Here is a 47,890-nt window from a genome sequence, read left to right on the forward strand (position 1 = left end):
ACTTACGCGCCGCTCAACAACGACATCATCGGCGTATGGGATTTCAGCCACGCAGGCCAGGCCGTGCCGGACACGATTCCGGATCTGCTCGCTGCGCTGCAGCTCAATCCGAAACTGAAGGTTTTGTCGTCGAATGGCTATCACGATCTGGCGACGCCGTACTTTTTGACCGAAAACCAGCTCGCGCGCCTGCAATCCGTATCGGGGCTCAATCCGAATCTGCAGGTTACGTTCTACCAGGGCGGTCACATGATCTACCTGGACGACGTGGCGCGGCCGAAGATGCGGGATGATCTCGTCGCCTATTATCAAAGCAAGCCGATCTCGACCGCGCTGTCGCTCGCGCAATTGCCGCCGCCGTGGCCGGACGAAAATCCGGCCGGCACGCCAACGGTGAAGACGGCGATCGCAGCGGCCCGCTAACGTAGCAATGCAGTACGGCGCCGCCCGCTGGCGGCGCGTGCGCTCAACCATTTTGATACGAGAAACGTCATGTTCAAGACTCTGTCATTGCGACGCATCACGCCGGTCCTGATGCTGGCCGCAATTGCCAGCGGCGCGTGCGCCGCATCACTGCAAGCCGTTGCACCCGCGACGCCGCCGAAAGGCGGCGGCGTTGACGGCCCGTTCTTCCCGCGCACGGCGATCGCCGCGCCTGCATCGGCCACGACCGGCACCGCGTTGCAACAACAAGCGCAAAGCCGCCTCGCCGCTAGCCTCGGCGCCAACAGCACGCTCGCGAATGGCGGTGCGATCTCCAAGGCCGATGCGCAAGCCAGCGGACTGGGCTTCGTTGCTCAGCATTTCGAAGAAATCGATACCGCTCACACCGGTAAGGTCACGCTCAAGCAAGTGCAGCAGTTCCTCCAGCAACGGCAATAACCGACCCATAAAAGAACAGGTGGGCACTCGAAAGCCCACCTGCCAATCGTAGAATCAACGCCGAAGCCGGCGGCAATCAGTATTGATTCGACGTCGTCACAAAAACCGGTTGGATGCCTTAGCCATCCCCGTGAATAATCGCCGCACCGAATGGCAATGCGACACGCCCGAGCCCACTATTCGTGGGCTCGGGCGTGCGTTACCGCGCTTCAGAGAGAGTTAATGCTGGTTGGACGTGGTCACAAAGCCCGGCGTGTTGGTGATGAAAGTGCTCATGCCGGAGATGTCGAAGCTGCCCCAGCCCGAAGCGTTATCCCAACTGGCGCCTGCCGTATAGAGGCCGTTGCTGCCGCTCGTCACGTCGTGTACCGGCATGGTGGTGCCATACGCGTAAAGCGCCGGCGCTGCAAAGCCCATCGAGTTGCCGTGCGCGCTTTCCAAGCGGGCCCAGGAGCCGACGAACAGCGGCGAAGCCAAGCTCGTGCCACCGTTGTCGTAATAGCCGGATTGCGTGATACCGCTGCCTTTGCTCGTCGAGCTATCCGGCACATAGGCCATGTAATAGCGGATCGGCGAATTGTTCCAGTCCGCATCGAACACCATGTCGGGCACCGCGCGATAGTTGCCCGAAACCGTGGTCTGCCATGCCGGCTTCGCTTCGATCTTGCTCAGTCCGCCGCCGCTGTACGGCCAGACGGTTTCGGAAATGTAGCTGTCGGTAGTCGTCGTGTTCAAAGTCGTGCCGCCGACTGAAACCACATACGGCGAAGTGGCCGGATAGCTCACGGTAGGCTGAGTTTTGTCGCCATAAGTGCCGTTCTTCGGCGCGTTGCACGGATATGCGCCGTTGTCGCCCGAGGAGACCGAGAACGTCTGCCCTTGCGCGACACCCAGCTTGAAGTACGAATCGAGCCAGGCCGTATCGCTTGGCGTGCCGGAGCATACTTCGCTGTTGCCATCGCCCCACGACATATTGATGACCTTGGCGACGTTGTCGCTGACAGCGCCGTTGATCGCCGCAGCAATTCCGGCGTTGGTCGCCGAGCCTTTCGGATGCCGTGAATCGATGTTGCTATACGCGGTATAGAACGTCAGGCTTTTCACGCCACCGCTGACTCCAGCAATCGCTTGGGCATCCATCGACCACTCGCCGCGGCCACTGTCGTCATTGCCCGTCGCGCCCGCCGTCGGACCGCCATAGCCCTTGATCGTCGTCGGGATGCTGGGCAGGCCCTGGTCCTTGGTCATATAGGCCAGATCGGCCGCGCTGTTGGTCATCGTTCCCCAACCGACGATGGCCACATTAGTCCCCGTGGCCGCCGGCACCGATCCGGCGTTGTAGACCGTCGCAAACTCCTTCGGATAGTACGCATGGCCGCCCGAGCTGTTAACCGTATAGGCAGGCTTCGGCGTGCGCGAGAAAACCTGTGGGCGATGCAGCGTCTGCAGGCCAAGCACGCGATCGACCGTGCCACTCAGTGCCGCCGGCACCTCCACCTGCGCCGTATTCGCAATCGCATCGTGCCCATGCACGTTGAAGTGACTGATCGACGTGTGGAACGCGGCACGCGCGGCGCCGACCGTGCCTTGCGCCGTGACGGCCATCCGATTCGGCGCGATCTGGACATTGGTGAAGCCTGCGCGAGTCAGGTGATCCGCAACGGCTTGGGCTTCTTGCTGGGTCGGTGCGTAGTCCGCCGTGCTTTCGCTCGCGCTCAGGAACTTGTGAAACGATGCACTTCCCGGACGATGTACTTCCTTGATGAATTGATCGAGCTTGCTTTCGTTGCGAAGCTTCATCGTGACGGTGATCGACACCGGCTCGGAATCATTCGCAGTTCCAACCAATTGTGCGTTGGTTACGTTCGCGTGCACTTGATTGTGCGTCGGCACCCAGTTGCTCGCATCGGTTGCCGGCGTCGCGTCGGCAAGCGCTGCTCCGCTTGTTGCAAATGCGATAGCCAAGGCAGCCGCCAAGCGGCCTTGCTTGAACACTCGTGACGTGGTCTTGTTCATGTTGGGTCTCGTCTCATTAATCATTTTGCATTCCTATCTATTGATGGTGTATTTCATCATTGGAAAGCAACGCCATTCATCGATGCGGGGCGTTGGATATCAAGCGTGCTTCGTCTGCGTGATTTAGCGGCGCCTCACACGTCAAAGGAAAAAGCACCGAGCATCCAACTCGTCGACATCAGGCTTGCCGAGTTCTCTGCATGGTTAGCTCTAGGGGTAACTAGCACTGTTGCAGCACCAACGCCCATGGATAACGGGACGATTGGATGCGAACGGATTCGTGACCCAACGAACAAACACGATTCACGGTGACATAAAATCCCTCCCCTCCTTCCAGCAACCAATCAAAACTGGATCAGGGGATCAGCCCGGCGCTCACACGAGCGCCGAGCCGAAACACCCCCCCTGTTTCCGGTACCGCCATGATTTTTGCATGCATCCGCATAGAGTTCTTTCGCGTTTTAATCAGCGCGGCAATGCAATTGCAAAAAAATATTAAATGGACATTCTCTCGATATTTAATCTCTATAACTGCGATCGATCCTAGTAACACAAAATGCGCATGTCAATAACTTTGTTTGATCATAATCTATGGTTTGTCAATCAATGAAGATTTGTTATTTTAAACCTTAAAAAATTAACAATCCATGACAAAACAACGGAAAGGTTTGTAATTATAGATAGGGGATCTTGATTTCATTCTTTTCAGGAATGAATTGAAGGCAGGAGAAGGAACCCTTGGCGGGCTTGGCGCACCGGCGAATCGAATCAAATATGGGACATTTATTTCATTTTTTGGATTATAAAACGGCTAAATGTCAGAGTAATATATTTGAAAAGTTTTATTCCTCCGCTCCTCTTACCGGGCAATGCGATTCAATTCGAGCGTGTAAGCCGGCGCGTGCAAACTACCGATATCTTTGCTATCGCTCAGCAGCAGGGCCCCGAGTATTTCCCGATAGCGGTGGAAATCGTAGCTGAGCCGCTCGCGCGGCCTGGGCAGCGCGATATCGATAACCTGTCCGATTCGCCCCGGCCTGGGCCGCATCACGACGACGCGATCGGCAAGGTACGCCGCTTCGTCGACATCATGCGTGACGAGCAGCGTCGTGATTCGCTCGTGCGCCCGAACGCGTAGCAACTCGTCCTGCAATTGCTGCCGGGTAAGCGCATCGAGTGCGCCGAACGGCTCGTCGAGCATGAGTATCCGCGGGTTTGCAACCAGCCCGCGCGCAATCGCTACACGCTGCGCCATGCCGCCCGAAAGCTGGTGCGGCAATGCGCGCTCGAACCCGCCGAGTCCGACCAGCCGGATCGCATCCGCCACGCGCTGCGCGACCGCATGTGCCGGCAACGCTTGGGCGGCGATGCCGAGCGCGACGTTGCGCTCGACCGATAACCACGGAAACAGCCGATGCTCCTGAAACACGATGCCGCGCTCCGCGCCGACGCCGTCGATCGGCTCGCCGTCGACGCGAATGTCACCGTCGAACGCGGTGTCGAGTCCGACGAGCAAGCGCAACAGCGTCGACTTGCCACAGCCGCTCGCGCCCACGATCGCGACGAACTCCCCTGCCGCGATGTCGAGCGAAAAATCGCGAATCGCTTCGTAGGGGCGTCCGCCGACGTCGAAAGTCTTGCCCACGCGATGAAATGCAATGGCGGGTGCCGATCGATTCATGATCGTGCTCCGTTTGAATAGAGAAAGAATGCGTTCAAGCCGCGTCGCCGCGGCAATAGCGGTCGGCAAGTCGATCGCGACACCTGGCATGCGGCTGACGCGGCTCGCGCTCGACGCACGGACCGGTCAATCTTTCTGTTGCTGTTGTGGCAACGTCTCGAATATGCGCTGCGCACCGGACTGCACGCCGTTTTCGATCACATAACGTTCCCAATGCGTGAGCAACGCGTCGAGACGCTCGGGCTCGGCGTCGGCAAGATCGCGGGTTTCACCGGGATCGTCGGCGAGATCGTAGAGTTGCCACGCGCCCGGGCCCACGGGCTGCGGAATGAACACGGCCTTCCAGTCGCCCTGCCGCACCGCACGCATGCCGAACAGCTCCCATCCCGTCACGTGTTCGGCGTCATGCACGTGCGATGTCGTTCGCTGAAGATAGCTTACGAGCGATGCGCCCTTCAGCGGCGCGATTTCGCGTCCGCGATATTGCGTCACTGGATGCGCGATGCCTGCGAGTTCAAGCACCGTCGGCGCGACATCCATCACGGTCGCGAACGCATCGCCGATCTCGCGCTTGCGTGCGAGTGCCGGATAGTGCGCGAACGCGACGACGCGAATCCCGCCTTGCGTCGTGAATGCCTTGTACAACCGCGACGGCGCAGTCGCCGCCTGTGCCCAGCGTGGGCCGTACCACACATAGGAATTCGCACGGCCGATATTGTCGAGGCTGTTGTCGTAGTATTCGCTCAGGAACTGCTGCAGGTTTGGGCCGAACACCGGCAATGCCTCGAGCAAAGCGCCCTCCGCACCGTTGTCGGATAAAAACAGCACGAACGTATTATCGAATTCGCCCGTCGCCTTCAGATAATCGATCACGCGGCCCACGTTCCAGTCGAGCCGCTCGACCATCGCCGCATAGACTTCCATCGTCCGCGCAGAAATGGCCTGCTCGCCGGACGTAAGCTGCGCCCATTGCGGGTTTTGCGCCACGACCGGATGAGCTTCGACGCCGGCCTCGAGCAAGCCCAGCTCGCGCTGGCGCGCAAGCCGCGCTTCGCGCAGCGCATCCGGCCCGTGTGCGTAGCGGCCTCGATATTTCGCGACGATCTCGGCCGGCGCCTGCAACGGCCAGTGCGGTGCGGAAAACGGCAGATACGCGAAGAACGGACGGCCATCGTCAGGGCGCTCGCCGAGGTAATGCAGCAGTTTGGCCGTGAACGTATCGGACGAATAGAAATGCTCGGGCAGCGCGTCGACGAAGTGATCGTCTTCGACATACAGCGAGCGCGTCGTTCGCATCAGCCTCGGCTGCTCGGTGTCGGCCGAGACCGGCTCGAAGCCGTAATGGTTCGCCGCGCCCGGCAACAGCGCGAACGATCGCGTGAAGCCTCGTGCCGCTGGCGCGCGATCAAGCGTGAGTCCGAGATGCCATTTGCCTGCCATCGTCGTGAAATAACCCGCGTCGCGCAGCAACTCGGGCAAGGCGACGACACGATCGTTCAGATATCCTTCATAACCCGGTTTCTCCTGCAACGCCGGTGTCAGCGCCTCGGCCATCGTGCCGATGCCGGCGATATGGTGATCGGTGCCGCTCAGCAGCATCGAGCGGGTTGGGGAGCAGGCGGAAGCCGCATGAAAATCCGTGAAGCGCACGCCCGCGTAGGCGAGCGCATCGAGATTCGGCGTAGCGATTTCGCCGCCGAACGCGCCGAGATCGGAAAAGCCCAGATCATCGGCAACGATGATCAAAAAGTTCGGCCGCTCGGCCGGCCGGCGACGCGGGATGACGGAAGTCGACATGATGGTCCTGGTTTGGAGTGCGATAAAAATCGGAAACGGAAATGCACGCTCAAGCCGCAAGCACGGCTCAACTCGGGCCGCGCCAGCGCGTTGCCATGGTTTCAAGCCGACCACCGAGCCAGCCGAGCGCCGCGCCGAGCGCGCCGACGATCACCGCTGCGCTCAGCAATCGATCCATTCGAAACAATTGCTGCGCATCGAGCATGAAGCTGCCGATGCCGACACCCGACGGCATGAAGTATTCGGCACCGATCGCGCCAAGCCACGCGTAGATGAGCGCGAGACGCAGCCCCGCGAACAGGCCCGGCGCGATCGACGGCAGCACGAATGCAACAAGACGCTGCCGCGTCGACAGCCGCAGCGTGTGCGCCACTTCGGTCAGCTGAGGCGACAGGTTCTCGACTGCGCGCTGCGCGGCGACCGACATCGGAAAGAACGCGGCGAGCGCGACGAAAATCACTTTGCCAAGCTCGTCGATGCCAGCCCATGCAGTCAATAAAGGAATCCATGCGAAGATCGCCACTTGGCGCAACGCCGCGAGCGTCGGAGCGACAGCACGGCCCAGCCAGCGCACGAGCCCAAGCGCGACCCCCACGCCGGTTCCGGCCAGCGCACCGAGCGCAAGCCCTTCGAGCGCACGCAGCAACGTATGCGCAAGCGGCACCGGCAGCGCGCCGCTCGTCAGATCGCGCCAGGTGCCCGCGAACACAGCCGACGGCGCGGGCAGCAAACGCGCATCAACCCATTGCCAATGCGCGCAGACAGCCCAAACGGCGACGAGTACAGCGGGCAGGATCGCACCATTGAGTCTGGCGAGCGCACCGCGCGGCGCGCCTGACGCATGCTCGGCCAGCGCGGTGCGGGGCCAGCGAACGATCCGTGCATCGAGCCGGCGCAGCACATCGTCCAGCGCAAAGCCGGTAACGCCGATCGTTGCAATGCAGACGAACACGATATCGAGCTGAAACATCTGCCGGCCCCATACCATCAGGTAGCCGATCCCCTCGGACGACGCGAGCAATTCGACCGCGATCAACGTCAGCCAGCCTTGCGCGAGCGCGATTCTCAGCCCCGTCATTATCGGCGGCAATGCGGCTGGGGCGATGAGCAGGCGCCATGTCGTGTGGCGCGGCAGCCGGGCAACGGCGGCGATCTCCGCGAGCCGCGGCGGCACCGTGCGTATGCCGAACTGTGTGTGGACCGCCACCGGCACGAGCACGGCCTTGACGATCAGCGCGATCTTCAGCGCTTCGCCAATGCCTAGCACGACCATCAAAAGTGGCAGCCATGCAAGCGTCGGGATTTGCGCGAACGCGTAAAACAGCGGCGACACCAGCTCGTGCGCGAGCCGCGATCGCCCCATCAACGCACCGAGCGCGATGCCCGCGACAACGCCTGCCGCAAACCCGATCGCAAGCCGCATGAGGCTCACCGCGAGTTGAGCAAACAGGTTGTCCGACGCGAGTTCGATCGCGGTGTGCCAAACCAGCTCGGGGGTAGGCAGGATTTGCGGCGACATCCAATGCCGATGCGCCGCATGCCACCACAATGCAATCCATAGCACCGGCAGCGCCGCGCCGCTCAGCGCGCGCCACCCGGCCAGGGCCCGCGCGACGCGGCCGGCCGCACGGCTTTGCGTTTGCGGCGTATAAACGCGCGCCGCGCCGGCGAGCCGAAGCGGCACGGCGCGCATCGATACGATCGGCTCGCTCGATCTCGCCATCGTCAGGCTCCTGGGTCGTCACGCATCAATAGTCATAGCGCAGCGTCGCGCCGATCATCCGTTCGTCGCCCACCGATGCCGTGTACGCCCCGTTGTAGGTCGCGAACGACGCGAGGTAATAGCGCTTGTCGAACACGTTGCGCGCCCATATCGACAAGTCCCATTGATGCCGGCCCGTCGCGAGGCGCCAGCCGGTCGTCAAGTTCAGCACGCCGTAGCCCGGCAGACGCCCGTACTGCGAATCGTCGAGCGTGCCGTACTGGCTGGAGCGCAGCGAATATTGCGCGGCGATGTATTGGTCGATCTCGTGACGGAGCCGGAACTGATATTGCGCATTCAGATTGACGATCCAGCGCGGTGCGCCGGCCACCAGCCGCCCGCTCAGGCTGCACGTCGCTTTCGGATTCGGGATCGATACCTCCGACGGGCACGGCGCATTTTTATACGACGTATAAGTCGCGTTCACGTACGACGCGTTGACGCCCAACACGAGATCGCGGATCGGTATCGCGCGCAAATCGAGTTCCGCGCCGCGGCTTCTCACGTCGGCCGCGTTCGACAGCACGGAGACGACGCCAGTGGGTGTTGCGACGAAGCTGGTCGCTTGATAGCCGCTCACCTGTGTCCAAAAAAGATTCGCGTTCACGATCAATCGGCGTGCGAACCATTCGCTCTTCACCCCGAGTTCCGCGTTGTTCGCGCGTTCGGGGCCAACCACGAGCGATTGCGCGCCCTGGGTGGGCGCGGACGACACCGACATGTTCACGCCGCCCGATTTCTCGCCGTGCGACAGCGTCGCATAGGCGAGCACGTCCGGCGCGAGCTTATAGCCGACATTCAGCAGCGCGGACGGGCTCAGGTTATACAGATTCAGATCCCCCGATGCGTACTGTCCGATTACGCCGTTACGCACCGCCTGCAGCGCGGCGGGCAACGGCGCGCCGCCGACCGGTGCGTTGCGGGTGACGCTCGCGGCCTTGGTTTCATAGGTGCCGCGGATGCCGGCCGTCACGTCCGCGCGCGGCGTCGCGTGCCACGTGCCTTGCGCGAACAGCGCGAAACTGTCGGTCGTCATCGTCGCGGGCGCGCTCGATGCCGTGTTCGCGAGCGCGCCGCTATGGTTGCCGAGAATCATCGCATCCGCAAACGGGCCGTAGAATGCGAACGTGTTGTTGCTCAACCGCTGATGAAAATAATACGCGCCGAGCAGGTAATCGATGCGGCCGCCCGTCGGCGACGCGAACCGGAGTTCCTGAGAAAGCTGATGATCGTTGACCGCGACGCCCGTGTTGTAGATCACGGGTCTGTTGAGGTTATCGTCGTTGGCGGGCTCGAAATTCCAAAAACGTGCGGCGCTGATCGACGTCAGCGTGTGACCGCCTGGCAGCGTGTAGTTCACTTCGGCCGACACCCCGCCCTGATGAACACTCACGTGTTGCCGCGAATCCAGATTGACTTGATACAGCGCGGGATTGGTTACCGGCGTCGCACCGATCGACGCCGCGCGGCTCAGAAACGGGTTATAGCCGTTGATCGTCGGCCCGAAGCCGTACAGGACCGTCGTGCCGTAGCTCGAATCCTCGCGATGATAATCGGCGATCACGCGCGCGCTCAGGTTCGCCGACGGCTTGAACAGCAGTTCGCCGCGCACGCCTTCGCGCGTACCGCCGTTCAGCCGGCTGCCGTTGAACAGGTTCGTCACGTCGCCGTCCTCGTGCGTGCGATATAGCACCAGCCGGCCAGCGAGCGTTGTCGACAGGGGCCCCGAGAGCACTGCTTTCGATTGCACGTAGCCATGCAGACCAAGCGACTGCTCGAGCGACGCCTCGGTGCGCATCGTCGGCTTGCGCGTGGTGATATTGAGGATGCCGGCCGTGCTGTTCTTGCCGAACAGCGTGCCTTGCGGACCGCGCAGCAGTTCGATCTGCTCGACGTCGAGCGAATCGACCACCGCCATGCCGGGACGCCCGAGATATACGTTGTCCAGATAGACGCCTGCGCTGCCTTCCAGGCCGTCATTGGCCGGATTGTTGCCGAGGCCGCGCACCGAAACGCTCGATTGCCGGGCGTGGATGAACGCGACATTCGTACTCGGCAGCACGGTCTGCAGATCCTGCACGCGATAGTTGCGCAACAGTTCGAGATCGTCGCCGCTCACGGTCGAGATCGGCGCAGGCACCCGCTGCGCGCTTTCCTTGCGACGGCGCGCAGTGACGACGACGTCCTTCAGCACGACGGCAGGCGGTGCGATTACATCGCTGTTCGGCACGGCGGCCCGACTGCCGGGCGGTGTCGCGTCGCCGGGCGCGTCTGCACGGGGAGTCGTTGTCTGCGCCGCCGTTGCCAGTGCCGCTTGAGCGGCGTGCGCTCGTTTCGCGGCGGCATATCCGGCGCCCGGCGCGCGCTTGCCGTTGATCGGGCCCGATGCTCGCGACGCCGCCGGCACCCGGGTCGCATCGGCCGCCCGGGCCGCAGTGTCCGCCTGCGCCCAAGCCGCAATCGTCGGCATCCACGCCGCCGCAAGCGCCGTCCATTTCAACCGTGCCGTATTGCGTTTAGTCATCCTGGCCATCACAACGCATTCCCCGGCTTGCCGAACGATTCGTATGCCTGCCAGTGCGCGCCGAGATTCAGCTCGCGCAGCGCGGCCTCGACGTAGCTGCGGTCGATCCACGCATCGACGTCAAACGGCCGGCGAATCAAACCCGCCTCCTTCGCCGTGCGCACGTCCTGCTTGAATGCATCGACGTAGTAGCGGTCGAGCAGCGGCGAGAATACGACGCTCAGATCGTCGGCGGTCAGCTCGTTGCGCCAGATGGACGGCGCAATGTTGCCCTGCTGCGACTCGAGCGCGATGAAGGCGTCGAAATTGCGTTTGTCCGACAGCCATTGCGACGCCTCGACCACCGTCTTCACGACGGTTCGCGCCAGTTCCGGATGCGCGCGCAAAAACGCGGACGACGCCACCAGCCCGGCCTTCAGCGTGCCGACGCCCCGGCGGCCCTTCGTGCTGACCGGCACATCCGCGAGCCCCTTGTCGCGCAGCACGAACACGCTGGCGGAACCCCATACGGCATCGATCCGGCGCGCGGCAAGCGCGGCCGCCGCCGCGTTCGGATCGAGGTTTACGACACGCAAGTCGCGCTCGGCAAGCCCCTCGGCACGCAGCACGCTGTCGAACGACAATTGCAGCGCCGTGCCGCGAAACACCGCCACCTGCTTGCCTTTCAACGCACGCAAATCGGCGATTCCCGAGCCAGGCGTGACGGCGAGAAAGCCGTTGACGTTGCGCGCGAGCGCAGCGATCAGGCGCGTGTCGAGCCCGTTCGCGCGGCCGATCACCGCAGCGAGATCGCCGAGAAACGCGAGATCGACCTGCCCGTTCGCAAACGCTTCGTTGATCGCCGGGCCGGCGCCCTTGAAAAACGTCCAACGCAGTTCGACGCCCTGCTTCGCAAACGCCTTGTCGAGCAGCTTGTTCGCGTAGATCACGTCGACGATACCGCCGCCCGCAGGCTTCGGGCCCGCGCTCGTGTCGGGCACGGCGATGCGGATGACAGTCTGCGCAGGCGCCGCACCCGGCACCGCAAGCGCGAACGCGAGCATCGGCAGCCACAGTGGTTTCAGCCATCGAATGAGTGATTTCATAGTTGTCCTGAAAGACATGGAAAGACAGTGCGGCGCGGTGCACGGCCTGCTTATGCAGCGTGAGTGGCGGCCCCGGCATGCGGATTCGGCTCGCGCACGCGCGTGACGCTACGGCGGCCGTCGACGCTGACCGGCACGTCGCCCGCCAGCGTCACGCGGCGCACAACACGGTGCGCGTCGCCGTAATCGTTGACGGCGTAATGCTGCGTCGCGCGGTTGTCCCAGATCGCGACATCGCCTTCGCGCCAGCGCCAGCGCACGATGTTCTCCGGACGCGTCACATAGCTTTGCAGCAGCTCGAACAGGTGCGCGGAACCCGACGGCGACACACCGGTGAAATTCTTGAGGAAATGGCCGAGAATCAGCGTTTTCTCGCCCGTGTGCGGATGCACGCGCACGACCGGATGCTCGGTTTCGTAGCGCGTCGACACGAACACTTCCCGATAGCGCTTGAGTGCCTGCTCGTCATGCGCCGAATGGCCGTTACCGACGCGATGGGCCGCGTAGTCGTAATCATTGCTGTGCACGGCCCACAATTGATCGGCGAGCAACTTCAGCGGCGCGGGCAGATCCTCATAGGCGGCGGCCGTGTTGGCCCAGACCGTGTCGCCGCCGACCTCGGGAATCGTCACGCCACGCAGGATCGACGCTTGCGGATACGCGTCGACGAAGGTCACGTCGGTATGCCACGAATTCGCCCGCCCGCCGCGATGCGAATCAAGTTCGAGCAAGTATTCAGTACCGTCGACGGCGGGCACCGTCGGATGTGCGACCGGGTCGCCAAGCCGTTTCGCGAACGCCTCGTGCGCGGCGTCGTCTAGGTGTGTCTGGTCGCGAAAGAAAATCACCTTGTGCGTGAACAGCGCGGCGCGGATCGCGCCGACAGTTGCCGCGTCGAGCGCGGCCGACAGCTTCAAGCCATGAACTTGCGCACCGATGCGGCCGGTGACGGGACGGATGTCGAGCAAATTCGACGTGGCGAGACTCAGATTGGTCATGACGGCACTCCGGATATGAAATGAGCAGGACGAAACAGCGCACCGGCGCAATGCGCGCGGCAGCTGGCGATAACACATGGGAAAACGACGCGCCGCGGCCGTTGCCGCGTAGTCGCGATCAGCCGCCTCAGCGGCGGCGACAGTGGCATTGACGCCGGCAGCGTGGCGCAAAGCGTGCGCGGCGGTTCAAGCGGTGGTCTGCGGGGGCAACGCAAGGGTTCGGCACGTCAAGGGTCCAGTCGGAAAGATTTGACGGGAATCATTATTGGCAGGGGCGCAGCGCGGAATCTATCGCGCGTTGGACATTTGACAGACGAAGTTGGCATGCCGATATGCGCGCGGCGGTGAAATGCTTAGCGTTCGTGCATATGAAGCGTGACGTTTCCGCCAAGCATGTCGTGCGAGATACGGCGCCCATCGCAAGCGGCGCCGGCGCGTAATCAGCGACGCGGCGCGTGGTCCGCACGCGGCGAAGTGACGCGCCATAATGCCGGCCGTCGCCGCGATGCATGTGGTGGGCGAGAGACCTGACATACTCGGAATGCTAGTAGCGCTTGCGCCGTTTGCTTCGCTCACGCTCCGCCAGACCTTCGGAGCCCGGCACGCGAATGGCTCGACGCCCCGCCTTGCCCCCTTCACTCCCTCGTCCCCTCTGCGTCGCAAAACCGGCAGCAGCGGCGCGATGCGCGCGACGTGGGCTACGCCCGCGCCCGACCGCACCCCAAACGCCCCGCACGGTCACTCGTCGCCGTCGCTGATCTCGCGCAGACGCTCGATATCGAGAATCGTCAGCCGGCTGTATTGCGCGTCGATGACGCGTTCCCGCACGAGCCGGCGCAGTTCCTTGTTCACGCTCTGCCGCGACGCGACGAGCAGCGAAGCAAGATCTTCCTGCGACAGCCGGATCGTCAGCTCGATGCCGCGCTGCGCCGACTGCCCGTGCCATTCGGCGAGGCTCAGCAACTGATCGGCGAGCCGCGCGCGAAACCCCGACAGCGCGCTCCTGCCGATGCGCCGATGCAACGCACGGCTGCGTGCGCAGATCAAGTCGAGCACGCCGCGCAGCAGCGACGGCTCGCGCTCGAATTGCGCGAACAGCGCATCACGCGAGATATGGAACAGCGTCGTCAGCCCATGCGCGCGCTGGTCGTGCATCGAGCCGCCGCCGTCGATCACCGGAATGAAATTGATGACCTCGTTCGGCCACATGTAAATCGCAACCGCGCGCGTGCCGGCCGCGTTCGTCCAGCTCATCTCGATCGCACCGGACAGCACGACCTGGATATCGTCGCACGGCCCGTTGCGCGCAAAGATCAGTTCGCCGCTCGTCCAGGTGCGCAAGTGGCCGGCATCGCACAATGCGTCGATCGACGCAGCAGGCCAGTTGCGCAGGCACGGATTCGCGGTGAATGCCGCATGGATCGCGCGGCGCGTGCGCGCATCGAGCGCGCGGCCCGCCCGGTATGGCTGGAACGGCAAATCGGCTCGTGGCGCGCTCGGGCGGCGGATCTCGATCGCTTCGCTGATATCGCTCATGGTGGCGGTGTGGATCGCGCGGAAAGAATCGGAACGAACTATGTAAGCATTGATCCGGGAGTGCCGCCAAAGACTTCTTTTTTATGTGCTTATCACCCGCGCCCGGCGCGAAGGAAGTGCCGCAATCGATCAGATATGCGAAGCTTCCGGATTGCCGCGCCGCTCCTGCGTGCGCGGCCTCTTTCAACATCGCCGGCCCGACGAGGCTTGCGAGCCCGCATCCGGGCACGTACCACGCCGGCATGTAAAAGCTGCCCGATGCGTGCCACAACGCGCTGACGATCAATTGCGCGAAGCCGCCGAAAATCGTCACGCAGAATGCATAGATCACGCCGGGCGATGTCGTCCACACCTGTGGATGCAGCGTTTCGAGAATCAGCACGAAACCGGCCGGGCTCGACAGCGTCATCAGGCCGATCAGCACGCAGACGACCGCGAGCGCCGTGACGACCGACGGCCATGCGTGCATCGCGGCGAACGCGGGCAGCACGATCACGCACGACGCGATGCACGATGCGCCAATCAACGGCTTGCGGCGCGTCCACCTGTCGGGGAACCGGCCGGCGAACGGCGAACCGGCAAGCGGCACGCCGCCCGCTGCGCCGCCCGCGAGCAGCGCGGCCGACGGCGGCATCCCGGAGGTCATGAGCAGGAGCACAGGCAGGAAAAGGCGATCGTATACATCGTCGACGTGCCGCCGATCACGAGCAGCGTGGCCGCCACGCATGCCGCTGCGGCTGGCGGCACGGCCGCCTCGGCGCTGCTAGCCGCAGCCGCCGACTTCTTCGCCGCTGTGCCACACGCATCCGCGGCGGCCACCGTCTGGTGCAACGTATCGTCGAGATGCCGTCGCAGATAAAATCCGAACGGCCCGATCAACAAACCGAATACGAACGGCACGCGCCAGCCCCGGCTCATCAGCGTGCGTGCGGCAACAGCGGCGGCAGCGCCGCCGCCATGAACACCGCCGGGCCTGCAGCCGAACCGTCCGGCATCGAGTTTTCTTGAATGCTTGCGCGATGCGTTTTCGTCGAAGGCGCAGCCGCCGCACCGACGGCCATCGGTGGCCTTTCAATATCGGTCAAGCGCCGATGAAAAATGCGGCCAGACCGCGAAGCGATCCGGCCGCAAAAGGCCAAGCATGATCTGAGTTGCCAGTTGCTCAGCGTTGGTTGAAAATCGTGACGAAACCCGGCGCGCCGCTGACGGCGTTTTATCGACGAGCGGCTTTCATCGCCGCAAAGCGATTTCCGTCTAATCGACGGCGTGCGTCACGTCATTTTTACTCGCAATACGATGGTTATGGGCACCGCCGGTTGAGATAATGCGGAGCACTCGGCCAGCCGACGTCCGGTTCACCGATTTTTTGTAAATCGAGACAATCGAAAGACCAACGGCTGCGGCAATTCCGGCACTCGCAGACAGCGCCGGCAAGAGAAAAGCGGATTCAGGGCCCATGATAATCGGCATAACTTACGGCAGCCTAGCTGCCCGTCTCCTCCGGCAAATGATCCAAATAGTTTTTTCTGTTATCACGGCCTTCCTCTCACCATGCCAAGCGGCCTCGATATCGTCTGAAAATATTGCATCTGAAATTACCGGCTTACCAACCAGTTAATTCGCTCCTTAATACATTCGATCGTAGTAAGGCAAAGCAGGCATGTCAATCAGTTTATAAAGAAAACGACTCTAAAAAAATATTCCCCCCATAACATTCCTCATTAAACTTAGCAAGGTTTAGATAAACAAAAAAACACAAAATCATAATGCGTTAATCAAAACACATAATGTCAAATTAAATCCGATTAGGAATGAATTAACACGAAAAGTCAGACGAAATTCCCAGCTCGGCAAACGTCGCATGTGGAAAATTCTGCCATCCTGCTGCTGCGACACGGCAAAAATTACGCACGCCAATCAATATCAATATTTGGGACGAGCAAAAAGTATCAACGATGTACCACTTTTGACGTAGCGTGTTGCCGCTTCACGTCACTACAGTTCGGCACATCGCCGGACGCCGTGATAACGTTGGAATTCGACGAGCGCGGCGTGCGCATGCCTCACGCTAAAAAACAAAATGCCGCGCAGCGGCTTTCGCAAAGCGAGACATGAACCCTGATCTTGAGATCGTCCCCACTCGTCACGATGAATCGTTTCGCGCGTGGACCCACGACTATCCGCACCCGGTCGCGAAATGGCATTTTCATCCGGAGTACGAAATCCATTTGGTTCGGGCCTCGCGCGGCAAGTTTTTCGTCGGCGATCATATCGGCGATTTCGCGCCCGGCAATCTGGTCATTACGGGGCCGAATCTGCCGCACAACTGGATCAGCGAGCTTGGCCCCGGCGAGCGCGTGCCGTCGCGCGACGCCGTGTTGCAATTCTCGCGTGCGGCGGCCGAGAAGATGGTCGCCGCGTTCGCCGAGTTGCAGCCGGTGCTCGATCTGATCGACGCCGCTTCGCGCGGCATCCAGTTTCCCGATACGCTCGGCCTCGCGCTCGCGCCGCTGATGGCCGAGCTGTCGAGCGCGCGCGGCTGCCGGCGCGTCGAGATCCTGATGGCGCTGTTCGGCCGGCTGTCGTCATGCGACGAGCGCCGGCTGCTCGCCGGCCCGCGCTACCGGATCGACGCGCAGCACTACATGTCTTCGACGATCAATCAGGTGCTCGCCTATCTGCGGCAGAACTTGTCGGGCGCGCTGGCGGAAACCGACGTCGCCGCGTTCGCCGGCATGAGCGTCAGCACGTTCACACGCTTTTTCCGCCGCCATACCGGCACGACGTTCGTCCAGCATCTGAACCGGCTGCGCATCGATCAAGCCTGTGAACTACTGATGGGCTCGGCGCTTAGCGTGACCGATATCTGCTATCGGGTCGGCTTCAACAATCTGTCGAATTTCAACCGGCAATTCCTCGCGACAAAAGGCATGCCGCCGTCGCGATTCCGCGCGCTGCATCAATTGAACGAACAGCGCGAGCGGCTGTCCGGCGATTCGAGCGATTCGAGCGATTCGAGCGATTCGAGCGATTCGAGCGATTCGAGCGATTCGAGCGATTCGAGCGATTCGAGCTCGCGCAACGCGGCCGCCCGCCCCACCGAGCCGCCGTCGCGGGCATCCCCGCGCGCGGCGTGCCAACCGAACCGGAGCCTCCACCCGTGACTTTTCTCGGCATCGATCTCGGCACATCCGAAGTCAAGGCGATTCTCACCGACGCCGATTCCACGCCGCTCGCAACCGGCAGCGCACCGCTATCGGTCGAGCGCCCGCATCCGCACTGGTCTGAACAAAGTCCTCAAGCGTGGTGGCACGCCACGCTCGACGCGATCGCCGCCGTGCGCGCGGCGCATGCGCGCGGCTTCGCCGCGTTGCGCGGCATCGGCCTGTCGGGCCAGATGCACGGTGCGACGCTGCTCGACCGCACGGGCCAGGTGCTGCGCCCCGCGATTCTGTGGAACGACACGCGCGCGGCCGCCGAATGCGTCGAACTCGAGGCGCTCGTGCCCGAATCGCGCGCGATCACCGGCAACATGGCCATGCCGGGCTTCACCGCGCCGAAGCTGCTGTGGCTCGCCAAATACGAGCCGGCGGTATTTCGCGCCGCCGCCAAGGTGTTGCTGCCGAAGGATTACGTCGCATGGCGACTGTCGGGCGAATTCGTGTCGGATTTATCGGATGCGTCCGGCACACTGTGGGTGGACGTCGGCCGGCGCGACTGGTCCGAGCGGATGCTCGCCGCAACCGAGCTGTCGCGCGAGCAGATGCCGCGCCTCGTCGAAGGCAACGCGGCGGCGGCATCGTTGCGCGATACGTTGCGGCGCGACTGGGGCATCGCCGGCCCGGTGACGATCGCGGGCGGCGCTGGCGACAACGCGGCCAGCGCGATCGGCATGGGCATCGCGAACGCGGGCAGCGGTTTCCTGTCGCTTGGCACCTCCGGCGTGCTGTTCGCCGGCAACGACCGCTTTGCGCCGAATCCCGATGCCGGCGTGCATGCGTTCTGTCATTGCCTGCCGGCGCGCTGGCATCAGATGAGCGTGATTCTGTCGGCGGCGGCGAGCCTCGACTGGTTCGCCAAGACGACCGGCATCGCGATCGACGCGCTGCCCGCACTTGCCGAGCAAGCCGACGCGGCGCGCGCGCCGCTCTTTCTACCGTACCTGAGCGGCGAGCGCACGCCGCACAACGATGCGAACGCACGCGGCGTGTTTTTCGGCGTCGCGAGCGAACACCGGGCGGGCGATCTGGCGTATGCGGTGATGGAAGGCGTCGCGTTCGCGATGGCCGACGGCTACGCGGCGCTGCGCGAAGCCGGCACGACGCTCGACGCGGCGTCGTTCATCGGCGGCGGCTCGAAAAGCGCGCTGTGGGCTCGGCTTTGCGCGGACGCGACGGGAATAGCGATGCACCGGCACGAGGGCGGCGCGCTCGGCGCAGCGCTCGGTGCGGCGCGGCTCGCCCGGTTGGCGGCGACGCAGGACACGATCGACGAGGTCTGCGTGACGCCCGCGATCGTCGAGACGATCGCGCCCGATCCCGCCCGCTCGGCGCTGCTGGCTGGACGACTCGCGCGGTATCGTCGGCTGTATCGCGCGTTGAAGGACGAATTCGCGGCGTAGCGGCGTGACGAGCGGACCGCTCGGCACATTTCGTTCGGTACACTCGGGGCGGGCCGCCGGATTGACTCGTTGCCGCCGGCACGCGGAAATCCGCGCGTTCGCAAGAGCCGCCTCGAGCGCGGGCCAGATCGGACGCCGCCGGCCGCGCGACGCGACACCGCATGGCGAAGCACCGCACCATATGGCGAAACTCGTCCGGCTCGACGAAGCGTCGCGCGACACAGCACCGCCCTGCAACGCAAACGCGGCCGCACCCACCGTACCTTCTACCGCTCGCGCTTGCGAGGCGCGACGCCGCCGCCCGCCCCGGAGCGGCGCCGCGTTCCCGGCATTCCCACCCCCGCGTCGATTCCCTCAATACACGTCGCGCGCATACCGCTTGTCCTTCGCGAGCCGCGCGACGTACTCCGCCGCGCGTTCGTCGGTCATTCCTCCATGCCGGGCGACCACCGTGCGCAACGCCGCGTCGACGTCCTTCGCCATCCGCGCGGCGTCGCCGCACACGTAGAAATGCGCGCCTTCGTCCAGCCACGCCCATAGCTGCTTGCCGTGCTCGATCATCCGGTCCTGCACGTAGATCTTCTGCGCCTGGTCGCGCGAGAACGCGAGATCGAGCCGCGTCAAAAAACCGTCGTCACGCATCTGCGTGAGTTCGTCGCTGTAGTAGAAATCCGTGTCCGCGTGCCGCTCGCCGAAAAACAGCCAGTTGCGCCCTGTCGCGCCGCGCGCGCGCCGCTCGTGCAGGAAGCCGCGAAACGGCGCGACGCCGGTGCCGGGCCCGACCATCACGATCGGCACGTCGCCGCTCGCGGGCGGCCGGAAGTGCGCGGACTTTTGCACGAACACCGGCACGTTCGCATCGGCCGCGCGATCCGCGAGGAACGTCGACGCGACGCCCTTGCGCTGCCGCCGCCCGTTGTTGTAGCGAACCGCCGACACGGTCAGGTGGATCTCGCCACGGTGAGCGCTCGGTGCAGACGCGATCGAATACAGCCGGGGCTGCAGCCGCTTGAGCATGCCGATCAGCTCGGCCGCCGATAGCTCGACGGGAAACTCGTGCAGCACGTCGGCAAGTTGCTGCCCCCATAGCCAGTGCTTGAGATCGGCACGGCGATCGTCGCGCAGCAGGCTTTTCAGCGCATCGCCCGCCGGGCTGCGCGCCGCGATGAACGCGAGCGTGTCCGGATGCGTGCGCGTGATGTCGAAGTGCCTGGCAAGCGCGTCCGCCGCGCGCAGCTCGCCCAGCCCCGCGACCGTCACCGGCGCGTCCGGCTCGACGTGCGCGAGCGTCAGCAACTCGTCGACGAGCGCCGGGCAGTTGGTCGGCCACACGCCGAGCGCATCGCCCGTTTCGTATTCGAGCGCCGTGCCGTCCGTCGACAGCGACACGTAACGCGTGTCCTTGGCCGCGCCCGCGCGGTTGAGCCGCCGGTTCGCGATCAGCCGCGACGCGGCCGGGCGCGCTTTCGTCGGCACCGCGCCGGCCGCAATCATGCCGTCGGCGGGCACCGCGTGCAGCGCGGCATCGTCCTCCTTGATCCGCGCGATCACGCGCTCGAGCCACGCATCGGCACCCGGCTGGTATTCGGCATCGCAATCGACGCGCTCGATCACGCGCGCCGCGCCGAGCGCGGCCAGCCGCTCGTCGAGCCGGCGGCCGTGGCCGCAAAACTGATCGTAGTTGCGATCGCCGAACGCGAGCACCGCATAGCGCACGCCGTCGATGCGAGGCGCGTCGTTCGCGCTCAGCGCGGCCCAGAAATCCTGGCCGTTATCGGGCGCGTCGCCATCGCCGAACGTGCTCGTCATCAACAGCACGTATTGCGCCTTCGGCAGCGCGTCGACCGGATAGTCGGCCATGCAGGCCACGCGGATCTCGAAACCGGAATCCATCAACTGGGTCGCGTAGCGCTCGGTCAGCGATTCGACATTGCCCGTCTGCGACGCCCACAGCAGCGTGACCTTCGGCCGCGTGCGCAGAATCCGCACGCCGTTCGCCGCATTCGCCACCTGCGCAACACGGGCCGGCGCGCCGGCCGGCAAACGCGCGTGCTCTTCCGGTCCGCCGCCGGGGCCGGGCGCGCGGCTGAACAGCCCGGCGAGCAGGCCGTCGAGCCATAGCCGGGTGTCGGCCGCAAGCGGCGCGCCGTCGGGCATGACCGGCACGCCCGCGAGCCGCGCCTGCGCGGCGGCCGCGCGCAAGCCGCCGATGAAGCCCTCGACGTAGACGCGCTCGGCGTCGGTGAGCCGTCGCGCGCCCGCCTGGGCGGGGATGCCGAGCAAATCGGCGAAAGTGTCGATATCGGCCATGTTCGATTCCTCGAAGGCGGCAACGGATGCGCAGCCGGACGGCGTGGTGCGCGCGCTGCCGGACGCCGTGCCGGCCGACGCCGCGCGCGCGTCGCCGGGCATCGCGGCGGCGGCGGCGGCAGCTTCAGCGGCGACGGCGTCGGCGGCGGCGCAATGCGGCTGGGCGGCGGCAGCCGTATCGCCGTCGGCGTCGGCGCGCGCGCCGCTGGCTACGTCGACGCGCGCGAGCGACACCGCGCAGAATTTAAGTTCGGGCTGTAACGACACCGGATCGACCGCGTCGCTCGTCACCGCGTTCACGCACAGCTCGTCGCCGTACACGTCGTTCCAGTGAATCGGCGCAAAGCACGCGCCCGGGCGCACGCGCTTCGTCACGACGGCTGGCAGGACCGCGCGGCCGCGCGGCGAGCGGATCTCGACGCTGTCGTTCGCGCCGATCGCGAGCGTCGCCGCGTCGTCCGGATGAACCTCGACGAACGGGCGCGGATTGAGCTTGTTCAGCATCGCGACCTTGCCCGTCTTCGTCATCGTATGCCACTGATGCTGCAGCCGGCCGGTGTTCAGCACGATCGGGAACTCGCGCGTCGGCGCTTCGGCCGGCGCGACGTGCGGCCGCGCGAAGAAGCGCGCGCGGCCGGAGGGTGTCGGAAACACGGGCCGCGGCGGCGCGGCAGCGCCCTCGCCGGTTCCCAGGGCCGCGCCGCCCGTCAGATAGCGGATTGGATGGCGGCTTTCGCCGTCGCCGGGCGGGCACGGCCATTGAATCGGCGCCGCACGCAGCGCCGCGTGGTTTGTGCCGCGCAGATCGTAGCCCGTTCTCGGATTCGCGAAGCGCGTGATCTCGTCGAATATTTCGGCAGCCGAACGATAATCGAATGCGTCGCCAAAGCCCATCGCGGCGGCAACCTGCGCGATGATCCGCCAGTCGGGCAGCGCGTCGCCGGGCGGCTCGACGGCCTGCTGCATCAGCGTCAGATTGCGCTCGGAGTTGATCATCACGCCTTCGGCCTCCGCCCAAAGCGCGCCCGGCAGCAGGATGTCCGCATAGCGGTTGGTTTCGGTATCGAGAAACGCGTCCTGCACGATCACCAGCTCGGCTGCCTTCAACGCCGCGATCACGCTGCTGCGGTTCGCGACCGTCGCGGCCGGATTCGTGCAAATGATCCAGCACGCCTTGATATCGCCCGCGGCCATCTTGCGGAACAGCTCGACCGTGCCGCCGCCCGCGTCCTGCCTGAGCGTGCCGGCGGGCAAGTTCCACACGGTCTCGACGAAGCGGCGCTCGTCGCCGTCAAGCGCGCTGCGCTGGCCCGGCAGCCCTGGCCCCATGTAGCCCATCTCGCGCCCGCCCATCGCGTTGGGCTGGCCGGTCAACGAAAACGGGCCGCTGCCGGGCCGGCAGATCTTGCCCGTCGCGAGATGCAGATTGCAGATCGCGTTCGTGCTCGCGGTGCCGTGCGTGCTCTGGTTGAGGCCCATCGTCCAGCAGCTCGTCCATTCGCCCGCCTCGCCAATCCACTGCGCGGCGAGCCGGATGTCGGCCTCGGCCAGCCCGGTAAGCTCGGCCACACGCGCGGGCGTGTAGTCGGCAAGAAACGCCGGCATCGCGTCCCAGCCTTCGGTGTGCGCGGCGATGAAATCCGCATCGGTCTGACCGTTTTCGTGCAGCAGATGGAGCAACCCGTTGAGCAGCGCGAGATCGGTGCCCGGCCGGATCTGCAGGAACAGCCCGGCCTTGTCGGCAGTCGCGGTGCGGCGCGGATCGACGACGATCAGCTTCGCGCCCGCCTTCACGCGGTCCATCATCCGCAGGAACAGAATCGGATGGCAGTCGGCCATGTTCGAGCCGATCACGAAGAACAGATCCGCGCGATCGAAATCCTGATACGAACCGGGCGGCCCATCCGCGCCGAGCGAAAGCTTGTAGCCGCTGCCCGCGCTCGCCATGCACAGCCGCGAGTTCGACTCGACGTGCCGCGTGCGGACATAGCCCTTCGCCAGCTTGTTGACGAGATACTGCGCTTCGAGCGAAAGCTGGCCCGACACGTAGAACGCGATCGCGTCGGGGCCATGGGCGTCGAGCACCGCGCGCAGCCGGTGCGCGGTCTCGGCAATCGCGTCGGACATCGGCACGGGCGCCGGATCGTGATCGCGCGTGTCGCGCACGAACGCATGTTCGAGACGGCCGGCGTTACGCAACGCGACGTGCGCGGACGAGCCCTTCGTGCACAAACGGCCGTAATTGCTCGGGTGCTCGGCGTCGCCGGACACTTTGACCACCTCGCCGTCCTCCACATGCAGCACCATCCCGCAGCCGACGCCGCAATACGGACACACGCTCTTCACGCTCGCCATCGTCATTCGCCTCGGGTTCGTTCGGTCACGCGGCGCGCCGTGCGCACGCACGCGCGCGCATCACGCGGCCACCCAGACGTCGCCGTCCTCGACGCGCGACGCATACGCGGCCACCGATTTGTCCGGTGCTTCGAGACATTCGCCGGTGCGCAGGTCGAAGTGCTGCTTGTACAACGGCGACGCCACGACGATCCGCTCGCCGATGCTGCCGATCAGCCCTCGCGAGAGCACCGCGGCGCGCGAATGCGGATCGATGTTGTCGATCGCGAATACCTGCGCGCGGGTGGCGTCGGCGGCATCGATATGGAACACGGCGATCTGCTCGCCGTTGACGAGCGCGCAGATGCCGGTGTTCGGCACGATGTCGTCGAGCGCGCAGATGCGGGTCCAGCCGGAAGCGGTTTGATGGCGGTTCATGTCGATCTCCTGGCACACAAAGGCTTCAAAGGTCTTCAGCGGGTTCGTTCAAAAAGGCTTCAACGAAGCTCACGCCGTTTCGGTTTGCGCTTCGGTTTCGAACGCGGGCCGCGCCTCCTGCGCGAGCGCATCGCGCTCGCCGGGCATCGCGGGCCGGATCTGGCCGCGCTCCTTCACGAACGCGATCGTCGAATCGGGCGCGTCGCTGTTGATGAAATGGCGGAAGCGCCGGCGCGTGGCCGGATCGTCGACGGCCTTCTTCCATTCGCATTCGTAGGTATCGACGATGCGCTGCATGTCGGCCTCCAGCTCGGCGGCAATCCCCAGCTTGTCGTGCACCACGACGTCGATCAGGTAATCGAGCCCGCCTTCGAGGCTGTCGCGCCAGACGCTGGTGCGCTGCAACCGGTCGGCGGTGCGGATGTAGAACATCAGGAAGCGGTCGATGTAGCGCACGAGCGCGTGGCGATCGAGATCGGCGGCGAGCAGCTCCGCATGGCGCGGCTTCATTCCGCCATTGCCGCACACGTACAGGTTCCAGCCCTTCTCGGTGGCGATCACGCCGATGTCCTTGCCTTGCGCCTCCGCGCATTCGCGAGTGCAGCCGGACACGCCGAACTTCAGTTTGTGCGGCGCGCGCAGCCCCTTGTAGCGGTTCTCGAGCGCGACCGCGAGGCCGACCGAATCGCCGACGCCGTAACGGCACCACGTCGAGCCGACGCACGATTTCACGGTGCGCAGCGCCTTGCCGTAGGCATGCCCGGATTCGAAGCCGGCTGCGATCAGCTCCTCCCAGATCAGCGGCAGTTGCTCGACGCGCGCGCCGAACAGATCGACGCGCTGGCCGCCCGTGATCTTCGTATAAAGCCCGTACTTCTGCGCGATCTGGCCGACCGCGATCAGCCCTTGCGGCGTGACCTCGCCGCCCGGCATCCGCGGCACGACCGAATACGTGCCGTCGCGCTGGATGTTCGCGAGGAAGTAGTCATTCGAATCCTGCAAGCCCGCGTGCTCGTGCTTCAGCACGAATTCGTTCCAGCACGACGCGAGAATGCTCGCGGCGACCGGCTTGCAAATGTCGCAGCCGAGCCCGCGCCCGTGCCGCTTGAGCAGCTCGCCGAACGTTTCGATCCGGCCGACGCGCACCAGATGAAAAAGCTCCTGCCGCGAATACGGGAAGTGCTCGCACAGATGATTGTTCACCGCGAGCCCCTGCCGCCTCATCTCGGCTTTCATGATCTGCGTGACGAGCGGCACGCAGCCGCCGCACGAGGTGCCCGCGCCGGTGCAGCTCTTCAGCGCGCCGATGCTGGTCGCGCCGCCGGCGAGCGCATCGCAAAGCTGCCCCTTGGTCACGTTGTTGCACGAGCAGATCGGCGCGGCGTCGGGCAGCGCGTCGACGCCGAGCGCCGGCTTCGCGCCGCCGTCCGGCTGCGGCAGGATCAGGAATTCGGGCGCGTCCGGCAACGCGATCCGGTTCAGCATCATCTGCAACAGCGTGCCGTACTCGGCCGCGTCGCCCACCATCACCGCGCCGAGCAGATGCGTGCCGCACTCCGATACGACGAGCTTCTTGTAGATCTGCTTGCGCTCGTCCGCGAACTGGTAGACACGGCTGCCGGGCGTTTTGCCGTGCGCATCGCCGATGCTCGCGACATCGACGCCCATCAGCTTGAGCTTGGTGCTCAGATCGGCGCCGGCGAACGCCGCGTCGCCGCCCATGAGCCGCCGCGCGACGACGCGCGCCATCTCGTAGCCCGGCGCGACCAGGCCGAATGTCTGGCCGCGCCACGCCGCGCATTCGCCGATGGCGTAGATATCGGCGTCGCTCGTCATGCAGTGTTCGTCGATCGCCACGCCGCCGCGCGGCCCGATCACCAGCCCGCATTGCCCCGCGATCTCGTCGCGCGGCCGAATGCCGGCGGAGAACACGATCATGTCGGCGTCCAGATGCGTGCCATCGGCGAATTGCATCCGGTGCGCGGCCATGCCGCCGTCGGTGATCGCGAGCGTGTTCTTGTCCGTATGCACGCGCACGCCGAGCGCCTCGATGCGCCCGCGTAGCATCCGGCCGCCGCCTTCGTCAACCTGCACCGCCATCAGCCGCGGCGCGAATTCGACGACATGCGTGTCGAGCCCCATGTCGAGCAGCGCCTTCGCGCATTCGAGGCCGAGCAGCCCGCCGCCGACCACCACGCCGCTCCTCGCGCGCGCGCCACACGCCTGCATCGCCTCCAGATCCTCGATCGTCCGGTAGACGAAGCAGCCGGCGCGCTCGCGCCCCGGCACCGGCGGCACGAACGGCGTCGAACCGGTCGCGAGCACGAGCTTGTCGTAGCCGAGCGTGTCGCCGCTGGACAGCGTGACGGTATGCGCGCCGCGGTCGACCGCGTTCGCCTTCGTGTTCAACCACAGCCGAATGTTCGGATGGCGCTCAAAAAAGCCTGGTTCGACGAGCGACAGATCGTCGGCCGAGCGGCCGGAGAAGAACGCCGACAGGTGGACGCGATCGTAAGCGGGGCGCGGCTCTTCGCAGATCACGTCGATCTGCGGCGCATGGCGCGCCTCGTCCGGGCCCATGGCCGCCACGATACATTCGAGCAGCTTATGGCCGACCATTCCGTGACCGATGACGACGATTTTCATGGTGAGGCTCCCTGTCAATTCGAAACGCTGTTGATGGTGAGCGCCTGCGCGCGCAGCGCCGCTTCGCTTGCCTTGTGCTCGGCGCTGAAGCGCACGGCGAGCGCGCAAAACGCCGCGCCGGTAACCGCCGCGCCGAGCAGCATCAGCGTCGGCTGGATCGCGCCGACGCCCTTCATCAGGTATCCGGCCGCGACCGCGCCGACATTGCCGCCCGCGCCGACGATGCCCGCCACGCCGCCCAGCGCGTGGCGATCGACGAACGGCACGAGCGCGTAGGTCGCGCCACATGCCATGTGCGTGAACAGGCCGAACGCGACCATCGCGACGACGGCCGGTGAGACGCTGCCCGCCTGCGCGAAGGCAAGCAGCCCGACGCCCTCGCCGACGATCAGCGCGAACAGCAGCGTCGCGCGCGCGTCGAGCCCGCGCCGCTCGGCCACGCGATCCGACAGCCAGCCGCCGAGGCCGCGCGCGAACAACGCGAGCAGCCCGAAGACGCCCGCGGCCAGCCCCGCATCCTTCAGCGACAAATGAAAACGATCGACGTAGTACAGCGCCGCGACGTTGTGCATGAACACTTCGACGCCGAAGCACGCGCCGTAGGTGACGAACAGCATCCACACGCGGTAATTCGCGCATGCGGCGGCGAAGCTCGCGAAGCCGCCTTTCTTGCCGCCGCCGACGGCGGCGCCGCGCGCGCGCAAGTCGGCGAAATCGCCTTGCGGGCAATCCTGCGTCGCACGCCAGTAGACGCACGCCATCGCCAGCATCGCGACGCCCGGCACGGCGAGCGCGGCGCGCCATGCGGACGCGTCGCTCAAGCCCAGCAGCAGCGCGGCGGCCAGCAACAGCGGCATCAGCGCCTGCGCGGCGCCCGCGCCGGCGTTGCCCCAGCCCGCCGCGGCCGCATTCGCGGTGCCGACCACGTTCGGCGCGAACATCATCGACGTGTGGTACTGGGTGATCACGAAGCTCGCGCCCACCGCCCCGATGCCAAGGCGGCACAGCAGGAACGTGGTGTAGTCATGGCTGAACGACGCGGCGAACACCGGAATCGCGCCGAGCGACAGCAGCGCCGCATAAACGCGCCGCGGGCCGTAACGGTCGCAAAGCGGGCCGACCACAAGCCGCACGGCGATCGTCGCCGCGACAGCCGCGATGTTGATGTTCGCGACCTGCGCGGCGCTCAGCTTGAATTCGTGCGCGATGACGGGCATCAGCGGCGCGCACGCGAACCATGCGAAAAAACAAATGAAGAACGCCATCCACGCCAGGTGGAAAGCGCGCATCGGCGCAGTGCGCCAGTTCAGCAAATCGATGCGGGTAGCCTTGTCGGACATTGCGTGTTGTCTCACCAAACGAAAACGGCGCCCTGCGAATCCCGTCGGATGACCGGATGCGTAGGACGCCGTTGCCCAAAACGCGCCCGTTGCCGGGCGAATCGATAGTCGGTGCCGCGAAGCGGATCGCCGTTGATCCGCCCGCCGAACGTTATGCAAGCGCCATGCCAAGCGTGCGGAAACGAGATGGGCCGTGCATCGCGCGATAAAAGACGAGCGCGGCGTCGCCGCGCCGACGATACGCCGTGAGGCAGCAGGCACAGCTGTAGTGCAATGCAGCACTGTCGGCGTGCGGCAAATGGGCGCGCAAATCGTGCGCTGACGCGCCGGGGCATGGGGAGCTTGTGCGGCGATCGCCATTGGCCCGGTTATTGCTCCGCGCTTATTGCATGCTGATTGTTCGCTGATCGGTCGATTGAGGAACACCGCCGGCAACGACGCCAGCGGCATATCGGGCGCTCGCTGGAATCAACGGCGGCGTGCAGCAGCACACGCGCCGAGCGGCAGCGGCAGATTCGCGATGCGGCAGCGGCATCCGCCGTGCGGCCACGCGTCACGTCCGTGGCCTGCGAGCAGCGGCCAACTGAAGCGCGAGCAGGTTGCGCGTATTCGTCGCGCGCTGCGCTCGGGACGGGACAACGGTGTCCCGCGCATCCGCCCGGCCAGCCCGGCCAGGTGCGCGGGACGCCGTTTTCGTTTCGGCCAGACAGTGCTCAGACAGCAGCGCAGCAGCATGCGCGAGCAATGCGCCGCGCCGCCGGGCGCGGCCGCACAGGAGCCAAACAGGAAACGACAGGAAACGAATGATGATGAAGATTGGCAACGTGACGCTGCTGGGCGCCGGCCCGGGCGAGCTCGACCTGTTGACGATCCGCGCCGCGAAAGCACTGGCGGCGGCCGACGTGCTGCTGCTCGACGATCTCGTCGCGCCGGAAATCGCCGCGCTCGCGCCGCGCGCGCGCGTCATTCGCGTCGGCAAGCGCGGCGGCTGCCACTCGACCCCGCAGGCATTCATCGAGCGCCTGATGTGCCGCCATGCGCTGCGCGGCGAGCGCGTGGTGCGCGTAAAAGGCGGCGACGCGCTGCTGTTCGGCCGCGCAGGCGAGGAGCTTGCCGCGCTGCGCGCGGCCGGCGTGCCGGTCGATATCGTCAACGGCATCTCGGCGGGCTTTGCCGCCGCCGCGAGCTTGCAAGTGCCGCTCACGCACCGCGAACATTGCCAGGGCGTCACGTTCGTCACCGCACACAAGCAGGATCACGGCGAACCCGATTGGCGCTCGCTCGCCGCGGCCGGCACGACGCTCGTGATCTACATGGGCATGAGCCGCCTCGATACAGTCGCGGCGGGCTTGCTCGCGGCGCTCGACGCGTCGATGCCCGCCGCGATCGTCCAATGGGCGGGCACACCGGCCGAGCGGCGCTGGACCGGCACGCTCGGCCGGCTGGCCGCCGCCGCGGCCGAAACCGGGCTGGGCAGCCCGGCGGTGATCCTCGTCGGGCGTGCGATCGGTGACGCGGTGGATGAAGCGATCGGTGGAGTGCTCGATGAAGCAGCCGGTAAAGCGATCGGCAGAGCGCTCGACGACGCAGCCAACAAAGCGGTCAGTGAAGCGCTCGACGAGGCAGTCAGTAAAACAGTCGGCGGAGCACTCGACGAAGCAGCCCATAAAGCGTTCGGTAAGACACGCGACGAAGCGTTCCCCGCTCCGGCCCGCGACGCGGGTCCGCACGGCGAGGCCGCCGGACGCGCGTCCTCCGGCACGGCCGCCCGCCTGACCGTGCGTGACCCCGCGTCCGCGCGCGCGCCGGTCCCGGCCACGGCATGATCCGCCCGGCGCAGCGCATGGCCCGCATTGCCGGCACCGGCTCGCCCGCGTGTGCGCACGCCACGGCGGCCCGCGCGCCGGCCGTTCTTCGATGCGCGCGCGCCGCGACGCCGCGCCCGTCTGTTGCGCCCGCCCAATGGAATTGACCGATTCGACCGACCACTGCGCCCGGTTGCGCGTGCTGCTCGTCACCGACACCGACAAGCCGCTCGGCGAGCTGCGCGACGCGCTCGCGCGCATCGGCTACGAGATGCTCGACGAAGTCGCCACGCCCGCGCGGCTGCCCGCCGCCATCGAAAAGGAACGCCCGGACGTCGTGATCATCGATACCGAATCGCCGTCGCGCGACACGCTGGAGCAGCTCGCGGTCATGCACGCCACCGCGCCGCGGCCCGTGCTGATGTTCAGCCACGACGCCGACCAGCAACTGATCCGCGCGGCGGTCGGCGCGGGAGTCAGCGCGTATCTGGTCGAAGGCTTGTCGGCCGAGCGGCTCGCACCGATTCTCGAAGTCGCGCTCGCGCGCTTCTCGCATGACGCGCGCTTGCGCCAGCGGCTCACGGAGGTCGAACGCGAGCTTGCCGATCGCAAGCTCATCGACCGCGCCAAGCGCATGCTGATGGAGCACCGCCGGCTGTCCGAGCAGCAAGCTTACGCGACGCTTCGGCGCAGCGCGATGAACCAAGGCATCCGGATCGTCGACGCGGCGCGCCTGCTGCTTGCCGACCACCCGCCCTCTTGAAGGTGTGACCCGCATGAATACCCGCCATTTCGATGCCCCGGAGCGACGCCATCTGCGCATCGGTTTCGTCGCGCTCTGCGACGCGGCGCCGCTTGTCGCCGCGCGGCATCTGGCGCTCGGCGAGCGCTACGGCATCACGCTGGAGCTGTGCCGGCAGCCTTCGTGGGCGAGCATCCGCGATAAGCTGCTGTCGGGAGAACTCGACGCCGCACACACGCTGTACGGCCTCGTATACGGCGTGCAGCTCGGCATCGGCGGGCCGCGCGCCGACATGGCCGTGCTGATGGTGCTCAACCGCAACGGCCAGGCAATCACGTTCTCGAACCGGCTGGCCGACGCGTATCAGTCACCGCACGTCGCGCCCGGCCCTGGGCCGCATCATCCGGACAAGCTGCGCGCCGCGCTCGCCACGCTCGGGCGCAAGCCCGTGTTCGCGCAAACCTTCCCGACCGGCACGCATGCGATGTGGCTGTATCACTGGCTCGCGGCGCACGGCGTCGATCCGATGCGCGATATCCGCAGCATCGTGATTCCGCCACCGGAGATGGTCGATGCGCTCGCGTCCGGCGAGCTGGACGGGCTGTGCGTCGGCGAGCCATGGAACGCGGTTGCCGACGCATGCGGCGTGGGCCGCACCGTCGCGGCAACCAGCGAGGTCTGGCTCGATCACCCGGAAAAGGCGCTCGCGTGCCGGCGCGAGTTCGCATCGCTGTATCCGAACACGGCGCGCGCGCTCGTGCGCGCGCTGCTCGACGCATGCGCATGGCTCGACGAGCCCAGTCATCGCGCACTTGCGGCCGAATGGCTCGCCGCGCCGGACGCAATCGGCGTGCCGGTTGCGCAAATCGCGCCCCGGCTGCTCGGCGATTACGGCCCTGGGCCGTTCGCGCAACCGCCCGCGCCGATCCGCTTTCACGGCCACGGCACGGTGAACCGGCCGCTCGCGAGCGACGGGCTGTGGTTTCTGTCGCAATACCGGCGCTGGCGGATGCTGGACGGGCCGGCCGACGACGCCGCCATCGCGGCGGGCGTCGCGCACACTGCGCTGTACGACGAAGCCGCCACCGCGTGGCGCGCGACGCCGCCCTCATGACGCCACTGCCGCGCCGTCGAGCGGAATCGTCCAGCAGCCATTCGAAGCGATACTCAAATTCCGCTATTCCACAATACCGCGCTGCTTATTTCGATTTTTAATTGCGCCAGCGCTTAATTAAGCACAATCAACCATGACGTAAAACGTTTGACATGAAAAACGGACTCGATCCGGGCAAACGTTTTACGTCGATTCACCGTTGAACGTTTAACGGTCTTTGAAGTTAAATGACGAGATATTTCGGCATAGTTTCACCCGCATAAACGCAGCGCGGCTTGGTTTCGGCTCGAAGCCACGCAGAATCACCGGGTACTCGGGATATCGCTATCCGAGTGCGCCGTCAAAAATAAATCGGTACTCGTGCCGGACCGACGCGATACGGCAATACACGCGCCGGCCTGGCATCGACCACACGCCAAAAAAATCAAGATTGATCGACGAGGAATTTCGGGGATGTTTGAAAATAGCTTGCTCGCGCTTCGCATCGGAAATCAAAATGCCGGTTTAGCATCGGCCGCTCGCCCATTGACTGTCGCGTTGTCTGTCGAATCCGATTATCCCGGTTTGCATTCGGCCGCCGGATTGACCGAACTGGGCACTCCGCACCGGCACGTCACCGATTTCGTCCGCCACCGTCGGCGATGACGCCGCTGCATCGTTTTCGCTAAATCGTATCGAGGCCAGATTCACCGGGCTTGCTCGTCCGGCACGGCATCGAATTGCGAATTCGTTTCCCTCGAACATCCCAACGCTCGCCCATGACGGGCGCATCCGGTTCGTCCGATGACGGCGCAACCGTGCGCGCGCATGCCGGGCTGGAAGCCTGTTATGTCGACATTCACTTTGCCCTGCCGCGCCGGCGCCGCGCGGCGGCGTCTTGCATCGCTCATCGGGCTGACGCTCGCGTGCGTGATGCCAAGTGCGCACGCGAGCGCATCCGCCGATGCCGGCACGCGCGCGCAACAACTCGCCGATGCGCAAAGCCGGCTCGCCGCGCATCGGCGCGTCGAAGCGCTCGCGCTTTGCGAAGACATCCTGCAACGTTGGCCGGATGATCCGGACGCGCTGCGCCTGCGCGTGCGCGCGCTATCCGAGCTGGGCGCTGCCGGGCAAGCGCTGTATTGGGCGCAACAACTGCGTGCGCCGCTGCCAGACGCGGAACTCGCCGCGCTGCACGCCGATCTGGCGGCGCACCAGACCCGCTGGGCGCGCACGATACCGGCCGATCCGAATCGGCCTTACGTGCAAAGCGATCGCGCCGTCGCCACGCTCGACGATGCGCGCGAACGCTACCGCACTTACGCCGGGCTTCGCCGCCGCCTCGACGCCGATCGCCTGGTTTCGACGAGCGAAGCGGCACGCGGCGCCGAGACCCTGGCAACCTACCGGGCGATGCAACAGGCCGGCGAGCCGTTGCCGCCCTATGCCGAGGTCGCCGTGGCCGACGCGTTGATGCAGCAGCGGCAGCCGGAACAGGCGATCCCGCTGTACGAGGCCGGCATCGCCGGGCACCCTGGCCCGTATGCGGACGACGAGAGCGATCCGCACATCTCGCTAGCATACGCGTACCTCGAAGCGTGGCGCGCACGCGATGCGCTGGCGCTCGCGGATCGCACGGCCGCAGACGCGCCGGCGTGGCTGCCGCCGGCGGCCGGCCTCGAACCGCGCCCGAACCCGCACAAGACCAGCGCCGACATCGCCGCCGCCGTGCTGCGCGACAACGTCTGGCTGCACCGCGACGCCTGGGAGCGCCTGCAAGCGCTGCGCGCCCAGGCGCCCGCCAACGTGGCGCTGTGGCGCAACCTCGCATACGTCGAGCGCATGCGCGGCTGGCCGCGCCGCTCCGAGGCAACCGCCGTCGGCGCGGCCGGGCTCGATCCGGAGGACACCGGCACGCGGCTCGAGGCAATCGACGACTGGCGCGAACTCAACGATTTCGCGCGCGTCGAGCCTGCGCTGCGCGATCTGGAGCAGATCATCCCGCGCGAGCAGCGCGTGCAACTCACGCGTCAAGCGTGGGATAGGCAGCGCGGCTGGCAGTTCGACATCGATCGCTACAACGGCAAGGGCGGCAAATCGACCTACGGCGACTACGACAACGAAACCGAGGCCGTGCTGCAAAGCCCGCTGCTGTACAACCATTGGCGCGTGGCCGGCATCGCGCGGCTCGCCGGCGGCTCGCTCGAAGAAGGCGGCCGCGCCCAGCGCTACCGGCTCGGCGCGGGCGTGCGCGGCTACGCGCGCGGCTTCGAAGCCTACCTGCAAGCGCTGCCCGGCATCGGCCAGACCCGCGGCATCGCGCTCGAATCGGGCTTCAAATGGTCGCCGAACGATCACTGGACTTTCGGCGCCGACTGGAGCACCAAGGGCGACGCGCACGTGCCGCTGCGCGCAAGCGCGTTCGGCATCACGGCCCACAGCTACGGCGCGAGCGCGCAATGGCGCGCGAGCGAATTGACGCGCGCGGGCATCGCCGCATCGTATGAGCGCTTCAGCGACGGCAACCGCCGCTACGGCTGGCAAGCCGATCTGACGCAGCGGCTCTACACCGCGCGCTACTTCACGGTGGACGGCGGCGCGCAGCTTGGCCTGTCGCACAACCGCCTGACCGACGTTCCCTATTACAGCCCCGCGCAAGCGCGCTGGGCCATGCTGACCGGACGGATCGACCATATGCTCTATCAACGCAACGAACGCGACTGGCGGCACAGCCTCGATGCCGCCATCGGCCCCTACAACGAACGCGGCCACGGCACCGGCTGGGCGGCCAGCGTGCGCTACGGGCAGATCTTTCAGCCGCGCGGCGGGCTGAGCTTCGGCTGGGGCGTGGGCTGGACCAGCCAGCCTTACGACGGCAAGCGCGAATCGCGCGTGATGCTCGACCTCACCCTGCACTGGGGGCAATGAGCGATGCGCCGACTGCTTTCGCTGATTCTGTTGCTGGGGCTCGCCGCAAGCGCCGCGCGCGCGGCCGACCGCCTCGACGCGTTAAGCGGCGCGCTGCGCACGCGCGCCGCGCCCCCGCCACTCATCGTGCTGACCTATCACGACGTGCTCGACGACGTGCGCGACGCGCCGCGCAAGGACGAGATCCCGGTCAGCACCGATCACCTGATCGCCCACTTCGAATGGCTGCGCGCAAACGGCTTTCACATGGTCAGCCTCGACGACGTGCTCGCCGCCGGGCGCGGCGAACGCCCGCTGCCGGACAAAGCCGTGCTGCTGAGCTTCGACGACGGCCTCGCCAGCGCGTACAGCCGTGTGTACCCGCTGCTGCGCGCGTACCGCTACCCGGCGCTGTTCGCGCTCGAAGGCTCGTGGATCGACCTGCCGCCCGGCAAGACCTTCGACTACAACGGCAAATCATGCGGCCGCGAATGCTTCGTGACCTGGAGCCAGGTGCGCGAGATGCAGGCGTCGGGCCTGATCGAATTCGCGTCGCACACCTACGATCTGCATCGCGGCATCGTCGGCAATCCGCAACGCAATCTGCTGCCGGCCGCGGTGCATCTGCTCTACGATCCCGCACGCGGCTACGAAACGCCCGGCGCGTACCGCGAGCGCATCCGCGCCGACCTCGCGCGCAGCGCCGACGAGATCGCGCGCGAGACCGGCCGCCGGCCGCGCGCGATCGTCTGGCCATACGGCGACTACAACCAGATCGCCGAAGAAGAGGCGGCCAGGCTCGGCATGACCGTCTCGCTGAGCCTGGACGACGCCCGCGCCCAACTCAAGCCCGGCGTCACCGTGCCGCGCCTGCTGATCGCCGGCAACATGGGCGTCGACGGGCTCGCGACGCTGATCTACGAGCAACGCAAAGTGCAGCCGCAACGCATCGTGCAGGTCGATCTCGACTACGTGTACGATCCCGATCCCGCGCAGCAGGAGCAAAACCTGTCGGCGCTGCTCGAGCGCATCAAACGGATGAAGCCGAGCCAGGTGTGGCTGCAGGCTTATGCCGATCCGGACGGCGACGGCGTTGCCGATGCGCTGTATTTCCCGAACCGCCATCTGCCGATGCGCGCCGATCTGTTCTCGCGCGTCGCATGGCAGTTGAGCACGCGCTGCAACGTGCAGGTGTATGCGTGGATGCCGGTGCTCGCGCTGCGCTTGGCGCACGCGCAACATCTGCCGACGCTCGGCCGCCCGGGCGATCCGAACGACCGCGATCACTACCGGCTCGCGCCGTGGTCGCCCGACGTGCGCCGCATGATCGGCGACGTCTACGAGGATCTCGCGATGCACGCGTTTTTCGACGGCCTGCTGTTCTCCGACGATGCGTACCTGCGCGACACCGATTCGCTCGGCCCGCTTGCCGGCAGCACGCCCGCGCAGCGCACGCAATATCTGATCGACTTCACGAAGGAGTTGACCGCGCGCGCGTCGCGCTGGCGCTCGCCGCTGAAGACCGCGCGCAATCTCTACGCGCGGCCGGTGCTCGAGCCGCGCGCCGAGGCTTGGTTCGCGCAGAGCCTGCCGGCCTTCAACGCCGCCTACGACTACACCGCGCTGATGGCGATGCCGCAACTCGACGGCGAGCCGACGGCCGACAGCTGGTTGCGCCGCCTCGTCGACGCGGTGGCCGCGCACCCCGGCGGCCTCGAGCGCACGCTGTTCGAGCTGGCCGCGGTGGACTGGCGCCACGGCCACCAGCCGGTGCCGGCCGCGGCGCTCGGCGCACGCATGCGCGTGCTGCAGGAGCAAGGCGCGCGGCACGTCGGCTACTACCCCGACGATTTCATTCGAAACCAGCCGCCGCTGGAGGCGATCCGGCCGTTCGTCTCGAGCGCCGAGCACCCGTATCCGGAACGCTGAGGAGACTCCATGGACGAACTGATCCCGTTGATGCTCGGGTATGCATTTTACTATCCGCTCGTGATGTCGCTCGTCTGGCTGAGCGGCAGCCTCATCTACTACTTCCGCTGGGAGCGCAACGAACCGCCGCGCGTCGCACCGCCGCCGCTCGACGACTATCCGTTCGTGACGCTCGTGGTGCCTTGCCACAACGAAGGCGAGCAGGTGCGCGAAACCATCGCGTATCTCGACGCGCAGCGCTATCCGGATTTCGAAATCGTCGCCGTCAACGACGGCTCCACCGACGACACCGGCACGCAGCTCGACGCGCTGCTCGCCGCCTACCCGCGCCTGCGCGTGATCCACTTCGCCGCCAACCAGGGCAAGGCGATGGGCTTGCGCATGGCCGCGATGGCCGCGCGCGGCGAGTATCTGGTCTGCGTCGACGGCGACGCGCTGCTCGACGAATACGCGACACACTGGCTGATGCGCCACATGACGAGCGGACCGCGGGTGGGCGCGGTCACCGGCAATCCGCGCATCCGCAACCGCTCGACGCTGCTCGGCAAGCTGCAGGTTGGCGAATTCTCGTCGATTATCGGCCTCATCAAGCGCGCGCAGCGCGTCTACGGACGGCTCTTTACCGTCTCCGGCGTGATCGCGTGCTTTCGCAAGAGCGCGCTGCACGACGTGGGCTACTGGAGCACCGACATGGTCACCGAGGACATCGACATCAGTTGGCGTCTGCAAATGCGCCATTGGGACATCCGTTACGAGCCGAACGCGCTGTGCTGGATCCTGATGCCGGAAACGCTGCGCGGCCTGTGGCGGCAGCGGCTGCGCTGGGCGCAAGGCGGCGTCGAGGTGATCCTGCGCTACACGGCGGGCCTCTGCCGCTGGCGCGCGCGCCGCAAGTGGCCGGTCGCGATCGAATACATGCTCAGCCTGATCTGGGCCTACGTGATGTTCGGCATCATCGTGCTGTGGCTGCTCGGCCTCGTGCTGCCCGTGCCCGACGCGCTGTACGTGCGCACGCTGCTGCCGCAATGGCATGGCGTCGTGCTGGGGCTCGTGTGCCTGCTCCAGTTCGGCGTCAGCGCGCTGATCGACCGGCGCTACGAAACGCGCATGGGCCGCAACTACTACTGGATGATCTGGTATCCGCTCGCGTACTGGCTGCTCAATACGCTGACCACCGTGGTCGCGCTGCCGAAGGCGCTGATCAAGCGCAAAGGCACGCGCGCGATATGGGTCAGCCCGGACCGGGGGGTGCGATGAAAGCCGATGTCATCGTGATCCAGCGGCCGGAGCGGCAACCGAAAGCCCAGCGCTATCTGTTCGCGTTCGCCACGGCGTTCGCGTGGATCGCGTGGAGCTGGCTGTGGCTGCCGCTCGTCACGCTGGTTGCGTGGGGCGTCGGCCTGCGCAACGGCTACGTGCAGCTCGTGGTGCTCAAGCACGGCATGGGCGCGCGCGATCTGCTGATCGTCGTGGCGATCGGCCTCGCATGCGTGATGCTGTCGCTCGCCTGGTCCGGCTACAACCTGTTGCGTTACGGCAAGCTCGATCGGCGCCGCAACCGGCCCGTCGCCGATCGGCTCGCGATGGCCGGCGCGTTGAACGTGCTGCCGCCGACCGCCATCGAAATGCACCGCTCGCAACGGATCGTGCTGGAGTTCCGGCACGACGGCAGTGTGTCGCATCGGCGGGAGCGTCTACCGAGCGCCGCGCTCGTGCAATCCGCGCGGTAGACGCGGCGGGACAACGCGCCGGAACCATGCCGCGCGCATCCGATGCATCCGCACGCATCGGATGCGCGCGGCGCCCGCCGCCGAAATGCATAGCGCAATGATCGACAAGCCCGGCCGCGTTGCGCCGGATGCCTCGCCTTCCCGCTCATACCCGTCGATGGGGCCGCCGCACCCAGGCTGCCTCACGCCCCGCCACGCCCCACCTCACGCCCGCTTCGCAGACTGACCGACACGATCGCCATGCTGGTGACAGCGCGAGCGCCGGCGGTCCGCACCCACCCGCCGGGCCCGCGCGCCCGCCTTCCCATGGCGTCGGAATTTGCCAACGCGGGGACAGCCGAACTTCAAATGCGTTCTTTTAAACATCCTGCTTCCAGATAATCATTTCTTATTGCGCGAGACAGTTATCTCTCGCAATCATTTCCAATATCAAACGTTTTACCTCTCAAAATAAAACTTTTACCGCAAACGTTTAACCGGATTTTCCCGACACTCGTTTGACAGTTTTTAAAATTCGCTTTTACATTTTTTCGGCATAGTTGCACCTGCATAAAAACAGCTCGACGACGCCGCGAAAGCCGCTTGAAACGGCCGGACGCTCGGCCGATTCACGACATCGGCTCGAATCGGTCCATCAATAAAACGGCGCAATGTCAGTCAAGCGCAGTGTTCACGCAAGCGCGCGACCACGCAGGCCGCGCAGGTGAAAACACAGACCAATTCGTTACGGGGAAACATCGAGAATGTCGCGGAAAATCTTATCCGTATTCGGCACTCGGCCAGAGGCCATCAAAATGGCGCCGGTCGTCAACGCAATCGCAGCCATGCCGGAACTCGAATCTGTCGTTTGCGTGAGCGGCCAGCATCGTTCGATGTTGTCGCAAGTGCTCGATCTGTTCGACATCGCGCCACGGCACGATCTCGCTCTGATGACCGACAATCAGACGCTCAACGGCCTCGCCGCGCGGCTCATCGCCGCGTTCGACGACGTGCTCGCCCGCGAGCAGCCCGACCACGTGCTCGTGCACGGCGACACGACTACCGCCTGCGCGGCCGCGCTCGCCGCGTTTCATCGCCGCATTCCGGTCGGCCACGTCGAGGCCGGGCTGCGCACTGGCGATCTTGCACGGCCGTGGCCCGAGGAAATGAACCGGCGCGTCGTCGACGTCGTCAGCGATCTGATGTTCGCGCCGACGCAGCGCTCGAAAATGAACCTGCAGGCCGAAGCGCTGCGCGGCCGCGTGATCGTCACCGGCAACACGGTGATCGACGCGCTCCATCAAACGACCGCCCGCCTCGACGCGGACGCGGCGCTGCGCGCCGAACTCGACGCCAGCCTGCCGCCGCTCGACGACATGCAGCCGATCCTGCTCGTGACCGGCCACCGCCGCGAGAGCTTCGGCGCGGGCTTCGCGTCGATCTGCCGCGCGCTCGACACGCTCGCGCACAGCCAGGCCGTGCAGATCGTCTATCCGGTGCATCTGAATCCGAATGTGCGCGGCCCGGTGCATGCGCTGGTCGGCGCGACGCCAAACGTGCATCTGATCGAGCCGCTCGACTATCTGCGCTTCGTGCGGCTGATGCAGCGCGCGTCGATCGTACTGACCGATTCGGGCGGCGTGCAGGAAGAAGCGCCCGCGCTCGGCAAGCCGGTGCTCGTGATGCGCGACGTCACCGAACGGCCGGAGGCGGTCGCGGCCGGCGCGGTCGAACTGGTCGGCACGCAGCATCAAACGATCGTCGACGCCGTGCGCGAACGGCTCGCGGCGCTGCGCGCGGGCGGTGCGCCGCGTGCGCCGATCAGCCCTTACGGGGATGGGCGCGCGGCGCAGCGGATCGCCGCCGCGATCGCCGGGCGGCCGTTCACCGAGTTCGCGCACGCCGCGCCGCAGCACGGCCACGCGCACGCGAGCCCGCAGCCCGCTTAGGCGCGCCGCAACGGCCGCGCAACCGCGCGTGGCCTCGTCGTCCGGCCACGCGCGAACCCGCCGCGGCATGCGCCGCCCGTCTGCCCGCGCGGCAGAGATTGGGCGATGCGCGCCGCCGATTCGCGTGGCGCGATGCGTCGCACGTGGCCGTCCATCGCGTTGCTTGCCGTTCGGTATCCCGACTCATCCGTTGATCCGCATCCTGACTCGCGCTTTTCACCTGAGAGAACCCGTGACCTGTCCTCTGCCCATGCGCCGCCGCGCACGCCTTCACTTCCTCGCGATCGTCGCGCCCGCCGCGCTGCTCGCGCACGCACCGCTTGCCTTTGCCACGCCCGGCGGCATCGCCGATGCGCTTGCCCGTCTCGGCGAGCATCGCGCCGTCACCCGCAGCGTGTCGCTCGACGCGCTCGGCATGCACGAGCCACTCGTGCTGCCCGCGCCCGACACCCGCCACGAACTCTATCTGCCGGTGCCGGCTGGCGTGCCCCTCGATGCGGCGACGCTACAGCTCGACGGTGCGTATCTGCACGCCGACGGCGGCCGCACGACGATGCTCGTCTCGCTTGACGGCGCACCGGTGCTCGCGCGCGGCTTCACGCTGACGCAGGGCGACGCCGCGACGAGCATCGGCGTCGACGGCACGGCGCGGCCGGGCGGCTTTGTGCGCGTCGGGCTGCAATGGTCGTCGGTGATCGACGAGCGGCTGTGCACGGATCAGACCGCGATCGGCAACGTGCTGCGTATCGCGCCAAGCACGCGCCTGACCTACCGCTTCGATCCCGCCGCGATTACCGACGTGCGCACCGCGTGGAGCGCATTGCCGGTCGCGCCGGTCGTGGCGATCGCCGCGCCGCGTGTCGCGCCGGCGGCGTTCGACGCGGCGTGGCGCATCGGCACGCTCGCGGAGCGTGAAGGCCGCAGGCCGGTCGTGCGCGCATGGCCCGCCGTCGGCGACACCGTCGATTTGACCGGCATGGACGTGCCGGCCGCATTGCGTGCCGTGCCGGCCTTCGCCGCGCTGGCCGCGGGCGGCACGGGCGAATCGAAGTCGCCTGACGGAGCGGGATTGCCTGCGTCGGCGGCGGCCGGTGGGCCGGGCGCGCTGAATGGACCCAATGCGGGACCGAATGCGGCAACGGTGGCGGACGCATCGAGCGCAGCAGGCCAGGCAGACGCAAGCGCATCGGACGCCCGGCCGTCGCCGGCCGCGTCCGCCGCCGCGACGCGCGGCGGCGTCAAGCTCGCCGACGCCGCGCAGCTCGGCGCGCTGCTCGCGCTCGCGCCGCGCGCCGCGTTCGCGCCTGACGTCATCGTCGCCGACGACACGCTGCGCCGCGCCACGCGCGACGCGTTGAACGCATTGCGCACGCAGGTCGCGGCGGCGTCGCCGCCGAGCGCCGCCGCGTTCGATGCATGGCGCGAGCGCACGTTCGGTCCGATCGAGCGCCCGCTCGCCGCCGGTGAAGTGCGCATCGCGCATCTGGCGGGCCAGACGGCGATCGTGGTCGGCGACAACGCAGGCGTCGCCGCGCTCGCCCGCGCGTGGCGGCCGATCGGTGTCGCGCAGCGCTATGTCGCGCACCGCCTCGACGATACGCCCTACGCGCACGCCGAGCGGATTTCGCTCGCCGCGCTCGGCGGCGAGCCGCGCACGCTCGACGTGCTCGGCCGCGCGATGTGGGAAGCGAGCTTTGAGCTGGCGGCGCTCGCCGGCGACGGCAAGCTGCCCGACCAAGTCGTGCTCGACGTCGCCGCCGCGCCGACGCCGCGCGCCGAAGGCGAAATTGCGTCGATCTATCTGAACGGCGTGCTGATCGCGTCGCAACTGCTCACGCAGAACGGCAAACCCGAGCAGATCGCCGCGCACATTCCGCGCTACGCGCTTGCGCCCACCAACGCGCTGCGCGTCGTGTTCCAGCGCCGCCTCGACGGCGGCTGCGAAGCGCGCTCGCAAGGCTATCCGGTCGCCGTACTGCCGACGAGCCACATCACGCTGGCCAACGCGCATCCCGACGACGATTTCACCGGCCTGCTCGCGCGCTTTTCGCACGCGGCCGAGGTGATCGTGCCGGCCGCGTATCTCGACGACGCGCCCGCGTCGCTCGCGCGTCTGGCCCGACTCGCGAGCATCGCCGGGCTCGCGCCGACGCGCGCGACGCTGTCGGTCGCCGCCAACGGCACGGCCGCCGCGCCGAGCGGCCCGTTCCTCGCCGCCGACGTCGTGCTGCCGCACGAGACGAGCCGCGCCGCGCTGTCGAAAAACCGCCTGACGCTCACCGATCCGGCGGGGCGTGTCTATGCGGACGTCTCCGATCTGCGGCATCTCGCCGTGATTCAGGTTGCGCAATCGGGCAGCACGCCCGGCATCGTCTATCGCTCGCTCGACGCGGCGCCGCCGCAGTTGCCCGCCGCGCTGCGCCTGTCGCGCGGCGACGTCGCGCTCGTGTCGTCGAACGGCGTGGCGAGCCTGTTCGACTCGCGTCATCCGGGCGAGCCTGTGTCCGATCGCGACACCGGCGTGCGCCGCACGGCGCGCGGCCTGCCGTGGCGGATCGCGGCCGGCGCGGTGGCCGCGCTTGCGGTGCTGCTCGCCGCCGCCGCGATCGCACGCCGCCGCCATCGCAACCGGAGCGGCGCGTGATGAGCGCCGACGCGCTGCACTGGTACGGAGCCTATGCGCTCGACCGCTATTACAGCGGCCTCGAGGCGCTTGCCGTGTTCGTCGCGATCGTGATCTTCGTGTCGAGCCTGGACGATCTGTTCATCGACGCGTGGTTCTGGGCCCGCACGCTGTACCGCCGCTTCACGATCGAGCGCCGCCATCGGCCGCTCACCGCCGCGCAGTTGCACGCGCGCGCCGAGCAGCCGATCGCGATCATGGTGCCCGCGTGGCTCGAATACGACGTGATCGCCGCGATGCTCGAAGACATGATCCGCGTGCTCGACTACCGCCGCTACGTCGTATTCGTCGGCACTTATCGCAACGATGCGCGCACGATCGCCGAAGTCGAGCGGATGCGGCGGCGCTACCGCCAGTTGCGCCGCGTCGAGGTGCCGCACGACGGCCCCACCTGCAAGGCCGACTGCCTGAACTGGGTGATCCAGGCGATCTTCAAGCACGAGCGCGACGCGGGCATCGAGTTCGCGGGCGTCGTGCTGCACGACAGCGAGGACGTGCTGCATCCGCTCGAGCTGAAATTCTTCAACTACCTGCTGCCGCGCAAGGACATGATCCAGCTTCCGGTCACGTCGCTCGAGCGGCACTGGTTCGAGCTGGTCGCGGGCACCTACATGGACGAGTTCGCCGAATGGCACGCGAAGGATCTCGTCGTGCGCGAGAGCCTGGCAGGCGTCGTGCCGTCGGCCGGCGTGGGCACCTGCTTTTCGCGCCGCGCGCTGCTCGCGCTGATCGACGAATCGCACAACCAGCCGTTCAACACCGACAGCCTCACCGAAGACTACGACGTCGGCGCGCGGCTCGGCAAACTGGGCATGCAATCGATCTTCGCGCGCTTTCCGGTGACGTTCGCCACGCGCCGCAAATCGTGGTTCGGCCTCGGCCCCGAGCGCGAGTTCACGCTGACGATGCCGCTGTGCGTGCGCGAGTTCTTCCCCGATACGTTTCGCACCGCGTATCGGCAGCGCGCGCGCTGGACGCTCGGCATCGGTCTGCAAGGCTGGCGGCAAACCGGGTTTTCCGGCTCGCTCGCGAACCGCTATCTGCTGCTGCGCGACCGCAAGGGCATCGTCACCGCGTTCGTCGGCATCCTCGGCTACGTGCTCGTCGCGCAATTCCTGCTGTTCGCGCTTGCCGACGCGCTCGGCGTCGCGCCGCCGTTCACCGTGTCGCCGCTGTCCGATTCGCGCTGGTTCAGCACGCTGTTATGGCTCAACGCGTGCGCGCTGACGCTGCGCGCCGTGCAGCGCGCGTATTTCGTCACGCGCCTGTACGGCTGGGAGCACGGGCTGCTGTCGGTGCCGCGGATGGTGATCGGCAACTTCGTGAACTTCATGGCCGTGTCGCGCGCGTGGCGGCTGTTCGTCTCGCATCTCGTCACCGGCAAGCGGCTCGCGTGGGACAAGACCATGCACGACTTCCCGTCCGCCGACGGCCTGACCGAGCGCCGCCAGCGGCTAGGCGAGCTGCTCGTGTCGTGGCAGGCGATCGACGCCGCCCAGCTCGAAAGCGCGCTGCACGACGATCATGCGCGCGAGGCGCCGCTCGGGCGCGTGCTGATGGCCAAGGGCTGGCTGGACGATGAAACGCTGGCCGAGGCGATCGCGTTCCAGGCCGACCTCGAACGCGGCCGGCTCGACGTGCGCGCGCTCGCGCGGCACGACGCCGCGCTGCCGCTCGAGACGATCGTGCGCCATCGGGTGCTGCCGCAAGGCGGCGACGACGCGGGCAATGCGATCGTGCTGAGCGCCAATCCGCTCGATGCGGCGACGCTCGCCGAGCTGGCGCGCGGGCTCGGCACCAGCGTTGTTCAGCGCATCGTGCGCGAAGGCGAGATCGCCGACGGATTGCGGCTGCTGTGCGGGCGAAGCGCCGCGTCGGCTGTTCCGGCCGCCGGCAACGCCGGCGCTCGACGCGATTCGGCACACCATCACGACGACGTCGCGGCAGCCCGCACGAGTCGCGATCGAACCGACGCCACGCCGGACGGCATCGCCGCCTCGACATCGTGCGATGCATGCGACGAAGCCGAGTCGATCGCGGCTGTCGCAACCGTCGCGGCGGCCGGCAATGCACACGCTCACGCCGACGCGAACGCGGCGGCAAATGGCTCGCCGCGCGGTATCTCCAAAGCGCAACCGAATCACGCAGGCACGGCGGCAGCGGACCACGCCCGCAGCGCCCGCGGCCCGAACGGCACAGCGGCGATCGGCAACGCTTGCCCGCCACCCGGGCGCAGCGTCCCGCTGCTCGGCGATCTGCTGATCGAGCTTGGCCATGTGCGGCGCAGCGCGTTCGACGCGGCGCTCGGCCGCTATCGCCCCGAGCACGACGGCCGCATCGGTGAGTACATGGTCGAGCACGGCGTGATCTCGCGCGCGTCGCTCGACGACGTCATTGAACAACAGCGCCGCCTGCGAGCGGCGCTGCCCGCCACGACATGAACGGACTCTTTCCCCCACCCCCGCGGCCCAGCCGCACCCTGCCGCGATTGCGCGGCCGCGCGGCGCTCGCCTGCGCATGCGCCGCGCTGCTCGGCTGCGGCACTCCCGCCCGCGCCGCCACGCCCGACGCGCTGCCGCTCGCGGGCGCCGCATACCGCGTCGCGCAACACGCATACGACGCCTATGACCGGCGCGACTACGCACGCGCGGTCACGCTCGCGCAAGAAGCCATCCGCCAGCGGCCCGATGTGGTCCAGCTGCGGCTGCTGCTCGCGAATTCGCTCGCCGCGCGCCGGCAGTACGCCCCGGCACGCCGCGCGCTCGACGACGCGATCCGCACGCTCGGCCCGCGCCATGCACTGCTTCAGCGTCGCGCGCAAATCGATGCGCTGCTCGGCGCGATCGCACAGGCCGAGCGCGTATCCGGCACGGCGGGCGACAACCTGGCAGGCCCGGCGTTCGAAACCGCGAAAACCGCTTATGCCGCGTATGCCGACAAGCGCTACGCCGATGCCGCGCGGCTCGCCGCGCAGGCGATCGCGCTGCGCGACGACGTATTGCGCTGGCATTTGCTGCTGATCGACGCCGCCAATGCCGACGGCCAGTACGCGCTCGCGTGGCGCACGGCCGCCGATGCGACACGCCGCTTCGGCGAAAACGAGGATCTGCGGTTGCGGCGCTTTTTCATCGGCAGTCATCTCGCGCCTGCCGCATCGACCGACGCGTGGCACGCGCTCGAACGCGGCGATCTGTCGCGCGCGCGCGACGCCGCGCGCGACGCCGTCGCGTATGCGCCCGATGCGATCGATTACCGGGTCGAGCTGTTCGACGCGCTGTCGGCGTTGGGCGACTGGCCCGCGCTCGAGGCCGCGGCAACCGACGCGATCGCGTATGACAACACCGAACCGATGCCATACGTCTATCGCGCCTACGCGCGCGCGGCCCAGCAGCGGTTCGACGCATCCGACGCCGATCTCGGCCACGTGTTCGGCGAATCGGATGCGGCGCGCTCCACCCGCAACATCGCGCGCGCGATCGCGGCGAACATCTGGATCGAAACAGGGCGGCCGCAGCGCGCGCTTGACGCACTCACGCCGCTGCGCCCCAGCGGCGACGACACCGACGCGCTGATCACCGAGCGCATCGCAACCGCGCGCCGGCGGCTCAGCCTGCCGGCGGACCGCGCGGCAAGCGCGGGCCATGCGAACGAACGGGCCACGGACCCAGCGCGCGCGGCGCTTGCCGACGACAGGCGGCAAGCGCATCAGGCGGGCCCCGGCCAGCCAGCCGAAATCGTGCGGCGGCAAGCGCTGGAGCCGCTCGCCGCGCACGCCACGCCGGCCCCCGCGCTGCCGCCGCCGGCCGCGCCCGCGCCGGCCGCTTTGCTGCTCACGCGCGCCCGTCCGATCATCGATTGCGAAATCGACGAATTCGGCGCCGGCTGCGACGTGTCGCCCGCGGACCCCGGTTTCGCGGCCGCTCGCGCATCGGCCCGCGCGGCCGCACGCGGCGACAGGCAGGCCGCGCTGCGTCATGCACGCGACGCCGTCGCCGCCGCGCCGGCCAGCGCCGCGCATCGCGTCGAGCTGATCGACGCGCTCGACGAGGCCGGCGACGCCACCAGCGCGCGCGCGGCGGCACGCACGATGCTCCGCGACGGCACGCTCGACGCGCTGCCGCCGCTCGAAGCCGCCTACGTCGCGCTGCGCGCGGGCGACGAGCGGCGCGCGCTGCGCGAATTCCGGCGCGCCGACGCCGCCGGCGCCAAACTGCCCGCCGATGCGCTCGCGGACGCTGGCTACGCGAGCGCGGGCGCGTGGCGCGACGCCGACGCCGCCCGTTATTTCGAGCGCGCGATCGACACCAAACTCGCCGCGAACGACAAGCGCCCCGCCGCCGCGCAACAGCTCGACGAGCTGCGCGCGGCTCACGCCGAAGCCACGCGCCGCTGGGGCTGGCAGGCCTCGCTCGACTATCGCGGCATGGGTCTGCATCCCGGTTACGGCGGCGCGCCGTCGGCGATCGACAACGGCTGGCAGGCAGGTATCGAAGCGTACTGGCGGCCGCTCGGCAGCCTCGGAGACCGGCTGTTCGAGGTCTACGCACGCGGCTATGGAAGCTTCGGCGGCGACGGCCGCGGCGGCGCAAGCACGCTCGAAGCCGCGCTCGGCGCGCGCGTGAAGCCGTTCGCGGATCTCGACGCCATCGTCGCGTTCGAGCGCCTCGTGCCGATCGGCTCGCAGGCGCGCGGCGACTGGCTGGTGCGGCTCGGCTACGCGGGCGGCATCGGCACCGAGTGGCGCCGCGACGTGCCGTCGTGGTGGACCGTGCGCGGCTACGGGGAAGCGGGCCACTACGTCCATCAGTCGACCCACTACGCGACGGGCAGCATCGAAGCAGGCCGCACGTTGCGCGTCGAGCGCGTCACGCCGTACTGGACCGTGTTCCCGCATGCGGTGATCGGCGCTGACTACGACTCGAGCATGGGCGGCGGCGTGCCGCTCGGCGCGGGCGTCGGCGTCTCGACGCGCTATGCGTTTCGCGACGGCCGCTACGACGCGCGCCGCTCGTTCGTCGACCTGTCGCTGCAATACCGCTGGAAGCTCGCCGGCGACGATCGCGCGCGCGGCGTGTTCTTCTCCGCGATTTTTTCCTACTGAGC

At 66.8% G+C, this 47,890-nt stretch carries 28 protein-coding genes and 1 pseudogene (1 of these 29 cut by a window edge); 16 read left to right on the plus strand and 13 right to left on the minus strand.

Annotated features, from left to right (window positions below; genetic code table 11):
• Together BSIN_RS13510 and BSIN_RS13515 are read left to right on the plus strand one after the other, a co-directional pair.
• A protein-coding gene (locus tag BSIN_RS13510) for a S10 family serine carboxypeptidase-like protein (protein ID WP_089340885.1) crosses the window boundary here: on the plus strand, positions 1 to 423 show its 3' end. 1,341 nt of this gene lie to the left of the window's left edge; only the last 423 of its 1,764 coding nucleotides appear in the window; its start codon lies off the left edge, out of view; it ends in the stop codon at positions 421 to 423.
• Positions 424 to 492: 69 nt separating this feature from the next.
• The gene (locus BSIN_RS13515; RefSeq protein WP_059519811.1) at positions 493 to 882 is read left to right on the plus strand and encodes a hypothetical protein; all 390 of its coding nucleotides are present in this window, start codon (positions 493 to 495) and stop codon (positions 880 to 882) included.
• Between the two features lie 219 nt (positions 883 to 1,101).
• Here BSIN_RS13515 and BSIN_RS13520 read toward each other — a convergent pair whose 3' ends face one another.
• From BSIN_RS13520 to BSIN_RS13560, 9 genes are all read right to left on the minus strand, one after another.
• Positions 1,102 to 2,898, minus strand: a complete 1,797-nt coding sequence (locus tag BSIN_RS13520; protein WP_159935970.1) for a S53 family peptidase — start codon at positions 2,896 to 2,898, stop codon at positions 1,102 to 1,104.
• 859 nt (positions 2,899 to 3,757) lie between these two features.
• On the minus strand, positions 3,758 to 4,579 hold the full coding sequence (locus BSIN_RS13525; RefSeq protein ID WP_089340887.1) for an ABC transporter ATP-binding protein: 822 nt from the start codon (positions 4,577 to 4,579) through the stop codon (positions 3,758 to 3,760).
• Between the two features lie 126 nt (positions 4,580 to 4,705).
• Positions 4,706 to 6,376, minus strand: coding sequence for an arylsulfatase (locus BSIN_RS13530; RefSeq protein ID WP_089340888.1), 1,671 nt, complete (start codon positions 6,374 to 6,376; stop codon positions 4,706 to 4,708).
• A gap of 67 nt (positions 6,377 to 6,443) precedes the next feature.
• Positions 6,444 to 8,099 carry an ABC transporter permease gene (locus BSIN_RS13535; RefSeq protein WP_218192423.1) on the minus strand — a complete coding sequence of 552 codons (1,656 nt, stop codon included), beginning with the start codon at positions 8,097 to 8,099 and terminating at the stop codon, positions 6,444 to 6,446.
• A 25-nt stretch (positions 8,100 to 8,124) separates the two neighbouring features.
• Positions 8,125 to 10,662: a TonB-dependent receptor gene (locus BSIN_RS13540; protein WP_159935972.1), complete on the minus strand. Its 2,538-nt coding sequence runs from the start codon at positions 10,660 to 10,662 to the stop codon at positions 8,125 to 8,127.
• A gap of 8 nt (positions 10,663 to 10,670) precedes the next feature.
• On the minus strand, positions 10,671 to 11,747 hold the full coding sequence (locus BSIN_RS13545; RefSeq protein WP_082712076.1) for an ABC transporter substrate-binding protein: 1,077 nt from the start codon (positions 11,745 to 11,747) through the stop codon (positions 10,671 to 10,673).
• Positions 11,748 to 11,797: 50 nt separating this feature from the next.
• Positions 11,798 to 12,745 carry a TauD/TfdA dioxygenase family protein gene (locus BSIN_RS13550; protein WP_089340891.1) on the minus strand — a complete coding sequence of 316 codons (948 nt, stop codon included), beginning with the start codon at positions 12,743 to 12,745 and terminating at the stop codon, positions 11,798 to 11,800.
• A gap of 738 nt (positions 12,746 to 13,483) precedes the next feature.
• Positions 13,484 to 14,281: a Crp/Fnr family transcriptional regulator gene (locus tag BSIN_RS13555; protein ID WP_089340892.1), complete on the minus strand. Its 798-nt coding sequence runs from the start codon at positions 14,279 to 14,281 to the stop codon at positions 13,484 to 13,486.
• 642 nt (positions 14,282 to 14,923) lie between these two features.
• The gene (locus BSIN_RS13560; protein WP_089340893.1) at positions 14,924 to 15,199 is read right to left on the minus strand and encodes a hypothetical protein; all 276 of its coding nucleotides are present in this window, start codon (positions 15,197 to 15,199) and stop codon (positions 14,924 to 14,926) included.
• A 1,193-nt stretch (positions 15,200 to 16,392) separates the two neighbouring features.
• Between BSIN_RS13560 and BSIN_RS13565 the strand changes: the two genes are divergently transcribed.
• Positions 16,393 to 17,445 carry a helix-turn-helix domain-containing protein gene (locus tag BSIN_RS13565; RefSeq protein WP_089340894.1) on the plus strand — a complete coding sequence of 351 codons (1,053 nt, stop codon included), beginning with the start codon at positions 16,393 to 16,395 and terminating at the stop codon, positions 17,443 to 17,445.
• On the plus strand, positions 17,442 to 18,902 hold the full coding sequence (xylB, locus tag BSIN_RS13570; protein ID WP_089340895.1) for a xylulokinase: 1,461 nt from the start codon (positions 17,442 to 17,444) through the stop codon (positions 18,900 to 18,902). Before BSIN_RS13565 ends, xylB begins: the two co-directional genes overlap by 4 nt.
• Before the next feature lie 354 nt (positions 18,903 to 19,256).
• Here xylB and BSIN_RS13575 read toward each other — a convergent pair whose 3' ends face one another.
• The 4 genes from BSIN_RS13575 to BSIN_RS13590 form a co-directional block, all read right to left on the minus strand.
• Positions 19,257 to 23,573 carry a bifunctional nitrate reductase/sulfite reductase flavoprotein subunit alpha gene (locus BSIN_RS13575; protein ID WP_089340896.1) on the minus strand — a complete coding sequence of 1,439 codons (4,317 nt, stop codon included), beginning with the start codon at positions 23,571 to 23,573 and terminating at the stop codon, positions 19,257 to 19,259.
• A 54-nt stretch (positions 23,574 to 23,627) separates the two neighbouring features.
• On the minus strand, positions 23,628 to 23,984 hold the full coding sequence (gene nirD, locus BSIN_RS13580; RefSeq protein ID WP_089340918.1) for a nitrite reductase small subunit NirD: 357 nt from the start codon (positions 23,982 to 23,984) through the stop codon (positions 23,628 to 23,630).
• Positions 23,985 to 24,053: 69 nt separating this feature from the next.
• Positions 24,054 to 26,630: a nitrite reductase large subunit NirB gene (gene nirB, locus BSIN_RS13585; RefSeq protein ID WP_089340897.1), complete on the minus strand. Its 2,577-nt coding sequence runs from the start codon at positions 26,628 to 26,630 to the stop codon at positions 24,054 to 24,056.
• A 14-nt stretch (positions 26,631 to 26,644) separates the two neighbouring features.
• Positions 26,645 to 27,970 carry an MFS transporter gene (locus BSIN_RS13590; RefSeq protein ID WP_089340898.1) on the minus strand — a complete coding sequence of 442 codons (1,326 nt, stop codon included), beginning with the start codon at positions 27,968 to 27,970 and terminating at the stop codon, positions 26,645 to 26,647.
• An 806-nt stretch (positions 27,971 to 28,776) separates the two neighbouring features.
• Between BSIN_RS13590 and cobA the strand changes: the two are divergent.
• From cobA to BSIN_RS13645, 12 genes and pseudogenes are all read left to right on the plus strand, one after another.
• Positions 28,777 to 29,583, plus strand: a pseudogene (gene cobA / locus BSIN_RS13595) (uroporphyrinogen-III C-methyltransferase); the annotation flags it as partial.
• Between the two features lie 349 nt (positions 29,584 to 29,932).
• Entirely contained in the window at positions 29,933 to 30,538 is a 606-nt protein-coding gene (locus BSIN_RS13600) for an ANTAR domain-containing response regulator (RefSeq protein WP_089340919.1), read from the plus strand.
• A gap of 13 nt (positions 30,539 to 30,551) precedes the next feature.
• Positions 30,552 to 31,631 carry a CmpA/NrtA family ABC transporter substrate-binding protein gene (locus tag BSIN_RS13605; protein ID WP_089340899.1) on the plus strand — a complete coding sequence of 360 codons (1,080 nt, stop codon included), beginning with the start codon at positions 30,552 to 30,554 and terminating at the stop codon, positions 31,629 to 31,631.
• A 453-nt stretch (positions 31,632 to 32,084) separates the two neighbouring features.
• Positions 32,085 to 32,276 carry a hypothetical protein gene (locus BSIN_RS25395; RefSeq protein WP_143757443.1) on the plus strand — a complete coding sequence of 64 codons (192 nt, stop codon included), beginning with the start codon at positions 32,085 to 32,087 and terminating at the stop codon, positions 32,274 to 32,276.
• Between the two features lie 183 nt (positions 32,277 to 32,459).
• A complete protein-coding gene (gene pgaA / locus BSIN_RS13610; protein ID WP_159935974.1) occupies positions 32,460 to 34,538 on the plus strand; it encodes a poly-beta-1,6 N-acetyl-D-glucosamine export porin PgaA in 2,079 nt (692 codons plus the stop codon).
• Positions 34,539 to 34,541: 3 nt separating this feature from the next.
• Complete coding sequence (pgaB, locus tag BSIN_RS13615) at positions 34,542 to 36,446, plus strand: poly-beta-1,6-N-acetyl-D-glucosamine N-deacetylase PgaB (RefSeq protein WP_089340901.1); 1,905 nt, start codon at positions 34,542 to 34,544, stop codon at positions 36,444 to 36,446.
• A gap of 9 nt (positions 36,447 to 36,455) precedes the next feature.
• On the plus strand, positions 36,456 to 37,703 hold the full coding sequence (gene pgaC / locus BSIN_RS13620) for a poly-beta-1,6-N-acetyl-D-glucosamine synthase (protein WP_089340902.1): 1,248 nt from the start codon (positions 36,456 to 36,458) through the stop codon (positions 37,701 to 37,703).
• Complete coding sequence (gene pgaD / locus BSIN_RS13625) at positions 37,700 to 38,176, plus strand: poly-beta-1,6-N-acetyl-D-glucosamine biosynthesis protein PgaD (RefSeq protein ID WP_159935976.1); 477 nt, start codon at positions 37,700 to 37,702, stop codon at positions 38,174 to 38,176. The genes pgaC and pgaD overlap by 4 nt, the downstream gene beginning before the upstream one ends.
• A 743-nt stretch (positions 38,177 to 38,919) precedes the next feature.
• A complete protein-coding gene (gene wecB / locus BSIN_RS13630; protein ID WP_089340904.1) occupies positions 38,920 to 40,104 on the plus strand; it encodes a non-hydrolyzing UDP-N-acetylglucosamine 2-epimerase in 1,185 nt (394 codons plus the stop codon).
• Positions 40,105 to 40,336: 232 nt separating this feature from the next.
• Positions 40,337 to 42,748, plus strand: coding sequence for a cellulose biosynthesis cyclic di-GMP-binding regulatory protein BcsB (locus BSIN_RS13635; RefSeq protein ID WP_143757444.1), 2,412 nt, complete (start codon positions 40,337 to 40,339; stop codon positions 42,746 to 42,748).
• A complete protein-coding gene (locus BSIN_RS13640; protein WP_089340920.1) occupies positions 42,748 to 45,228 on the plus strand; it encodes a glycosyl transferase family protein in 2,481 nt (826 codons plus the stop codon). The genes BSIN_RS13635 and BSIN_RS13640 overlap by 1 nt, the downstream gene beginning before the upstream one ends.
• Positions 45,225 to 47,888 carry an NfrA family protein gene (locus BSIN_RS13645; RefSeq protein ID WP_089340906.1) on the plus strand — a complete coding sequence of 888 codons (2,664 nt, stop codon included), beginning with the start codon at positions 45,225 to 45,227 and terminating at the stop codon, positions 47,886 to 47,888. The genes BSIN_RS13640 and BSIN_RS13645 overlap by 4 nt, the downstream gene beginning before the upstream one ends.
• Positions 47,889 to 47,890: the final 2 nt, after the last annotated feature.

The sequence above is a fragment of the Burkholderia singularis genome, from assembly GCF_900176645.1.
Lineage (GTDB): Bacteria > Pseudomonadota > Gammaproteobacteria > Burkholderiales > Burkholderiaceae > Burkholderia > Burkholderia singularis.

Excerpts from the sequence above, each read along its gene's own strand:
- BSIN_RS13515 (WP_059519811.1), top strand. The coding sequence starts at position 493 with ATGTTCAAGACTCTGTCATTGCGACGCATCACGCCGGTCCTGATGCTG.
- BSIN_RS13520 (WP_159935970.1), bottom strand. The coding sequence starts at position 2,898 with ATGAACAAGACCACGTCACGAGTGTTCAAGCAAGGCCGCTTGGCGGCT.
- BSIN_RS13525 (WP_089340887.1), bottom strand. The coding sequence starts at position 4,579 with ATGAATCGATCGGCACCCGCCATTGCATTTCATCGCGTGGGCAAGACT.
- BSIN_RS13530 (WP_089340888.1), bottom strand. The coding sequence starts at position 6,376 with ATGTCGACTTCCGTCATCCCGCGTCGCCGGCCGGCCGAGCGGCCGAAC.
- BSIN_RS13535 (WP_218192423.1), bottom strand. The coding sequence starts at position 8,099 with ATGGCGAGATCGAGCGAGCCGATCGTATCGATGCGCGCCGTGCCGCTT.
- BSIN_RS13540 (WP_159935972.1), bottom strand. The coding sequence starts at position 10,662 with ATGACTAAACGCAATACGGCACGGTTGAAATGGACGGCGCTTGCGGCG.
- BSIN_RS13545 (WP_082712076.1), bottom strand. The coding sequence starts at position 11,747 with ATGAAATCACTCATTCGATGGCTGAAACCACTGTGGCTGCCGATGCTC.
- BSIN_RS13550 (WP_089340891.1), bottom strand. The coding sequence starts at position 12,745 with ATGACCAATCTGAGTCTCGCCACGTCGAATTTGCTCGACATCCGTCCC.
- BSIN_RS13555 (WP_089340892.1), bottom strand. The coding sequence starts at position 14,281 with ATGAGCGATATCAGCGAAGCGATCGAGATCCGCCGCCCGAGCGCGCCA.
- BSIN_RS13560 (WP_089340893.1), bottom strand. The coding sequence starts at position 15,199 with ATGAGCCGGGGCTGGCGCGTGCCGTTCGTATTCGGTTTGTTGATCGGG.
- BSIN_RS13565 (WP_089340894.1), top strand. The coding sequence starts at position 16,393 with ATGAACCCTGATCTTGAGATCGTCCCCACTCGTCACGATGAATCGTTT.
- BSIN_RS13575 (WP_089340896.1), bottom strand. The coding sequence starts at position 23,573 with ATGACGATGGCGAGCGTGAAGAGCGTGTGTCCGTATTGCGGCGTCGGC.
- nirD (WP_089340918.1), bottom strand. The coding sequence starts at position 23,984 with ATGAACCGCCATCAAACCGCTTCCGGCTGGACCCGCATCTGCGCGCTC.
- nirB (WP_089340897.1), bottom strand. The coding sequence starts at position 26,630 with ATGAAAATCGTCGTCATCGGTCACGGAATGGTCGGCCATAAGCTGCTC.
- BSIN_RS13590 (WP_089340898.1), bottom strand. The coding sequence starts at position 27,970 with ATGTCCGACAAGGCTACCCGCATCGATTTGCTGAACTGGCGCACTGCG.
- BSIN_RS13600 (WP_089340919.1), top strand. The coding sequence starts at position 29,933 with ATGGAATTGACCGATTCGACCGACCACTGCGCCCGGTTGCGCGTGCTG.
- BSIN_RS13605 (WP_089340899.1), top strand. The coding sequence starts at position 30,552 with ATGAATACCCGCCATTTCGATGCCCCGGAGCGACGCCATCTGCGCATC.
- BSIN_RS25395 (WP_143757443.1), top strand. The coding sequence starts at position 32,085 with ATGTTTGAAAATAGCTTGCTCGCGCTTCGCATCGGAAATCAAAATGCC.
- pgaA (WP_159935974.1), top strand. The coding sequence starts at position 32,460 with ATGTCGACATTCACTTTGCCCTGCCGCGCCGGCGCCGCGCGGCGGCGT.
- pgaB (WP_089340901.1), top strand. The coding sequence starts at position 34,542 with ATGCGCCGACTGCTTTCGCTGATTCTGTTGCTGGGGCTCGCCGCAAGC.
- pgaC (WP_089340902.1), top strand. The coding sequence starts at position 36,456 with ATGGACGAACTGATCCCGTTGATGCTCGGGTATGCATTTTACTATCCG.
- pgaD (WP_159935976.1), top strand. The coding sequence starts at position 37,700 with ATGAAAGCCGATGTCATCGTGATCCAGCGGCCGGAGCGGCAACCGAAA.
- wecB (WP_089340904.1), top strand. The coding sequence starts at position 38,920 with ATGTCGCGGAAAATCTTATCCGTATTCGGCACTCGGCCAGAGGCCATC.
- BSIN_RS13640 (WP_089340920.1), top strand. The coding sequence starts at position 42,748 with ATGAGCGCCGACGCGCTGCACTGGTACGGAGCCTATGCGCTCGACCGC.
- BSIN_RS13645 (WP_089340906.1), top strand. The coding sequence starts at position 45,225 with ATGAACGGACTCTTTCCCCCACCCCCGCGGCCCAGCCGCACCCTGCCG.